Origin of the sequence: Streptomyces sp. NPDC047974 (assembly GCF_040653375.1) — a bacterium.
In the GTDB taxonomy this organism is placed as follows: domain Bacteria; phylum Actinomycetota; class Actinomycetes; order Streptomycetales; family Streptomycetaceae; genus Streptomyces.
The window spans coordinates 1-55,868 of record NZ_JBEZNU010000014.1 but is presented as its reverse complement, the minus strand read 5'-3'; the positions used below and the strand labels follow the sequence as shown (position 1 = coordinate 55,868).

General features: G+C 73.6%; 53 protein-coding genes (1 of these 53 running past the window's edge). 29 read left to right on the top strand and 24 right to left on the bottom strand.

Annotated features, from left to right (window positions below; all coding sequences use genetic code 11):
- On the top strand, positions 1-345 hold the 3' portion of the coding sequence (locus AB0E19_RS20775; protein WP_362182035.1) for a hypothetical protein. Its footprint begins 90 nt before the window's first position; the window shows 345 of its 435 coding nt (coding positions 91-435); the start codon falls outside the window, past its left edge; the stop codon is at positions 343-345.
- 19 nt (positions 346-364) lie between these two features.
- On the opposite strand, the gene AB0E19_RS20770 is transcribed toward AB0E19_RS20775, so the two are convergent.
- Positions 365-2,404, bottom strand: a complete 2,040-nt coding sequence (locus AB0E19_RS20770; RefSeq protein WP_362182032.1) for a UvrD-helicase domain-containing protein — start codon at positions 2,402-2,404, stop codon at positions 365-367.
- A 243-nt stretch (positions 2,405-2,647) separates the two neighbouring features.
- On the opposite strand from AB0E19_RS20770, the gene AB0E19_RS20765 reads away from it, so the two are divergent.
- Together AB0E19_RS20765 and AB0E19_RS20760 are read left to right on the top strand one after the other, a co-directional pair.
- Positions 2,648-2,875 (top strand): hypothetical protein, encoded by a 228-nt coding sequence (locus tag AB0E19_RS20765; RefSeq protein WP_362182029.1) that lies wholly within the window; start codon positions 2,648-2,650, stop codon positions 2,873-2,875.
- Between the two features lie 70 nt (positions 2,876-2,945).
- Complete coding sequence (locus AB0E19_RS20760) at positions 2,946-3,242, top strand: hypothetical protein (protein WP_362182026.1); 297 nt, start codon at positions 2,946-2,948, stop codon at positions 3,240-3,242.
- 25 nt (positions 3,243-3,267) lie between these two features.
- Here AB0E19_RS20760 and AB0E19_RS20755 read toward each other — a convergent pair whose 3' ends face one another.
- Positions 3,268-4,908: a DNA repair helicase XPB gene (locus AB0E19_RS20755; protein WP_362182023.1), complete on the bottom strand. Its 1,641-nt coding sequence runs from the start codon at positions 4,906-4,908 to the stop codon at positions 3,268-3,270.
- A gap of 114 nt (positions 4,909-5,022) precedes the next feature.
- Between AB0E19_RS20755 and AB0E19_RS20750 the strand changes: the two genes are divergently transcribed.
- Positions 5,023-5,601: a Uma2 family endonuclease gene (locus tag AB0E19_RS20750; protein WP_362182019.1), complete on the top strand. Its 579-nt coding sequence runs from the start codon at positions 5,023-5,025 to the stop codon at positions 5,599-5,601.
- On the opposite strand, the gene AB0E19_RS20745 is transcribed toward AB0E19_RS20750, so the two are convergent.
- Positions 5,598-8,294: a helicase C-terminal domain-containing protein gene (locus tag AB0E19_RS20745; RefSeq protein WP_362182016.1), complete on the bottom strand. Its 2,697-nt coding sequence runs from the start codon at positions 8,292-8,294 to the stop codon at positions 5,598-5,600. The genes AB0E19_RS20750 and AB0E19_RS20745 overlap by 4 nt on opposite strands.
- Positions 8,295-8,370: 76 nt before the next feature.
- On the opposite strand from AB0E19_RS20745, the gene AB0E19_RS20740 reads away from it, so the two are divergent.
- Positions 8,371-9,393 (top strand): hypothetical protein, encoded by a 1,023-nt coding sequence (locus AB0E19_RS20740; protein ID WP_362182013.1) that lies wholly within the window; start codon positions 8,371-8,373, stop codon positions 9,391-9,393.
- Between the two features lie 112 nt (positions 9,394-9,505).
- Here the strand turns inward: AB0E19_RS20740 and AB0E19_RS20735 are convergent, their stop codons facing one another.
- From AB0E19_RS20735 to AB0E19_RS20725, 3 genes are read right to left on the bottom strand one after another with little or no spacing between them, the layout of a single operon-like run.
- On the bottom strand, positions 9,506-10,330 hold the full coding sequence (locus AB0E19_RS20735; RefSeq protein ID WP_362182010.1) for an ABC transporter ATP-binding protein: 825 nt from the start codon (positions 10,328-10,330) through the stop codon (positions 9,506-9,508).
- Complete coding sequence (locus AB0E19_RS20730) at positions 10,327-11,403, bottom strand: iron chelate uptake ABC transporter family permease subunit (RefSeq protein ID WP_362182007.1); 1,077 nt, start codon at positions 11,401-11,403, stop codon at positions 10,327-10,329. Before AB0E19_RS20730 ends, AB0E19_RS20735 begins: the two co-directional genes overlap by 4 nt.
- The gene (locus tag AB0E19_RS20725; protein WP_362182004.1) at positions 11,400-12,404 is read right to left on the bottom strand and encodes an iron chelate uptake ABC transporter family permease subunit; all 1,005 of its coding nucleotides are present in this window, start codon (positions 12,402-12,404) and stop codon (positions 11,400-11,402) included. Before AB0E19_RS20725 ends, AB0E19_RS20730 begins: the two co-directional genes overlap by 4 nt.
- A gap of 96 nt (positions 12,405-12,500) precedes the next feature.
- On the opposite strand from AB0E19_RS20725, the gene AB0E19_RS20720 reads away from it, so the two are divergent.
- Entirely contained in the window at positions 12,501-13,148 is a 648-nt protein-coding gene (locus tag AB0E19_RS20720) for an HAD family hydrolase (RefSeq protein WP_362182001.1), read from the top strand.
- Here AB0E19_RS20720 and AB0E19_RS20715 read toward each other — a convergent pair.
- Positions 13,145-13,423, bottom strand: coding sequence for a hypothetical protein (locus AB0E19_RS20715; RefSeq protein ID WP_362181998.1), 279 nt, complete (start codon positions 13,421-13,423; stop codon positions 13,145-13,147). The two genes, AB0E19_RS20720 and AB0E19_RS20715, sit on opposite strands and share 4 nt — an antisense overlap.
- The gene (locus AB0E19_RS20710; protein ID WP_362181995.1) at positions 13,413-15,425 is read right to left on the bottom strand and encodes a transposase; all 2,013 of its coding nucleotides are present in this window, start codon (positions 15,423-15,425) and stop codon (positions 13,413-13,415) included. The genes AB0E19_RS20715 and AB0E19_RS20710 overlap by 11 nt, the downstream gene beginning before the upstream one ends.
- 123 nt (positions 15,426-15,548) lie before the next feature.
- On the opposite strand from AB0E19_RS20710, the gene AB0E19_RS20705 reads away from it, so the two are divergent.
- The 4 genes from AB0E19_RS20705 (at position 15,549) to AB0E19_RS20690 (ending at position 18,046) form a co-directional block, all read left to right on the top strand.
- A complete protein-coding gene (locus tag AB0E19_RS20705; RefSeq protein ID WP_362181992.1) occupies positions 15,549-16,763 on the top strand; it encodes a helix-turn-helix domain-containing protein in 1,215 nt (404 codons plus the stop codon).
- A gap of 98 nt (positions 16,764-16,861) precedes the next feature.
- On the top strand, positions 16,862-17,245 hold the full coding sequence (locus AB0E19_RS20700; RefSeq protein ID WP_362181989.1) for a DUF6415 family natural product biosynthesis protein: 384 nt from the start codon (positions 16,862-16,864) through the stop codon (positions 17,243-17,245).
- The gene (locus AB0E19_RS20695) at positions 17,242-17,472 is read left to right on the top strand and encodes a hypothetical protein (protein ID WP_362181986.1); all 231 of its coding nucleotides are present in this window, start codon (positions 17,242-17,244) and stop codon (positions 17,470-17,472) included. Before AB0E19_RS20700 ends, AB0E19_RS20695 begins: the two co-directional genes overlap by 4 nt.
- Before the next feature lie 190 nt (positions 17,473-17,662).
- On the top strand, positions 17,663-18,046 hold the full coding sequence (locus AB0E19_RS20690) for a cold-shock protein (RefSeq protein ID WP_362181983.1): 384 nt from the start codon (positions 17,663-17,665) through the stop codon (positions 18,044-18,046).
- A 3-nt stretch (positions 18,047-18,049) separates the two neighbouring features.
- Here AB0E19_RS20690 and AB0E19_RS20685 read toward each other — a convergent pair whose 3' ends face one another.
- From AB0E19_RS20685 to AB0E19_RS20670, 4 genes are all read right to left on the bottom strand, one after another.
- A complete protein-coding gene (locus AB0E19_RS20685; RefSeq protein WP_362181980.1) occupies positions 18,050-18,895 on the bottom strand; it encodes a 1,4-dihydroxy-6-naphthoate synthase in 846 nt (281 codons plus the stop codon).
- The gene (locus AB0E19_RS20680) at positions 18,886-19,641 is read right to left on the bottom strand and encodes a futalosine hydrolase (RefSeq protein ID WP_362181977.1); all 756 of its coding nucleotides are present in this window, start codon (positions 19,639-19,641) and stop codon (positions 18,886-18,888) included. The genes AB0E19_RS20685 and AB0E19_RS20680 overlap by 10 nt, the downstream gene beginning before the upstream one ends.
- Before the next feature lie 7 nt (positions 19,642-19,648).
- Positions 19,649-20,134, bottom strand: coding sequence for a DUF2771 domain-containing protein (locus tag AB0E19_RS20675; RefSeq protein WP_362181974.1), 486 nt, complete (start codon positions 20,132-20,134; stop codon positions 19,649-19,651).
- A 91-nt stretch (positions 20,135-20,225) separates the two neighbouring features.
- Positions 20,226-21,602 carry an MFS transporter gene (locus AB0E19_RS20670; RefSeq protein WP_362181971.1) on the bottom strand — a complete coding sequence of 459 codons (1,377 nt, stop codon included), beginning with the start codon at positions 21,600-21,602 and terminating at the stop codon, positions 20,226-20,228.
- A 397-nt stretch (positions 21,603-21,999) separates the two neighbouring features.
- Between AB0E19_RS20670 and AB0E19_RS20665 the strand changes: the two genes are divergently transcribed.
- Complete coding sequence (locus AB0E19_RS20665; RefSeq protein WP_362181968.1) at positions 22,000-22,935, top strand: DUF3027 domain-containing protein; 936 nt, start codon at positions 22,000-22,002, stop codon at positions 22,933-22,935.
- A 359-nt stretch (positions 22,936-23,294) separates the two neighbouring features.
- Positions 23,295-26,429 carry a molecular chaperone Hsp90 gene (locus tag AB0E19_RS20660; protein ID WP_362181965.1) on the top strand — a complete coding sequence of 1,045 codons (3,135 nt, stop codon included), beginning with the start codon at positions 23,295-23,297 and terminating at the stop codon, positions 26,427-26,429.
- Between the two features lie 48 nt (positions 26,430-26,477).
- On the opposite strand, the gene AB0E19_RS20655 is transcribed toward AB0E19_RS20660, so the two are convergent.
- Entirely contained in the window at positions 26,478-28,898 is a 2,421-nt protein-coding gene (locus AB0E19_RS20655) for an HAD-IC family P-type ATPase (RefSeq protein WP_362181962.1), read from the bottom strand.
- Positions 28,899-29,014: 116 nt separating this feature from the next.
- Positions 29,015-29,299 (bottom strand): DUF2530 domain-containing protein, encoded by a 285-nt coding sequence (locus AB0E19_RS20650; protein WP_362181959.1) that lies wholly within the window; start codon positions 29,297-29,299, stop codon positions 29,015-29,017.
- A 160-nt stretch (positions 29,300-29,459) separates the two neighbouring features.
- Here AB0E19_RS20650 and AB0E19_RS20645 point away from each other — a divergent pair, with 160 nt between their 5' ends.
- Complete coding sequence (locus tag AB0E19_RS20645) at positions 29,460-30,911, top strand: NCS2 family permease (RefSeq protein ID WP_362181956.1); 1,452 nt, start codon at positions 29,460-29,462, stop codon at positions 30,909-30,911.
- Here AB0E19_RS20645 and AB0E19_RS20640 read toward each other — a convergent pair.
- Entirely contained in the window at positions 30,881-31,132 is a 252-nt protein-coding gene (locus AB0E19_RS20640; protein ID WP_360608214.1) for a hypothetical protein, read from the bottom strand. The two genes, AB0E19_RS20645 and AB0E19_RS20640, sit on opposite strands and share 31 nt — an antisense overlap.
- A gap of 202 nt (positions 31,133-31,334) precedes the next feature.
- On the opposite strand from AB0E19_RS20640, the gene AB0E19_RS20635 reads away from it, so the two are divergent.
- Entirely contained in the window at positions 31,335-31,778 is a 444-nt protein-coding gene (locus AB0E19_RS20635) for a MarR family transcriptional regulator (RefSeq protein WP_169088004.1), read from the top strand.
- A gap of 26 nt (positions 31,779-31,804) precedes the next feature.
- Positions 31,805-33,160 (top strand): MFS transporter, encoded by a 1,356-nt coding sequence (locus AB0E19_RS20630; RefSeq protein WP_362181951.1) that lies wholly within the window; start codon positions 31,805-31,807, stop codon positions 33,158-33,160.
- A gap of 73 nt (positions 33,161-33,233) precedes the next feature.
- On the opposite strand, the gene AB0E19_RS20625 is transcribed toward AB0E19_RS20630, so the two are convergent.
- Positions 33,234-33,746 (bottom strand): GNAT family N-acetyltransferase, encoded by a 513-nt coding sequence (locus AB0E19_RS20625; RefSeq protein WP_362181948.1) that lies wholly within the window; start codon positions 33,744-33,746, stop codon positions 33,234-33,236.
- 34 nt (positions 33,747-33,780) lie between these two features.
- Here AB0E19_RS20625 and thpR point away from each other — a divergent pair, with 34 nt between their 5' ends.
- Entirely contained in the window at positions 33,781-34,365 is a 585-nt protein-coding gene (gene thpR / locus AB0E19_RS20620; protein WP_362181945.1) for an RNA 2',3'-cyclic phosphodiesterase, read from the top strand.
- Positions 34,366-34,520: 155 nt separating this feature from the next.
- Positions 34,521-35,510: an aldo/keto reductase gene (locus AB0E19_RS20615; protein WP_362181942.1), complete on the top strand. Its 990-nt coding sequence runs from the start codon at positions 34,521-34,523 to the stop codon at positions 35,508-35,510.
- A gap of 6 nt (positions 35,511-35,516) precedes the next feature.
- Here AB0E19_RS20615 and AB0E19_RS20610 read toward each other — a convergent pair whose 3' ends face one another.
- A complete protein-coding gene (locus tag AB0E19_RS20610; RefSeq protein ID WP_362181938.1) occupies positions 35,517-36,062 on the bottom strand; it encodes a MarR family winged helix-turn-helix transcriptional regulator in 546 nt (181 codons plus the stop codon).
- A 72-nt stretch (positions 36,063-36,134) separates the two neighbouring features.
- On the opposite strand from AB0E19_RS20610, the gene AB0E19_RS20605 reads away from it, so the two are divergent.
- Positions 36,135-36,596 (top strand): carboxymuconolactone decarboxylase, encoded by a 462-nt coding sequence (locus tag AB0E19_RS20605; protein ID WP_362181935.1) that lies wholly within the window; start codon positions 36,135-36,137, stop codon positions 36,594-36,596.
- A gap of 81 nt (positions 36,597-36,677) precedes the next feature.
- On the top strand, positions 36,678-37,406 hold the full coding sequence (locus AB0E19_RS20600; protein WP_362181932.1) for a PH domain-containing protein: 729 nt from the start codon (positions 36,678-36,680) through the stop codon (positions 37,404-37,406).
- Here AB0E19_RS20600 and AB0E19_RS20595 read toward each other — a convergent pair.
- The 4 genes from AB0E19_RS20595 to AB0E19_RS20580 form a co-directional block, all read right to left on the bottom strand.
- The gene (locus AB0E19_RS20595) at positions 37,391-38,074 is read right to left on the bottom strand and encodes a GDSL-type esterase/lipase family protein (RefSeq protein ID WP_362181929.1); all 684 of its coding nucleotides are present in this window, start codon (positions 38,072-38,074) and stop codon (positions 37,391-37,393) included. The two genes, AB0E19_RS20600 and AB0E19_RS20595, sit on opposite strands and share 16 nt — an antisense overlap.
- Positions 38,075-38,149: 75 nt before the next feature.
- A complete protein-coding gene (locus AB0E19_RS20590) occupies positions 38,150-40,303 on the bottom strand; it encodes a hypothetical protein (protein ID WP_362181926.1) in 2,154 nt (717 codons plus the stop codon).
- Between the two features lie 185 nt (positions 40,304-40,488).
- Positions 40,489-42,579, bottom strand: a complete 2,091-nt coding sequence (locus AB0E19_RS20585) for a hypothetical protein (protein WP_362181923.1) — start codon at positions 42,577-42,579, stop codon at positions 40,489-40,491.
- Positions 42,580-42,683: 104 nt separating this feature from the next.
- The gene (locus tag AB0E19_RS20580; protein ID WP_362181920.1) at positions 42,684-43,562 is read right to left on the bottom strand and encodes an alpha/beta hydrolase; all 879 of its coding nucleotides are present in this window, start codon (positions 43,560-43,562) and stop codon (positions 42,684-42,686) included.
- A gap of 71 nt (positions 43,563-43,633) precedes the next feature.
- Here AB0E19_RS20580 and AB0E19_RS20575 point away from each other — a divergent pair, with 71 nt between their 5' ends.
- Positions 43,634-44,632, top strand: a complete 999-nt coding sequence (locus AB0E19_RS20575) for a WD40 repeat domain-containing protein (protein ID WP_362181917.1) — start codon at positions 43,634-43,636, stop codon at positions 44,630-44,632.
- Between the two features lie 44 nt (positions 44,633-44,676).
- On the top strand, positions 44,677-45,048 hold the full coding sequence (locus tag AB0E19_RS20570; protein ID WP_362181914.1) for a hypothetical protein: 372 nt from the start codon (positions 44,677-44,679) through the stop codon (positions 45,046-45,048).
- Between the two features lie 65 nt (positions 45,049-45,113).
- On the opposite strand, the gene serC is transcribed toward AB0E19_RS20570, so the two are convergent.
- Entirely contained in the window at positions 45,114-46,232 is a 1,119-nt protein-coding gene (gene serC / locus AB0E19_RS20565) for a phosphoserine transaminase (protein ID WP_362181911.1), read from the bottom strand.
- A gap of 51 nt (positions 46,233-46,283) precedes the next feature.
- On the opposite strand from serC, the gene AB0E19_RS20560 reads away from it, so the two are divergent.
- Positions 46,284-49,055, top strand: a complete 2,772-nt coding sequence (locus AB0E19_RS20560) for an FAD-binding and (Fe-S)-binding domain-containing protein (protein WP_362181908.1) — start codon at positions 46,284-46,286, stop codon at positions 49,053-49,055.
- Positions 49,056-49,120: 65 nt separating this feature from the next.
- Entirely contained in the window at positions 49,121-49,861 is a 741-nt protein-coding gene (locus AB0E19_RS20555) for a class I SAM-dependent methyltransferase (protein ID WP_362181905.1), read from the top strand.
- A gap of 40 nt (positions 49,862-49,901) precedes the next feature.
- Here AB0E19_RS20555 and AB0E19_RS20550 read toward each other — a convergent pair whose 3' ends face one another.
- Complete coding sequence (locus AB0E19_RS20550) at positions 49,902-50,297, bottom strand: GNAT family N-acetyltransferase (RefSeq protein ID WP_362181902.1); 396 nt, start codon at positions 50,295-50,297, stop codon at positions 49,902-49,904.
- A gap of 56 nt (positions 50,298-50,353) precedes the next feature.
- Here AB0E19_RS20550 and AB0E19_RS20545 point away from each other — a divergent pair, with 56 nt between their 5' ends.
- The 3 genes from AB0E19_RS20545 to AB0E19_RS20535 all read left to right on the top strand — a co-directional run bounded on the left by AB0E19_RS20545 (position 50,354) and on the right by AB0E19_RS20535 (position 52,506).
- Positions 50,354-51,076: a class I SAM-dependent methyltransferase gene (locus AB0E19_RS20545; protein WP_362181898.1), complete on the top strand. Its 723-nt coding sequence runs from the start codon at positions 50,354-50,356 to the stop codon at positions 51,074-51,076.
- Between the two features lie 39 nt (positions 51,077-51,115).
- Positions 51,116-52,030: a DUF2199 domain-containing protein gene (locus AB0E19_RS20540; RefSeq protein ID WP_362181895.1), complete on the top strand. Its 915-nt coding sequence runs from the start codon at positions 51,116-51,118 to the stop codon at positions 52,028-52,030.
- 137 nt (positions 52,031-52,167) lie between these two features.
- Positions 52,168-52,506, top strand: coding sequence for a hypothetical protein (locus AB0E19_RS20535; protein ID WP_362181892.1), 339 nt, complete (start codon positions 52,168-52,170; stop codon positions 52,504-52,506).
- A gap of 63 nt (positions 52,507-52,569) precedes the next feature.
- On the opposite strand, the gene AB0E19_RS20530 is transcribed toward AB0E19_RS20535, so the two are convergent.
- On the bottom strand, positions 52,570-53,469 hold the full coding sequence (locus tag AB0E19_RS20530) for a LysR family transcriptional regulator (RefSeq protein ID WP_362181889.1): 900 nt from the start codon (positions 53,467-53,469) through the stop codon (positions 52,570-52,572).
- A gap of 121 nt (positions 53,470-53,590) precedes the next feature.
- Here AB0E19_RS20530 and AB0E19_RS20525 point away from each other — a divergent pair, with 121 nt between their 5' ends.
- The 3 genes from AB0E19_RS20525 to AB0E19_RS20515 all read left to right on the top strand — a co-directional run.
- Positions 53,591-54,577 (top strand): EamA family transporter, encoded by a 987-nt coding sequence (locus AB0E19_RS20525; RefSeq protein ID WP_362182443.1) that lies wholly within the window; start codon positions 53,591-53,593, stop codon positions 54,575-54,577.
- Between the two features lie 309 nt (positions 54,578-54,886).
- Positions 54,887-55,558, top strand: a complete 672-nt coding sequence (locus AB0E19_RS20520) for a hypothetical protein (RefSeq protein WP_362181886.1) — start codon at positions 54,887-54,889, stop codon at positions 55,556-55,558.
- Between the two features lie 46 nt (positions 55,559-55,604).
- The coding region (locus tag AB0E19_RS20515) for an ATP-binding cassette domain-containing protein (RefSeq protein ID WP_362181883.1) at positions 55,605-55,868 on the top strand (264 nt) is incomplete at its 3' end.

Below are 55,868 nucleotides of genomic sequence, written 5' to 3'. Positions count from 1 at the left end.
CACGCGCGGATGGCCGAGCGGGGCGTCACCGACGCCGCCTCCTACGTCCTGGCGAACGGCCTGCACGAGGAGGTGCTGCCGGAGTCCCGGGAGTACTTCGAGGCGCTGGAGATCCCGGCGGAGCTGCTCGCCACCGTCGAGGAGCTGTGCTTCGACGCGGGGACGGACGTCTTCCGCCACTGCGCGCCCGCCTGGGACGGCGAGGACGACCTCTTCGACGTCCGCTCCCTCGACGACCTCGACCTGCTGCCCAACCTCCGCGAGGTCACCTTCGTGGAGGACGGCGTCCTCGCGGTGCCGGACGCGGCGGAGGTCTTCGCCGCCCGGGGCATCACCACGGACTGACCCGGGCCCGGCGGCGCCGTCACGCGTGGGCGGCCAACTGTCCCGGCAGGGGCGCCGCGTGGACGATCGTCAGGCCGGAGACGGCTCGGGTGAGGGCGACGTACAGGCGGCGCAGGCCGGTGCGTTCGTCGGGTTCGCCGTCGACGACGGCGGCCGGCTCGTCGAGGACCACGTAGTCGTACTCCAGGCCCTTCGCGAGCGAGGCCGGGACCAGGGTGAGGCGGGACGCGGCGGTCGTCTCCTCACCGGGGGAGAGGTGTGCGAGCCCCGCGGCCTCCAGCGCCTCCGCCAGCGGCGCGATCCGCGCGTCCGCGGCGATCAGGCCGATCGAGCCCTCGTGCGCGAGCGCGTCCACGCACGCCGCCACCACCGCCGCGTCGGACGGCGCCGCCACCTCGCGGAGCTCGAACTCGCCCGGGTTCTCCCGTACGGACTCGACCGGCGCGAGCCCCGGCGCCATGTGCGGGAGGAGCCGGGAGGCGTACGCGATGACGTCCGTGGGGACGCGGAAGCCCGCCGTCAGCTCCTCCACGCGGGACCCCGGCTTGCCGAGGTGCGCCAGCGCCTGCTCCCAGCTCGCCGTCGCCCACGGCGTCGTGCCCTGCGCCAGGTCGCCGAGGACCGTCGCCGAACCGGTCGTGCAGCGCCGTCCCACCGCCCGGTACTGCATCGGCGACAGGTCCTGCGCCTCGTCGAGGACCACGTGCCCGAGCGAGTGCGTCCGCTCGACCAGGTCCGTCGCCTCGTCGATCAGCACCGCGTCCGCCGCCGACCACTTCGCGGTCTTCACGCTCCGCGCCGGCTTCGCCCACAGCAACAGCTTCCGCTCCTCCTCGGTCAGCACCCCGGCGGCGTGCTCCGCGAGGAACTCCGGATCGGCCAGCAGCCGCAGCACCAGCTTCGCCGGGTCGATCGCCGGCCAGCACTCCTTCACCAGCGCCTTCACCGCCGCGTTGCGCGCGACCGCGTTCTGCACCCGGTCGTCGGGTGCCTCACCGGCCTGCTCCATCCGCACGAGGACGGCATGCGCGACGCGCTGCGGCAGCGCCTCCCTGGCCGCCCCGTAACGGATGTCGCGCGCGGTCAACTCCTTGACGATCTCCTCCAGTTCGTACGCGGGGACCCGCCAGCGCCGTGAGCCGCGCACCACCATCAGCGGTTCCGTCGGCAGGGTGACGTGCGACCAGACCGCCCGCCGCAGCACCTCCGCCATCCGGGCGTCGCCCTTCACGACCGCGGTCGCCGCCTCGTCCGCACCCCGCACCTCCACGTGCGCGACGAGGTCGTCGACGGTCGCCTGCTTCACCTCCAGCTCGCCGAGCGCGGGCAGCACCTGCTCGATGTACTGGAGGAAGGACCGGTTCGGCCCGATGACGAGGGTGCCGGTGCGGGCGAGCCGCTCCCGGTGCGCGTACAGCAGGTACGCGACACGGTGCAGGCCGACGGCCGTCTTCCCGGTCCCCGGGCCGCCCTGCACGCACAGCGTGCCGGACAGGTCGGAGCGGACGATCTCGTCCTGCTCGGGCTGGATCGTCGCCACGATGTCCCGCATGGGGCCGACGCGCGGCCGCTCGATCTCCGCCTGGAGCAGCCGGCTGGTGCGCTGCAGCTCGGCGGGGTCGGAGAGGCGCTCGTCCTCGTACGCGGTGAGCTCGCCGCCCGTGTAGCCGAAGCGGCGGCGCAGCCCGACGTCCTGCGGGTCCTTCTTCGACGCCTGGTAGTACGGCTGCGAGACCGGCGCGCGCCAGTCGATGACCATGGGGTCGCCGTGCGCGTCGTGGACGTGCCGGCGGCCGATGTAGAAGCGCTGCCCGTGCTGGGCGGGCGGCAGGTAGTCGAGCCGGCCGAAGAAGAGCGGGGTGTGGGAGAGGTCGGCGAGCGCCTTGATGCGGTCCTCGATCTGCCGTTCCAGGACGATCGAGTTGACCCAGTTCGCGGTGACGTCCTTGATGTCCAGCGCCTCCACCTCCTCGCGCATCGCGCGCAGGGCGGCACGGGAGGAGGTGAGGTGGGCCCGCTCGCGTACGAGCGGATCGTCGGTGGGCACGGCAGCGGACACGGTGAAGCCTCCGGTCGGTACACGGATCACGGACACACGGACACGTCGATGTGGCCGCCGGTTTCCGACCGGGCGGCGGCGCTCTCCGTACGCGGACGGGAGGCGGGGAAGCCGATGAGTCTAACTCCGGTCGCGGGGCCCGGGCGAATCGGTTTCCCGTAGGGGGCGGGTCCGCCGCAAGGGTGAGCCGGGTTCCGCCCGCAGGGCGATGTGCGGCGAATGTCCGGAATCCAGAATGGAGTCATGAGCGCGACGACCTTCACCCTCGTGACCACCGTCCCCCGGCCCCGTCCCCGCCGCCTGGCGGCGGCGCTGCGGGCCTTCGGCTCCGCCGCCGTCGAGGTGGCCCTGCTGGGCGACTACGGCGCCCACGGCGCCCCCGGCGACGCCACGGGCCGACACGGCGCGGGCGTCCGGAACCCCCGCCCGGTACACGCCCCGCCCGCCGGCCGCGCCGCACCCGCGGACTGAGTACGCGCCCGGCCCCGGCTGAGTACGCGCACCCCTGCCGGCGGCCCCGGCGCGCTGATGGGATGGGGCCATGACGACACGGCACCCCGCCCCCGACCCGTACGCCCCGGGCCCCACCGCGCTCCGCGTCCTCGCGGGCGTCGGACTGCTGCTGGTCGCGGCCTGCGTGGTGGCGACCATGATGGTCACCCTCGGCGACGCGGTCTCCGGCGACGGCGTCGGCGGAGGCTTCGTCACGGCCGGCTTCTGGGCCGTGGGCCTCGCCGCCGCGACGGGCGTGGCGGCCCTCGTCGTGCCCCGCCGCGTCCTCGTCGCCGCCCAGTACGCCCTGGCCCTCATGGGCCCGGTCCTCGCCCTGATGGACTGAGGGCCGGGCCGGGCCGGTCGCTCCGCTACGGCGCCAGCAGCTCGTCCGCGTCGACGATCCGGTACGCGTACCCCTGCTCCGCCAGGAAGCGCTGGCGGTGGGCGGCGAAGTCCTGGTCGATGGTGTCGCGGGCGACGACCGAGTAGAAGTGCGCCTGGTGGCCGTCCGCCTTCGGGCGGAGCACGCGGCCGAGGCGCTGGGCCTCCTCCTGGCGGGAGCCGAAGGTGCCGGAGACCTGGATGGCGACGGTCGCCTCGGGCAGGTCGATGGAGAAGTTCGCGACCTTCGACACGACGAGGACGTTGATCTCGCCGTTGCGGAAGGCGTCGAAGAGCCGCTCCCGCTCCTTGTTCGACGTCTCGCCCTTGATGACGGGCGCGTCGAGGTGCGCGCCCAGCTCGTCGAGCTGGTCGATGTACTGGCCGATGACGAGGATCTGCTGGCCCGCGAACTTCCTCACCAGCGCCTCCGTCACCCGCCGCTTCGTCGCCGTCGTCGCGCAGAAGCGGTACTTCTCCTCCGCCTCGGCCGTCGCGTACGCGAGCCGCTCCGACTCCGTGAGGTTGACCCGGACCTCGACGCAGTCGGCGGGCGCGATGTACCCCTGCGCCTCGATCTCCTTCCACGGCGCGTCGAACCGCTTCGGCCCGATCAGCGAGAAGACGTCCGCCTCCTTGCCGTCCTCGCGCACCAGCGTCGCGGTCAGGCCGAGGCGCCGCCGGGCCTGGAGGTCGGCGGTGAACTTGAAGACCGGCGCGGGCAGCAGGTGCACCTCGTCGTAGACGATCAGGCCCCAGTCGCGGGAGTCGAAGAGCTCCAGGTGCGGGTAGACGCCCTTCCGCTTGGTCGTGAGGACCTGGTAGGTGGCGATGGTGACGGGCCGGATCTCCTTCTTCGTCCCGCTGTACTCGCCGATCTCGTCCTCGGTCAGCGAGGTCCGCTTCACCAGCTCGTTCTTCCACTGCCGCGCGGAGACGGTGTTGGTGACGAGGATCAGCGTCGTCGCCTTGGCCTTGGCCATCGCCCCGGCGCCCACCAGCGTCTTCCCCGCCCCGCAGGGCAGCACGACGACGCCGCTGCCGCCGTGCCAGAAGCCCTCGACGGCGTGCTGCTGGTAGGGCCGCAGGCTCCAGCCGTCCTCGGCGAGCTCGATCGGGTGCGCCTCGCCGTCGACGTACCCGGCGAGGTCCTCGGCGGGCCAGCCCAGCTTCAGCAGCGTCTGCTTGATCTGTCCGCGCTCGGAGGGGTGCACGACCACCGTGTCGGGGTCGATCCGCGCCCCGACCAGCGGCTGCACCCGCTTCGACCGGAGGATCTCCTCCAGGACCGGCCGGTCGGTGGTGGTCAGCACCAGCCCGTGCGCGGGGTGCTTGGTCAGCGTCAGCCGCCCGTACCGGTCCATGGTCTCGGCGATGTCGACGAGCAGCGCGTGCGGCACCGGATACCGGGAGTACTCGACGAGCGCGTCCACGACCTGCTCGGCGTCGTGACCGGCGGCCCGCGCGTTCCACAGCCCGAGCGGCGTCACCCGGTAGGTGTGGATGTGCTCGGGCGCCCGCTCCAGCTCCGCGAACGGCGCGATCGCCCGCCGGCACGCATCGGCGAGCTCGTGGTCGACCTCCAGGAGCAGCGTCTTGTCGCTCTGGACGATGAGAGGTCCGTTCACGTTCGTGCATCCCCTTTTCGCGCGGCCAAACATCCAGTGTGCCTGACGCCCGACGGTTGTCGGGGGGGCCTGCCACACTGAAGGCGACCGGTTCCGTACGAGGGAGGTGGCGAGATGAGCGTCGCGCACGATCCGCACTATGGGCCCTGGACCATAGAGGAAGTCCTGGCATTGGGGGAGGACCGTGGTCAGCGTCGTGAATTGATGGGGGAAGCGCTCATGATGTCTCCGGCTCCGGGAACGAAACACCAGCGGGCCTCATCGCGCCTCTGGAGCCTGCTGGACCAAGCCGTCCAGGGGGAGGGCGTGGCGGCGGAAGTCCTTGAGGCGGTCAATCTCGTGCTGCCCGACGGGCTCTTCATCCCGGACATCGTCGTCGTCGAGGCGGCCGCCGCGGCGGAGAACCCGATCACGTACGACGCCGACGACGTGCTGCTCGTCGTCGAGATCGTCTCCCCGTCGTCCTCCGGCCGTCGCACCGACCGCCTGCTCAAGCCGCCGTACTACGCCGAGGCCGGCATCGAGCACCTGTGGCGGCTCGAACTGGAGCCGGTGCCGACACTGGTCGTGTGCGAGTTGCGGGACGGCCGCTACGTCGAGCGCACGGTCGCCGAAGCGGGGCGGACGACAGCGATCGAGAAGCCGTTCCCGCTGGACGTCGACCCGGCGGCCCTGGTCGCGCCGAGAGGCTAGACCTCCTCGTCCGCCAGTTCCGCGACGCCCGTGATGCGGTGCAGCGGGTAGGTGCGGACCTCGTCGGCCGTGTGGTCGTAGCCGGTGACGAAGCCGCCCTCGACGCGGACGGGGGCGATGACGCGCTGGCTGGCGGCGCCTTCGGCGTTGACGTAGCCGATCCAGACGGCCGAGCCGGTCATCGCCGCCGCCTGGACCGTCGCCAGGGTCTCCGCCGCCGAGGTGCGGGGGAGGCCGCCGGTGGTGACGGGCACGGCGGGTTCCTTGCGTACGGCCGTGGCGGCGTGGTCGCCGGCCCGGATGGCGCGGACCGCGGCCTTGAGCAGGGTGGTGTCGGGGGCCGGCGGGCCGTCGGGGACGGGAGCCGGGGGCGTGCGGGGCGGGGTGCGGTGGGCGTCGGCGCGGGTGATCAGGACGTCGCCCTCCGCCGACTCCGCCGCCGGGGCGTACCCCATCGACCGCAGGCCGTCGAGGAGCGAGGACGGGTCCGTCTGGGCGGCCAGGACCGTCGGCGCGAGGCGGCGCAGGCGCAGGGCCGCCGAGCGGCGGTCGGCGAGGATCTCGCCGAGCAGCGCGTCGTCGTCGCAGCGCACGTACGCGGAGGCCGCGCCGATCCGCAGGTGCCCGTGCTTCCGCGCCACGTCGTCGATGAGGTACGCGAGGGGCTGCGGCACCGGGGTGCGCGCGTGCGCGGCGAGGAAGGCGTGCAGGTCGGAGGCGGAGCGGCCGGTGTCGAGGGCGCGCCGCACCGAACCGGGCGTGAACCGGTAGACCGTCGCGCCACCCTTCGACTCCACGTCCGCCAGGACCGCGAGCGCGTCGGCCAGCGGACGCAGCAGCGGGCCGGGGGCGACGGCCGTCAGGTCGGCCTGGAGGAGCACGTGGTCGACGGCCTGCGGCAGCAGCGGTTCGAGGAGCTCCGCCGCGCGCTCGGCCGCGACCTCCGGCTCCACCCCTCCGCCCTCGGCGGCCTGCCCGGCGGGCGCGTCGAGCGGCAGGTTGAGCAGCGCCCGCGCGGCCGTGGACAGCGCGCCGCGCCCGGTGACGCCGAGCAGTTCGGCGTCCCCGAGGGCCCAGCGGGCGAGACGTTCCCGCAGGTCGGCGGCGGGGCGCGCGGCGACGGGGCCGCCCGGGCCGCGGCCCGGGCCCGCCTCGGAGGCCCAGGGCCCGGCCGCGCCGGACTCCGCACCGGAATCCGCGGCCGCGCCTGCGCCCGCGGCGGTGTCCGTGCCCACGCCCGGGCCCACGCCCGGGCCCGCCGTGGCGGGCGGTGCGCTCCTGGCCGTCGTCGTGCCGCGCGTCGGGCGTTCCCAGCGGAGGCGGGCCAGCAGCGTCTCCGGGTCGGCCGCCGCGCCCGGCGGCAGCGTCGCGAGGAGGGCGAGGACCCGGTGGCGTACCTCCGGCGCCGCCGCGCGGTCCAGGTCGGGGCCGAGCGCGGACAGCGTGCGGCCCTTCGCGTCCTGGCCGCCGACGAGCCCCGGGGTGCGGGTCGCCTCCAGCCAGGCGCCGGCCAGCCGGGCCCAGCGCTCGGCCGGCGGCTGGTCGAGCCAGTCGTCGTACGCGGGCGTCGGCGCGTACCGCTCGTCCGCCTCGCCGTCCGAGGCCAGCAGCCCCGCCCCGTACGCCAGCTCCACCCAGAAGGCGGCCACCGGCTCCGGCACGTCGAGCGCCGCCGCCGTCCGCTTCAGGTCCCGCACCGCGAGCCCGCCGGCCCGCAGCACCGCGGGCCCGCCGTGGTCCCAGGACTTCAGCAGCTCCTCGACCGTGGCGAGCGCCGCGTACGCCTGCCCGGCGGCGGCACTGTCCACAACCTGGGGACGGTAGTCGCGGGCCGCACCCACCTCCGGCGCGCGCGGCTCCGGCGCCCGGTGCGCCCGCCCGCCCCGCAGGTGCAGCGCCACCTCGCGCGGCAGCACCATCGTGCGCGGCGACACCGGCAGCAGCAGCCCCCGGTCGCGCAGCCAGCCCACCGGAGCCGTCGGCCGCGCCGTCACCTCGCCGTACGGCGGCCCCCACACGAGCCGGTCGAGGACGGAGAGCGCCTCCGGCGGCGCCGTGTCGAGCAGCGCCCCCATCCGCTTCCGGTCGGTGAAGAGCCCGGTCAGCGCGGCGACCGCCGAGACCGGGTCGTGCGTCGACGGCAGCCCGGCCGCCGCCACGATCTCCTGGAGCCGCCCCGGCGACATGCCCGCCGTCGCCTCCGCGACCGTTGGCCCGAGCCCGGTGGGGGACGGGTGCTGCGGCGACGGGGCGAGCAGCTCGCGCGCGGTCCGGACGAGCCGCAGCCGGTCGTCCTCGCCCCACACCAGCGCCTGCTCGCGCAGCAGCGCCACCGCGCGCGGCAGCGCCGCCTCGGTCTCCGGCTCCTCGTGCCCGCCGGTGAACAGGTCGAGCAGCACGGGGTACGGAGCCGGGTCGGGCGCCACCGCCAGCGCCTCCGCCACCTGGAGCGAGAACCGGTCGAGCCGCTCCAGGGCGCGCACCACCGAGGCCCGCGTCCCGGCCCGGGTCGCCAGCTGCGTCAGATCGTTCGGCACCGGGCCCAGCAGGTCGGGGCGGGCCCGCAGCAGCGCCGCGAGCCCGTCGTCGCCGCGCGCCCGCAGCGCCTCGGCCAGCGTGCGCGGACCCGCCGCGGTCCCCTTCGGACGTCCCTCGGGCACGTGCGCCTCCCGGTCCAGCTCGCCGATCCCCATCCGCCCCACGTTATCCGCTGCACAGGCGCTACCGTCAGGACCGGGACGGCGTTCGGCCGGACGGTGGAGGGGCGGCGTGGGCATCGAGAGCGACCGGATGGTCTTCGACTACCTGAGCGAGGTCGGCGACCTCGCCCAGCAGAGGCACCTCCCGCCCGGCGACCGCAGCGCTCTCGTCGCCGGTCTCCGCGACGAGATCGACCGCCGCCGCACCACCCGCGGCGAGGAGTCCCCCACGGCCGTCCGGGGGATCCTCGGCGACCTGGGCACCCCCGACGAGGTCGTCACGAAGGCCGCGTCGAGGCCGGGGACACCGGGCGCGGGGTCCGGGGCGGGGTCCCGAGCGCACGCGGCCGCGGAGTCCGGCGAGGGGTCCGGTACGGCCCCGGCCCCGGCCGCCGCCTGGTGGTCCGAGACCCGTGAGCCCGCCCCGGAGCCCTCCACGGCCCGGGCGGCCGTGCCGCACCCCCGTCCGGGTGACGCCGACGCCGGGAGAGGGGACCGGATCTCCGGCTGGGCGACCGGCGGCACGGCGGCGGCGGATCCGGACGTGCCCGGTTTCTTCGGCGGCATCGAGGCCCCCGAGCTCTTCCGGCCGCCGGAGCCCGAGGCGGAGGACGCGGAGGAGGAGTCCGGGGAGGAGACCGCCCCCAGGAGCCGGGTGCGCCGCGCCGCCGGGTGGCTGCTGAGCAGCCGTCCGAAGAAGGCGGGGGTGCGGGAGGAGGCCCCGGAGGAGGAGGCCGCGCCGGTCCGGGCGAGGGGCTTCGCGCACCCCTTCCTGCTGCTCGCCGCCGTGCTGCTGATCGCCGGCGCCGCGTTCGGCTGGCTGATCGCGCTGGCCCTCGGCTGGCTCATCGCCTACGGCTCCCGCCGGCTGAGCCCCGGCCAGGTGAAGACGGCCGTCTTCGTGCTGCCCGGGCTCGCCGCGGCGGGCGGCGTCGTCTGGCTCTGGGGGCGGGTGGAGGGACGCTGGGGCGAGGCGGTGGCCACCGGCGGCGACGCCATGGGCCAGGCCCTCGCCGAGACCTGGCCCTGGACCCTCAGGGCCGCCGCCCTCGCCTCCGCCGCCTACCTCCTCCTGCGCGCCCGCCGCCCGTGAAGCCGCGCCGTCCGTGAAGCCCCGCCGCCCCTGAAGCCCCGGCGGTACGAGCCCCGGCGTGCACACCCTGGCCCGCACATGCCCTACGGCCCCTACGGCCCCTACGGCCCCGCTACGACTCCTCCCACGGCGCCCCCGGCACCACCAGCGGCGAGCCCGTCACCGGGTCGGGGACGACGACCGACGGGAGGCCGAAGACGTCGTGGACCATCGCCTCGGTGACGATCTCGGACGGGGCGCCCTGCGCCACCACCCGGCCCGCCTTCATGGCGATGAGGTGGTCGGCGTACCGCGCGGCCTGGTTCAGGTCGTGGAGGACGAGGACCACGGTCCGGCCGCGCGCCCGGTTGAGGCGGCGGACCAGGTCCAGGACCTCCACCTGGTGCGCGATGTCCAGATAGGTGGTCGGCTCGTCGAGGAGCAGCAGGTCCGTCTCCTGCGCGAGGGCCATCGCGATCCAGACGCGCTGCCGCTGGCCGCCGGAGAGCTCGTCGACGGAGCGGTCGGCGAGGCCGGCGACGTCCGTGCGGGCCATCGCCTCCGTCACCGCCCGCTCGTCCTCCTCGGACCACTGCTTCCACCACGCCTGGTGGGGCTGGCGGCCGCGCGCGACGAGGTCCGCGACCGTGATCGCCTCGGGTGCGACGGGCGTCTGCGGCAGCAGGCCGATCGAGCGGGCGATCCGCTTCGTCGGCAGCTTCGCCAGCTCCTCGCCGTCGAGCAGGACCGCGCCCCGGACCGGCTTGAGGAGCCGGCCGAGCGCCCGGAGGGTGGTCGACTTGCCGCAGGCGTTGGGCCCGACGATGACGGTCACCTTGCCGTCGGGGATCACCAGGTCCAGGTCCTCGACGACCGTCCGGCTCTCGTAGGCGAGGGTCAGCCCCCGCGCGGCGAGCCTGCCGCCGACCGCCGCGCTCGTCTTCGTACCTTCGCTCATGCCTTCCCTCCCGTGCGGCTCCGGACGATGAGCCAGATCAGATACGGGGCGCCGACCGCCGCCGTGAGGACACCCACCGGCAGTTCCACCGGGGAGAAGAGCCGCCGCCCGATCAGGTCGGCGGCGACGACGACGAGGGCGCCGAGCAGTGCCGAGCAGAGCAGCGGGATCTGCGCCGTGCGCGTCACCCGGCGGGCGATCTGCGGGGCGAGCAGCGCCACGAAGTCGACCGGTCCGGCGACCCCGGTCGCCACGGACGCGAGGACCACGCCCACCGCGACGAGACCGAGCCGCACCCGGCCGAGCCGGACGCCGAGCGCGGTCGCCGTGGCGTCGTCGAGGGAGACGGTCCGCTGGGCGCGGGCCGCCCACAGCACGGCGGGCAGCATCAGCAGCAGTGTCCAGCGGACCGGCGCCGACTCCTCCCAGCCGCGCCCGTTGAGCGAGCCGGTCATCCAGATCTGCGCCTGCTGGGCGACGAGGAAGTCGCCCTTGGTCATGAAGAGGGTGATCAGGGAGCGCAGCGCGATCGCGATGCCGATGCCGATGAGGACGAAGCGGGTGGCGTGCAGCCCGCCGCGCCAGGCGAAGGCGTACACGAGGGCGGCGGCGAGGACGCCGCCGGCGATCGACAGGTAGGGCAGGACCGTGTACGAGGCGAGGCCGAAGGTCATCGCGGCGACGGTGACCGCGCCCGCGCCCTGGCTGATGCCGATGATGTCGGGCGAGGCGAGCGGGTTGCGGGCGACGGTCTGGATGAGCGCGCCCGCGATCCCGAAGGCGGCGCCGACGGCGAGCGCGGTGACGAGCCGCGGCTCGCGCAGCTCCTCGACGACGAACGCGGCGGGGGAGTCGCCGCCGGTGAGGACGGCGAGGACCTCGCCGGGGGAGAAGGTCTTCTCGCCGACGCAGAGGTACGCGACCGAGACCGCGGCGAGCAGCAGGAGCAGCAGGACGGCGGCGAGGACCGACCGGCGGTGGACGAGGAGGGAGGCGGGCCCGAGGCGGAGGAGCCCGTACCCGGCGGGCCGGGAGCCGGGGCTCTTCACGGCGGGGGTCACGAGGGCGGTCACGCCGGCACCGCCTTCCGCCGCACCAGCGTCACGAGGAACGGCACGCCGATGAGGGCCGTCATGACGCCGGCGGGGACCTCGCCCGGCGGGAAGACGATCCGTCCGGCGACGTCCGCGACGAGCACCATGACGGGTCCGATCAGCGCGGCCATCGGCAGTATCCACCGGTGGTCGGAGCCGACGACGGCGCGGGCGATGTGCGGGACGGCGAGGCCGACGAAGGCGATGGGTCCGGCGGCGGCGACGGCCGCGCCGGTGAGGACGGTGGCGCCGAGCCCGCCGACGATCCGGACGGTGGCGACCTTCTGCCCGAGCCCCTTGGCGACGTCCTCGCCGAGCGCGAGGGCGTCCAGGCCGCGCGCCACGGAGAGCACGAGCACGGCGCCGATCAGCAGGAACGGCCAGATCTGGGCGATCGTGGCCGCGTCCCGTCCGTCGAGGGAGCCGGTCTGCCAGAACCGGAACTCGTCGAGCGCGGCCGCCTTCGTCGTCAGCACGCCGGTCGTCACCGACAGCAGCAGCGCGTTGATCGCCGCGCCGCCGAGGGCGAGCTTCACGGGGGTGGCGCCGCCGCGGCCGCTGGTGGCGATCGCGTACACGGCGACGGAGGCGAGCGCGGCGCCGGCGAAGGCGAACCACACGTAGCCGGAGAGGCTGTGCACGCCGAGGAAGGCGATGGCGAGGACGACGGCGACGGAGGAGCCCTGGCTGATGCCGAGGATGCCGGGGTCGGCGATCGGGTTGCGGGTGATGCCCTGGAGGGCCGTGCCGGCGAGCGCGAGGGCGGCGCCGACCATCAGGCCGATGACGGTCCGGGGGACCCGGAGCTGCCGCACCACCTCGGCGTCGTCACCGGTGGCGGAGCCCAGGAGCGCGTCGAGGACGGTGCCGGGGGCGATGGCCCGGGCGCCGACGGCGAGGCTGAGGAGGACGGCGAGCAGCAGGGCGACGACGGCCGCCGAGGTCGCGAGGACCCGTCTGGAACGGAAAGCGGCTGTCATGAGCACCCATCGGGCGAGAAGCGAGAAGAAGGCGAAGGAGGTTCGGTAAGGCTTGGCTCAGTCTAAGCAGGGGCCTGATTCGAACACCCGGGCACAATGTCACCCATGACGACGAACGTTTCCGCAGGCCCGCTCACGGTCGGCTTCGACCTCGACCTGACCCTCCTCGACACCCGCCCCGGCATCCGGCTCACCTGGGAGACGTTCGGTGCCGAGTACGGCGTCGACGTCGACGCCGACCTCGTCGTCAGCCGGCTCGGCCCGCCGCTGGAGCAGGAGATGGCCCACTGGGTGCCCGCCGACCAGGTCACCGAGATGACCGCCCGCTACCGCACCCTGTACGGCGTCCACGCCTTCGCGCCGACCGTCCCCATGCCGGGTGCCCTCGACGCCCTCGACGTCGTACGGGAGGCAGGCGGCCGGACCCTCGTCGTCACCGCCAAGAACGGCCCGCACGCCGAGCAGCACTTCGCCCACCTCGGCATCGAGCCGGACGTGGTCGTCGGCGGCCTCTTCGCCGAGGGCAAGGCGGAGGCGCTGCGCGCCCACGGCGCCTCGGTGTACGTCGGCGACCACGTCGCCGACGTCCGCGGCGCGAAGGCCGCCGGCGCCTTCTCGGTGGCCGTGGCGACCGGCCCGTGCACCCCCGAGGAGCTGCGCGACGCGGGCGCCGACGTGGTCCTGGAGGACCTGACGGACTTCCGCGCCTGGTGGACGGCGTACGAGGCGGGGACCGCCCGCTAGGCGGCCCGCCGGGCCTGCCGCGCCTGCCGCCGCTGGGCCGCGACCGAGCGGAGCACCCCGGCGGCGGCGAGCGCGAAACCGACGCCCATCAGCATCGACACCAGGTAGGCGACGGTGGGGAAGGGATCGGTTCCGAGGAAGAGCGGAGCCACGGTGACCAGCGTCGCGACCGCCCCGATCGCGAAGACGACGACTCCCGCCTTGACGAGGCCGTCGCCCGGCGCCGAGTCGTCTGCGGATTCGTTCACCGGCCCTGTGGGGATTTCACTGCTCATGACGCCAGGGTAGTTCCCCGGTCGGCGCCCGGAGCATTAGCGTCTCTGATCGGCTGAGCGGGCCCGTGCGAACCGTCAGGTCAGGCTCGGGCGGTGTCCACCTGGGTGGGGAGGCGTGGGCGTGGAAATGGAATCCGGCGCCTAACGCTGCTCCTCGCGGCCTGTGTCGGCCGGTGGGCGTGCTGATCGCGGTCACACTCTGGTATCGGTCGGCTGCGCGAGACAGCCGTGGCCGGTCCGTTGATGTGTGTCCCTCCGGACGCTGGCCGGCGTGACCGGTGGGTCGGGCCAGGGAGGGAACCCCGCGTCGCCTGGGCGCGGGGCGGTTGGAACGCGGCCGGGTGGGGCCGGTCTTCGACCGGTCCGTCCGGTCGGTCGTGGTGGCTGCGATGACGGCTGTGGCTTCGATCTTCTCGATCACGGTGCGGATCATCATCTGCCCACTCGTCCGGTCCACGACGGTCTTGGCCTGGTGGGCCAAGCCGCGTGCGGCGATGCGGCGCCAGGCACCCTGATCCCGGTCGCCCTGCCAGCCGCAGTCGGGGCAGATGGCCCACTTCCAGCCGGGCACGCCAGGCCGGTCGGGGGCCTTACGGTGGCGCAGAGGCGCGAGGCAGTGCGGGCAGTGCTTGGAGGTGTCGCGAGGCGGGACGGTGACGACGGCGATGCCGGTCTCGGTGGCTAGGTGCCGGATCCACCTGGCGATCCGGCCTCGTACGGTCTGGGAGAGCCGGGTGTTCATCGTCCGGCCCATACCTCTGGCCTCCAGGGAGCGCAGGTTCTCCAGGTAGATGACCGTGGCTCCGGCGGCGATGGCCTGGTCGATGGCCCAGCGCGCCGCGGACCGGGCGAGAGCGTCGTTGAGGTTCGACCGACGCTCGGAAACGTGCCGGATCTCCTCTGCCAGCCTTTCCGCCTTGGTGCTCAGGGCTGGATCGGCGAGCCGTGCGTAGTGGTCGGACTTGGCGCGGAGGTGCTCGCCGATACGGCGCAGCCGGTGCTGCTTGGCCAGTACACCACCCGCCCGAAACTGTCCGCCCGCCCCGAGGGCGGTAAGCCGCCCGTCGTCGTGCAGCCGGACGGGGCCCGCGCTGAGGAGGGTGTTCAGACCCCAGTCCACGCCGAGGGCGACGGTGTGGCCGGAGCGCCTCGGCTTCGGTGCGGGGTGGGCATAGGAGAGATCGACTCGGACTCTTCCGCCGAGGGGGCGAAGGGTGGGCAGGTGGAGTACCGCGTTGGTGGGGATCGTGGGCGGCAGAGTGATGGGGCAGACAACCCACGTCCAGTCCGCGTACGTCTGCGGATCCGGCCGGATCGGAAGCTGGAGGCGCAGCAGCGCCCGGCGCCCGTCCTCGGAGCGCTCGATCGTGGCCTGCTGGCCGTCGCACGCGGCGAGCACCAGCATGTGGGCCGGACGCGGTGCGAGCTCCAGTTCGCACACATCCACGGGGAGACGCCCGTGCCTGCGCAGGAAGGTGGCGATCTGGCGGGTGCGGGAACGGATCACGCCGGACGCCAGGCACTCCCCGCCGGGAATCGCGCCACGTACCTGCTCCCATTCCGCGGCTGTGCGCCGGTCCGGATCTGCCGGCCAGGCTGTCAGGATCCCGGCCGTCAGGTCCGCGCGCCACTTCGCCGACCGCAGCACGCGCCCTGCCTGCTCCTGTGCCATACGTACGATCCGGTCGTTCACCTTCACAGGCCCGGCCGGGGCTACGGCCCAGCCCAGGCGGCGCAGAGCCATCCAGGCCTTCGAAGGCAGCCCGCGGCCGGCCGCGTCCACACCGGAGGCCAGCGCGTCCACGTCAGTGGCGTTCCAGTGTTCGGACAGCAAGGCACCGGCCATTCCGCCCACCAGGTCGGTACACCAGCCCACACGTGCCGCAAGGACAGCGGGGGTGAGGACTTCGCCGGTCCGCTCCACCACCCCCGACCGGAGCAGGACAGGGGCACAAGCGGTACGGGCCGCCTCCCCGTCGCCCAGTGGCAGCTTCCGGCTCACCACCCCTCCCCTCACTCGCGGTGCTCTCATCAGATCAACGACGCGATCAGGGGAAGGTCACCTTTTCGATCCAGGAACTCATGAACCCTGAGGCCCGGAAAGGTAGCGGCGTACGGTGGCGGCGTGACGACCGAAGACCTCGGCAAGACCTTGAGGCGGCTGCGCCGTCTGGCGGGCCTGGCACAGGAAGAGTTGTCGGAGCGTTCGAACGTGTCCGTGGATGTGATCCGGCAGCTTGAGCAGAGAAGGAAGCACTCGGCGCGTCTCCCCACACTGCACGCCCTGGCGAACGGGCTCGGGGTGGAGCTGACGACGCTGCTCGGTGACCCTCCGGCGGTCTCGTCCCAGGGGGAGAACGACGGTCCCAAGTTCGTGGCGGTGCGGCGTGCGGTCATGCCCGCGCTCTGGGCCCCGGAGCCGCCACCGCCGACCGCCGACTTCTCCCCGGACGCCCTGCGCGAGCGGATCGCGGACGGCTGGACCCGCTATCACGCAGCCGAGTTCGACGCGGTCATGGATGTGCTGCCCGGCCTGATCTCCGACGCCCGCTCAGGCACGGCCGATGCCCGCCGGGATGAGAGGGAGGAAGGATTCGCGGCCCTGGGCAAGGCGCTTCAGCTCGCCGGGCATGTCGCCGTACGGATGGGGAAGACGGATCTGGCACTGATCAGCCTGGAACGGGCGATGGACGCTGCCGCGCGGTCGTCGAACCCTCTGCTGCTCCCCATGCTGGTGAACTCCACTGCGTGGACGTATCAGCGCCAAGGACGGCTCGAAGACGCCCTGGGCATCGCCCTGCAAGCCGCGGACGACATGAAGAACAGGGGTCTCACCGAGACCGCGGACGGTTTGAAGGTGTGGGGTGGGCTGACGATGAGCGCCGCCACGTCGGCGGCGAGGAGCGGGGACTACGAGCGCGCGGCGGGCCTCATGGGTCATGCGGAGGAGGAGGCCGGGCGCGTCTCCAAGCTCCCCGAGGGCGGCGACAGCCGCATGGTGAGTGTGTTCAGCCCGTCGTCCGTCCGCATCGAGCGAGTGCGTCTAGCCGTCCAGTACGGGCATCCCGACGACGCGCTGACGCTCGCCAAGGGCATGCGGCTGAGCAAGGACACCCCGCCGTCCTGGCGGACCTGGCTGCTCCTGGACGTGGCCCGCGCCCACACGGACATCGGGGACGCGGCGAGCGCGGTCAAGACCCTGGAATCCCTGCGCAAGGTGGCGCCGACGTGGATGCGGCACCACACGCTGGCCGTCGCGATCGTGCGTGACCTGTGGTCGCTCCCCAACCACCCACCGGGGCTGAGGTCGTTGGCCGAGTTCCTGGGAGTCGCCGGCTAAGGGGCCGAAAGTGGGACGCTGCGTCCCTGTCGGTGCGCGCACCCAGCCGATTGCATGGGAGGCCGCTCGGAGCCCGGCCGACCGCAAGGAGTCGACACGTGAAGGCCGCCGCCCACACCGCAGCGAAACAGGTCCCCGATCGGACAGACCCGCTCGACGCGCGGAGGATGCGGGAGACGGCCCGAAGGGCGCTCGGAGAAGGGGCGGAGGCTCTGTCTCCGGAGCAATCGGACAGCCTGACCCAGGCCCTCCGGGGGATGCTCATGGTGGCCATCCCCGAGGTGACCGCAGCAGCCGACAGGTACCCGAAAGGGGACATGCCGCGCATCTGCGCCCTGGCGGGCGTCGAGGAGGCATCCCGCCGCCTCAGGGCCCGTCCCGTGCGGGCCGACTCCCCTTGGGCCCTGAGGCACGCCCAGCGGCTCGCACGGTCGGTGATGGCGCTCACGGACCACTATGTGAACCTCGGAGGTCAGGCATGAGCCAGTCGCTCTCCATCTGCAGGGGCTGCGAGGGCGTGATCACGGAGGAGGCCGACGCGGTGTTCCTCTGGCACGAAGCGGGCAACAGCGGCCCGGGGAGGGATGTGTACGTCCACCGTGAGCACGTCCACTTGGTGCGGGAGGACGAGACCGCCGTTCGCCTCCTCGCCCGCATCCTCGTGAAGCGCCTGACCTCTCCGGATGCCGCGTGGCGCAGGGACCTCTGACCGAGGCGATTCCGATAGCCCTTTTCCTGGACTTCGCGGTCCGTTCCCCGGTCCCTTCCCAGGCCAGGGCTTGGCTCGTTCGAGTGCGGGATTAACCCTCCCTGTGCCTGGGGACAGCCCCAGTAAGGTGTTCCAGGGCATTTCTACGGGCGCCCAGGAGTGTCCGGGACCGACAGAGGGAGAGTGTGCTTTGCCGACTGGCAAGGTCAAATGGTTCAACAGCGAGAAGGGCTTCGGCTTTCTCTCCCGTGACGACGGCGGTGACGTCTTCGTGCACTCGTCGGTGCTCCCTGCCGGAGTCGACGCTCTGAAGCCGGGCCAGCGGGTGGAGTTCGGTGTCGTCGCGGGTCAGCGGGGTGACCAGGCGCTCTCGGTGACGATTCTCGACCCGACGCCGTCGGTGGCGGCGGCGCAGCGCCGCAAGCCCGACGAGCTGGCGTCGATCGTGCAGGACCTGACGACGGTCCTGGAGAACATCACGCCGATGCTGGAGCGCGGCCGGTACCCCGACAAGGCGGCCGGCAAGAAGATCGCCGGCCTGCTGCGGGCGGTCGCGGACCAGCTCGACGTCTGACGCCTACGGGAACGACAGCGCGTCCGGGCCGAGGGGCGGTACGAGCCCCTCGGCCGCGGCGCGGGTGAGCAGGCCCCGGACCGCCGCGTAGCCGTCCTCGCCGAGGTCGGCGGTGAACTCGTTCACGTACAGGCCGATGTGCTGGTCGGCGACCTTCGGGTCCATCTCCTGCGCGTGCTCCATGACGTACGGCCGGGAGGCGGTCGGGTCGTCCCAGGCCATCCGCACCGAGCGCCGGGCGGAGTCGGCGAGCAGCCGCAGGGTGTCCGCGCCGAGCGAGCGGCGGGCGACGATCGCGCCGAGCGGGATCGGCAGGCCGGTGGTGGACTCCCAGTGCTCGCCCATGTCGGCGAGGCAGTGGAGTCCGTACGACCCGTAGGTGAAGCGGGCCTCGTGGATGACGAGCCCCGCGTCGACCTTCCCGTCCCGGACGGCGGGCATGATCTCGTGGAACGGCAGCACGACGACCTCGCCGACGCCTCCCGGGACGGTCTCGGCCGCCCACAGCCGGAAGAGCAGGTAGGCGGTCGAGCGCTCGCTGGGCACCGCGACCGTCTTCCCCCGCAGGTCGAGGCCGGGCTCGCGGGTCAGGACGAGCGGGCCGCAGCCGCGGCCGAGGGCCCCGCCGCAGGGCAGCAGCGCGTACTCGTCGAGGATCCACGGCAGGACGGCGTACGAGACCTTCAGGACGTCGTGGCCGTCGGTGCCGCTCTCCGCCCAGCCGTTGGTGACGTCGATGTCGGCGAAGGTGACGTCGAGGCGCGGGGCGCCGGGGACGCGGCCGTGGGCCCAGGCGTCGAAGACGAAGGTGTCGTTCGGGCAGGGCGAGTAGGCGATCTTCAGCTGCACGGCCGGGCCTCCGACAGGGTGGGTTCGAGTACGGCCACGGCGCGGCGCAGCGCGGCCAGGGCGTCGCCGATGCGCCAGGCGGCGCGGTCGCGGGGCCCCACGGCGTTCGACACGGCCCGCAGTTCGAGGACGGCGGTGCCGTGGGCGGCGGCGGCCTCGGCGACCCCGAAGCCCTCCATGGCCTCGGCGGCGGCCGCCGGATGCCGGGCGGCGAGCTCGTCGGCGCGGGCGGCGGTGCCGGTGACGGTGGAGACCGTGAGGACGGCGCCGGTGGTGTGCGGGAGCCCGGCGGCCGCGAGGGCGGTGGCGACGGGCCCGGTGAGGGCGTCCGGGACGCGGTGGACGGAGCGGCCGAAGCCGAGCTCGTCCACGGTCAGGTACCCGTCGGGCGTGTCGGCGCCGAGGTCGGCGGCGACGATCGCGTCCGCGACGACGAGCGAGCCGAGCGGGGCGCGGCCGGGGAAACCGCCGGCGATCCCGGCGGAGACGACGAGCCGGTAGGGCTCCCGGGCGAGCGCGGCCCGGGTCAGCGCGGCGCCCGTCGCGGCGGCGACGGCGGCGGGCCCGACCCCGCCGACGAGGACGTCCACGGCCGTCGGGCCGTCACCGTCCTCGTACCGGCGCAGCACGAGGCCGCCCGGCACGGGAAGCTCCACGGCCGGGCGGGCGGGGCCGCTCGCGAGGCCGCCGGCGACGGAGTCCGCCTCCGCCGCCACGGCCGTCACGATCAGGATCCGGCGGCGCACCGGAGGATCAGGATTCCTTCTTCAGCTTGAAGTGCCAGATGCCGGTGAGCGTCTTGCCGGTGTTCTCGACGATCGTCACCTGGGTCTCGTCGGGCGCCTCGCCGGTCGGGCCCTGACTGGAGAAGAAGGCGCTGGCCGGGATGGTCCGGTACGTCTTCTTGTACGGCTCCGGCTCGGCCTGCTGGCCGCCCAGGAAGATGGTCCAGCCGTTGTCGGCGATCGACGGGTCCACACCGAAGCGGATCTTGTCGTCCATGGCGACGGTGATCGACTTCTCGGCCTTCTTGTTGAGGCACTTCTGGACGTCGGACTCCTTGATGGGGTCGCCGTCGTTGTAGCAGGCCGCCTCGGAGTTGATCGATTCGGACCCGACCGTGACGGTCGCGATCGGAGTCGGCTTTTCGCAGGCGGTGAGGACGAGGAGCCCGGCGGAGACGGCCCCGAGGGCGGCAGCGGCCCGGCGGCGCGAGCCGGAGAAGAACGCAACGGTCATGAGCCGAAGGCTATCGGGCCGCCGCGCCACCGACACGCGGGGGTACGGCGCGCCGCGCACCCGGGGCCGATACGGCTCCGTCCGGGGCGTCTCAGGCCACCTTCGCGCGCTGCGGGCGGTCCGAGGTGCCCGGCCCGCGCGACGACAGCAGGCCCCGTACGGCGAGGAGCGCGCCGATCGCCAGGAAGCCGGCCGCCACCGCCATCCCCACCGTCCCGTTCAGCGGCGTCACGATCCCGAGCCCGCCGCCCACCACCCACGCCATCTGCAGCGCCGTCTCGGAGCGGGCGAACGCCGAGGTCCGCACGAGCTCCGGCACGTCCCGCTGGATCAGGGCGTCCAGCGACAGCTTCGACAGGGCCTGCGTCAGCCCCGCGACCGCGCCCAGCACGGCGACCATCACCCCGCCGAAGAAGACGGCGGCGCAGATCGCCGCGGCGAGCACGGTCGTGATCATCGTGGCGATGATCACCTCGGGCCGGCGCCCCCGGTCCCGCAGCAGCCCCGCGGCCGCCGTCCCGCAGGCGTTCCCCACCCCCGCCGCCACGCCCACGATGCCGAGCGACACGGCCGCCGACTGCCCCGACAGCGGATGCTCGCGCAGCAGGAAGGCCAGGAAGAAGATCAGGAAGCCGGAGAGCATCCGCTGCGCCGCGTTCGCCTGGAGCCCGTGCAGCACCGCCGGACCCACGGTCCGCAGACTCGGCTTCGTCTCGCCGTGCGTCAGCAGGTGTGCCCGCCGCTCGCCCTTCGCCGAGTCCACCTTGTGCGGCATCCGCACCGCCCAGTACGTCCCCAGCAGGAACAGCGCGCACGCCCCGAACAGCGGCCAGCGCGGACCGACCAGCTGGAGTCCCGCCCCGATCGGCGCGGCGATGCCCGTCGCCAGCAGACCGGCGAGCGTCACCCGGGAGTTCGCCTTCACCAGCGAGAAGCCCGTCGGCAGCAGCCGGGGCACCACGGCGCTGCGCACCACCCCGTACGCCTTCGACGCCACGAGCACGCCGAGCGCCGCCGGATACAGCTCGATCCCGCCCGTCGCCACCGCGCCCGACATCAGCACGGCGAGCACCGCCCGGGTGAGCATCGCCGCGGCCATCGCCGCCCGCCGCCCGTGCGGCAGCCGGTCGAGGAGCGGGCCGATGACGGGCGCGAGGAGCGTGAACGGCAGCATGGTGATGGCGAGGTAGAGCGCGACGCGCCCGCGGGCCTCGTCGGTCGGCACCGAGAAGAACACCGTCGACGCGAGCGCCACGGTGATCATCACGTCCCCGGCGCCGTTGACCGCGTGCAGCTCGATCAGCTTCCCGAGCCCCGACTCGCCCGCGCCGTGCGCGTGCGTGGCCCGCCGGATCCCCTTCGCGGTCCCCGTGAACGGCAGGTGCAGCGCGCGCCCCACCGCCCGGCCCGCTCGGCGGAGCGGCCCGGGACGATCGTGGGATCGGCCGGAGGACCGTGCGGCTGCCACCACCTCATAGTGCCCCAACCCGGGCCCGCCCGAACCGAGCGGACGCCCCGGGGTGTCGGGGACACGCCGGTGCGGGACGGGCCCCGGCACGGGCGCGGGCGCCGTCCCGGGCCGGGCTCCCGCGGGCTCGATCCGGGTCACTTGGGGCGCGCAGGTGGGCCCAGGCCCGCGAACGGGGTAGCGTGCGTAGCGCGCCACCGGCGGTTCCTCTCGGCCGCGCGCCCCTTCGGCATCCCGCAGAATGGATGACGATAGGTGCGCCCGAGACGTGTGAGACCGGTCGGGTGCGGACGTCGATGCGGCCCTCAGGTCCGCTCCGCCCGCCCCGCTCCCGGAGCCTCGCTCCCGGACCTCGGCCGGCGCACCCGTGAGACGGCGTAGGAGAGAAGCGAGACCTGTGAGTGCTGCGACGACGCGAGACCGTACCCCGCGTACCCCGCGAGCCACGCGTACCCCGGCCCCCGACCGCCTCTGCGCCGAGGCCGTAGACCTCGCGCGGGAGGCGGCCGAGGAGGCTGCCGCACCCGGCGTCGTCGGCGAGCACGCCGGTGTCGTCGCGGAGGGCGACCGGGTCGTCACGCACTACTTCGAGTGCAAGGAGCCCGGATACCGCGGCTGGCGCTGGGCCGTCACCGTCACCCGCGCCTCCCGCGCCAAGAACGTCACGCTTGACGAAACCGTCCTGCTGCCCGGCTCCGACGCCCTCCTCGCGCCCGAGTGGGTGCCGTGGAGCGAGCGGCTGCGCCCCGGCGACCTCGGGCCCGGCGACCTCCTGCCCACCGAGCAGGACGACCCGCGCCTGGAGCCCGGCTACACCGGCGAGGACGTCCCGCCGCCGAACTCCGCGGTCTCCTCGGAGCTCGCGGAGCACCTCGACGCGGAGGACGCCGAGATCACGGGGCGGGCGTCGGCGCGCGGTGCGATCGCGGCCGTCGCCGACGAGCTCGGCATGGGCCGGGCCCGTGTCCTCTCCCGCCACGGCCTCCGCCTCGCGGCGGACCGCTGGGACGACTCCTTCGGCCCCCGCACGCCGATGGCCCAGGCCGCGCCGGCGACCTGCCAGTCCTGCGCCTTCCTGATCCCCCTGTCCGGCTCGCTCAGCCAGTCCTTCGGCCTCTGCGCCAACGAGCTGTCGCCGGCGGACGGCCGGGTGGTCTCCCTCGCGTACGGCTGCGGCGGGCACTCCGAGGCGGCCGTCATGCCGACCCCGCCGCGTCCGGCCGAGCCGGTCCTGGACTCCACGGCCGTGGACCCCTTCCCCCTCCGTCCCCCCACGGACTCCGGCAGCACCGTCCCCGAGGACACCACCACGTCGGACCTGGGCCACTCCTGACTCCAGGGCCGGCGCCCCGCCCCGCCCGGCCGCGCCCCCGGTTCCGCCGGGGCGCCGCCCGGCCCGTCCCTGCCCGGGCTCCCCGCGCCTGAACGGCTCGGCACCCGTGCGGCCGCGCCGGGGGCACCCCCACCCACCTGTTCCGCACCCCGGCCCGGGAGCCGCCCAGGCCCCGCCCCGGGGTCGCCGAGGCCTGCCCCGCGCTGGTCGGAAGCCTGGTCCGGCAGGGCTCGGGAGGGCCGTCACGGGGGTTTTCGGGGGCCGTTCGGCGGGGTAAGCGGGGGTTCTCGGAGGGGTCGTCGGCGACGTGCGCGGGGCGCGGTAACTTCGGCGCGGGACCGAAGGCCGGAAACAGCAGAGTGGAGTCACACGTGAGCGTCACCGTCCGGACGACGACCGACGGCAGCGACCCCTTCGGCACCGCGCGGCTCCGCAGAGGGGTGCTGGACGCCTGGACCGCCTCCCCGGCCCGCTTCCGCGAGGACGCGAACGCCGAGGAGGACCTCGCCCTGGGGGGCTACCGCGACCGCCTCGTCGTGGAACTGGCGCAGAACGCCGCCGACGCCGCCGCCCGGAGCGGCCGCACCGGACGGCTTCGGCTGACGCTGCACCCGGCGGACGCCGACAGCCCCGCCGTGCTGGCCGCCGCCAACACCGGCGCCCCGCTCGACGCGACCGGCGTCGAGTCGCTCTCCACGCTCCGCGCCTCCGCCAAGCGCACCGAGCGGGACACGGCGACGGCCGTCGGCCGCTTCGGCGTCGGTTTCGCCGCCGTCCTCGCCGTCTCCGACGAGCCCGCCGTCCTGGGGCGGCACGGCGGCGTCCGCTGGTCCCTCGCGGAGGCCCGCGAGATGACCGCCGACGTGGCCCGCCACGTCCCGGGCCTCGGCGACGAACTGCGCCGCAGGGACGGCCATGTACCGCTGCTCCGGCTGCCGCTGCCCGCCGAGGGCACCGCGCCCGACGGCTACGACACCGTCGTCGTCCTCCCGCTCCGCGACGCCGCCGCGCACGGCCTCACCGAGCGGCTCCTCGCGTCCGTCGACGACGCGCTGCTGCTCACTCTTCCGGGTCTCTCCGAGATCGTCGTGGAGACCCCGGAAGGAGTACGCACGCTGACCCGTTCCGAGGAGGACGGGTACGTCCGGATCGAGGACTCGGCCGCCGAGGGCCCGAACCGCTGGCGGACCGTCAGCCACGCCGGCCCGCTCGACCCCGGCCTGCTCGCCGACCGCCCGGTCGAGGAGCGGCTCCGCCCGCACTGGTCGGTCACCTGGGCCGTCCCCGTGGACGGCGCCGGCGCCCCCCGCTACCCCCGCACCGCGCCCGTCGTGCACGCGCCGACGCCGACCGACGAGCCGCTCGGCATCCCCGCCCTGCTGATCGCCTCGCTGCCGCTGGACACGGCCCGCCGCCACCCGGCGCCGGGACCGCTGACGGACTTCCTGGTGCAGCGGGCGGCCGACGCGTACGCCGAACTCCTCGCCGACTGGCGGCCGGTGACGAGCGGCGCGCTCGACCTCGTGCCGGGCCCGCTCGGCAAGGGGCCGCTCGACGGGGCGCTGCGCGAGGCGATCCTGGACCGGCTGCCGCGGGTCGCGTTCCTCGCGCCGGCCGCGCCGACGGAGGACCTCCCGGCGCTGCGCCCGATCGAGGCGGAGGCCGTCGAGGGCGCGGGCGCGGAGACGGTCGGAGTGCTCGCCGAGGTGTTCCCCGGGCTGCTTCCGGCGGGCCTGGAGCGCCGCCCCGAGCTGCGGACGCTCGGCGTGGGCCGGGTGCCGCTGACGGAGGCGGTGGACCGGCTGGCGGGCGTGGAGCGGGCGCCGGAGTGGTGGCGGCGGCTGTACGACTCGCTCGCCGGGGTGGACCCGGACCGGCTGACGGGCCTTCCGGTGCCGCTGGACTCGGGCCGGACGGTCATCGGGCCGCGCCAGGTCCTGCTGCCGCAGGAGGGCACTCCGGCGCAGCTGTCGAAGCTCGGCCTGAAGGTGGCGCACCCGGAGGCCGTCCACCCGCTCCTGGAGAAGCTGGGGGCGCTCCCGGCCACGCCCCACGCCGTCCTGACGACGCCGCAGGTGCGGGGGGCGGTCGCGCACTCCCTCGAATCGGCCGACATGTGGGACCTGGACGCGCCGGAGCTGGACGCGGACGAACTGGTGGAGATCGTCCTCGGTCTCGTACGCGACGCGGACCTGGAGCCCGGCGACGAGCCGTGGCTCGGCGCGCTGGCCCTCCCCGACGACGAGGGCGAGCTCGCCCCGGCGGGTGAACTCGTCATGCCGGACTCGCCGTTCGCCGCCGTGATGCGGGAGGGCGAACTCGCCTTCGTCGACGCCGAGCTGGCCGACCGCTGGGGCACCCGCCCGCTCGCCGCCTGCGGTGTCCTCGCGCACTTCGCGCTGGTCCGGGCCACCGACCTCGTCCTCGACCCGGACGACCTGGAGCCCCGGGTGGGCGACTTCCCGGAGCCGGACGACGCGGGCCTGCTCGAAGCGGTCGACGTGTGGTGCGAGGACGTCCTCGACCAGCTGCCGCCGACCCCGGTGCCGCCGGTGGCGACGGAGATCGTGGCGGTGCGGGACCTGGACCTGATCGACGACGACGCCTGGCCGCAGGCGCTGGCGCTTCTCGCGCGGCCGCCGTTCCGGGACGCCCTGATCCAGCCCGTGCGGGTCCTCCTCCCGGACGGCACGACGCAGACGGTCCGCCCGTACACGGCCTGGTGGCTGCGCGACCACCCGGTCCTCGACGGGCGCCGCCCGGCGGGCCTGCGGGCGGAGGGCTCGGACCCGCTCCTCGCCGGCCTGTACGACTCCGCCGACGCGACCGGCTTCGAGGACGAGCAGGTGCTGCGCGCCCTCGGCGTCCGCACCTCGGTGGCGGCCCTCCTCGACGAGCCGGGCGGCGCGGCGGAGCTCCTCGCCCGCCTCGCCGACCCGTCCCGCGAGGTCACCTCCGCCCAGCTGCACGCCCTCTACACGGCGCTCGCGGACCTGGATCCCGACCAGGTCACCCTCCCGGACGAGCTCCGGGCGGTCGTGGACGGCGAGCTGGTCGTCGTGGACGCCTCCGAGGCGCTGGTCGCGGACGCCCCCGACCTCCTCCCGCTCGCCGCCGGCCTGCCGCTCCTCCCGGTCTCCCCGTCCCGGGCGGCCGACCTCGCGGACCTCTTCCAGGTCCGCAGGCTGAGCGGGACCGTCCCGGCGAAGGTCACCACGGAGGGCGAGGTGCACGAGGTCCCGGCCTCGGTCCACGCCCTCCTCGGCCCGTCGACGCCCGCGACCTACGTGGAGCACGAGGAGCTCCGCGCGGGCGGCACCGAACTGGACTGGCGCCTCACCTCCGACGGCACCCTGCACGCCGCCACCCTGGAGGGCGTGGCGGCCGCCCTCGCCTGGGCCACCCGCCAGTGGCCCCGCCGCTTCGAGGTGGCCGCCCTCCTGGAGGACCCCACCCGCACGGAGGAACTGGCCCGCGACCGCTGGTTCGACTAGGCCGGCCCGGCCCGGGGCGCCGGTTCCGCGTCGGCCCGGGCCGCGGGGTCAGGCGGGGAACCTGCGGTCCACCCAGCGCCAGGCGAGTTCCAGGACCGCCGCGCCCGCCGCCGCGACGGCCACGGCCGCCCAGGGCATGGTCGTGCCGACGAGCTTGAGGGCGAAGAAGTCCTGGAGCCAGGGGACGGCGAGGACGAGGAGGAAGGCGCCGCCCATGGTGGCCACCAGGGCGATCCGCCACCAGGTGTAGGGGCGGGCGATGATCGCGAGGACCCACATCGAGACGAGGAAGAGGGTGAGGGTGGCGGCGCTGGTCTCGGCGCCCAGCGCGTCCGCGCCCGTGTAGTGGTGGCGGGCCAGCAGGTAGGTGGTGAAGGTGGCGGCCGCCGCGACGACGCCGCCGGGGATCGCGTACCGCATGACCCGGCGGACGAAGTGCGGCTTGGCGCGTTCCTTGTTGGGCGCGAGGGCGAGGAAGAAGGCCGGGACGCCGATCGTCAGCGTGGAGAGCAGGGTGAGGTGCCGGGGGAGGAAGGGGTACTCGATCTGGCTGACCACCACCAGGATCGCCAGGAGGACCGAGTAGACGGTCTTCGTGAGGAAGAGCGTCGCCACCCGGGTGATGTTGCCGATGACCCGGCGGCCCTCGGCCACCACCGACGGCAGCGTCGCGAAGGAGTTGTTCAGGAGGACGATCTGGGCGACGGCCCGGGTCGCCTCCGAGCCCGAGCCCATGGAGACGCCGATGTCGGCGTCCTTCAGGGCGAGGACGTCGTTGACGCCGTCGCCGGTCATGGCGACCGTGTGCCCGTGGGACTGGAGCGCGGCGACCATGTCCCGCTTCTGCTGCGGGGTGACCCGGCCGAAGACCGCGTTCTCGTCGAGGACCGTCGCCATCTCCTCCCGGCCGGAGGGCAGCGTGCGGGCGTCGACGGTGTGGTCGGCGCCGGGCAGCCCCAGCTTGCCGGCGACCGCGCCGACGGAGACCGCGTTGTCGCCGGAGATGACCTTGGCGGCGACGTTCTGGTCGGCGAAGTAGGCGAGGGTGTCGGCGGCGTCGGGCCGCAGCCGCTGTTCGAGGACGACGAGGGCGGTGGGGCGCGCGTCCTTCGCGACGTCCGGGGAGTCGAGCTCGTGGACCGTACGGGCGAGGAGGAGGACCCGCAGGCCCTCCTCGTTGAGGTGGTCCATCTCCGCCAGGTTCGGGTCGCCGTGGGGGAGGAGGACGTCGGGGGCGCCGAGCAGCCAGGTGGACTCCTCGCCGTCGCCCTCGCTGAACGCGGCGCCGCTGTACTTGCGGGCCGAGGAGAAGGGCAGCGACTCGGTGCACCGCCACTCCTCGGCGTCCGGGTAGGCGTCGATGATGGCCTGGAGGGAGGCGTTGGGCCGCGGGTCGGACTCGCCGAGGGCGCCGAGGACCTTGCGCACGTACGCCTCGTCGGAGCCGTTCAGGACGCGGACCTCGGTGACGTCCATGCCGCCCTCGGTGAGCGTGCCCGTCTTGTCCAGGCAGACGACGTCGACCCGGGCCAGGCCCTCGATGGCCGGCAGCTCCTGCACCAGGCACTGCTTGCGGCCGAGCCGGATGACGCCGATGGCGAAGGCGACGGAGGTGAGCAGGACGAGCCCCTCGGGGATCATCGGGACGATGCCGCCGACGGTCCGGGCGATGGAGTTCTTGAGGTCGTTGTCCTTGACGACCAGCTGGCTGATGATCAGGCCGATCGCGGTCGGCACCATCATCCACGTCACGTACTTGAGGATCGTGGAGATGCCCGAGCGCAGCTCGGAGTGGACGAGCGTGAAGCGGGACGCCTCCTCGGCGAGCTGCGCCGCGTACGCCTCCCGGCCGACCTTGGTGGCGGTGAAGGCGCCGCCGCCGGCGACGACGAAGGAGCCGGACATGACGGGGTCGCCGGGGCGTTTGACGACGGGGTCGGCCTCGCCGGTGAGGAGGGACTCGTCGATCTCCATGCTGTCGGCCTCGGCGACGACGCCGTCGACGACGACCTTGTCGCCGGGGCCGAGCTCGATGAGGTCGCCGAGGACGATCTCGGAGGTGGAGATCCCGGCGGCGCGGCCGTCGCGGCGGACGGTGGGTTTCGCCTCGCCGATGACGGCGAGCCCGTCGAGGGTCTTCTTGGCGCGCAGCTCCTGGATGATGCCGATGCCGGTGTTGGCGACGATCACGAAGCCGAAGAGGCTGTCCTGGATCGGGGCGACGATCAGCATGATCACCCAGAGGACGCCGATGATCGCGTTGAAGCGGGTGAAGACGTTGGCCCGGACGATGTCGGCGGTGGAGCGCGAGCTGCGCACGGGTACGTCGTTGACCTCGCCGCGCGCGACGCGTTCGGCGACCTCGGCGGAGGTCAGTCCGGCGGGGCGGTGGACGACGGGAGGTTCGGTCTCGACGGGGGTGCCCGGGGTGTCGCCGCTGTCCGTGTCGATCTTCGCCCGCTGCGTCATGGTTCCGACGGTACGACCGGAATCGACCGTTCACCTGCTGGGAAGCGGCAGGATCCGACCGTGGGAGGACCGGAATCGTCCCGTGGTGCTACACGGGGACGCGGTGCTGCGCGGTGCTACGCGGGGGACGCCCCGCCCGCCTCCTCGGCCTCGCGTGCCGCCTCGTGCCGCTTGATGGCCGCGTCGCGCCTGCGCACGTACCAGATGCCGAGCAGACCGAGCGCGCCGCCGGCCAGGCAGGTCCACACCCAGGAGGTGATGTCGCGGTCGGCGAACCAGCCGTAGAAGGGGAGCTGCACGAGGAAGAGGACGAACCAGATGATCGTCCCGCCGGTGATCGTCGCGACGACCGGCCCCTCCAGGGGTGCGGGTGCCTCGTGCTTCGGTGTCCACTTCGCCATGCCGCCAGTCTAGGTGGGCCGAAATCGGGTCTACGCGCGGAGATGGACTCCCGCTCGTTCATGTGTTCATACTGAAACGGTTTGCCTGAGGCGGGTTTCCCTCGTATGAACCGCCAAAAAAGGACTTCTGGACTTCTTTCCCGAAGAGGAACCCACCCCCATGAGCACCACGGCCGCCGCCAAGGCCCCTGCCCCCGAACCGCAGGTTCCGCAGGAACCCACGTCCGGTCTCGACCGCTTCTTCCGGATCTCCGAGCGCGGTTCCACCGTCGCCCGCGAGGTCCGCGGCGGTTTCGCCACCTTCTTCGCGATGGCCTACATCATCGTGCTGAACCCGATCATCCTCGGCAGCGCCAAGGACATGTACGGGCACCAGCTCGACAGCGGCCAGCTCGTCACCGCCACCGTCCTGACCGCGGCGTTCTCGACGCTCCTCATGGGTGTCATCGGCAACGTCCCGATCGCGCTCGCCGCCGGCCTCGGCGTCAACACGGTCGTCGCCCTCCAGCTGGCGCCCCGGATGTCCTGGCCGGACGCCATGGGCATGGTCGTCCTCGCCGGCATCGTCGTGATGCTGCTCGTCGCGACCGGTCTGCGCGAGCGCGTCATGAACGCCGTCCCGGTCGGCCTGCGCAAGGGCATCGCGATCGGCATCGGCCTCTTCATCATGCTGATCGGCCTCGTCGACTCCGGCTTCGTCTCCCGCATCCCCGACGCCGCGCACACCACCGTGCCGCTCCAGCTCGGCACCGGCGGGCACCTGCTCGGCTGGCCGGTCCTGGTCTTCGCCCTGGGCACCCTGCTGACCCTCGCCCTGATCATCCGCAAGGTGCCGGGCGCGATCCTCATCTCGATCGTCGTCATGACGATCGTGGCGATGGTGATCAACGCGGTCGCGGACATCCCGTCCTGGGGCCTGACCACCCCGGAGTGGCCCGGCAACCCGGTCGCCTCCCCGGACTTCGGCCTGGTCGGCGAGGTCAGCCTCTTCGGCGGCTTCGCGAAGGTCGGCTACCTCACCGGCGCCCTCTTCGTCTTCACCGTCCTGCTGTCCTGCTTCTTCGACGCCATGGGCACGATCCTCGGCGTCGGCGACGAGGCCAAGCTGATCGACAAGGACGGCAACTTCCCGGGCATCAACAAGGTCCTGCTCGTGGACGGCCTCGCCGTGGCCTCCGGCGGCGCGACCTCCTCGTCGGCCACCACCTGCTTCGTGGAGTCCACGGCGGGCGTCGGCGAGGGCGCCCGTACCGGCCTCGCCTCGGTCGTCACGGGCGGTCTGTTCTCGGTGGCGCTGTTCCTCACGCCGCTCGCGACCATGGTGCCGTCGCAGGCGGCGACCCCCGCGCTGCTCGCGGTGGGCTTCCTGATCCTGGCCGGGTCGGTCAAGGACATCGACTGGGCCGACTACACCATCGCGGTGCCGGCCTTCCTGGCCATGACGATGATGCCGTTCACGTACTCGATCACGAACGGCATCGGCATCGGCTTCATCAGCTTCAGCGTGCTGCGTCTCGCGGCCGGACGGGGCCGTGAGGTCCCGGCGGCCATGTACGTCGTGTCGGCGATCTTCGTCTTCTACTACGCGATGCCGGCGCTGGGCCTGACCTGATCGAGCGGGGAGGGGGCGGCGCCGGGAGGCTCCGGCTCCGCCCCCTCCCCGTAGAACTTCTCCGTCTCCTCGACGGCGGTCTTGAACCGCTCGTCGAAGTCCTCTCGAATGAGCGTCCGGACGACATAGTCCTGGACGCTCATTCCCCTTTTCGCGGCGTGACCCTTGAGCCGGTCGAGCAGCTCACTGTCGATGCGCAGGCTGAGCACTGTCGATCCCATGCCGTTCAGGGTCGGGGCTGCCGGTGCCCCCGTGCGTCACTTTCCGGATCCGACTCACTCATTTGGGTGATGCATGGATATCGGTCCGTGACCTGGGGCGGCGCGAGGCGTGCGGTACGCGACCGTGTGACACGCACGACACACGGGCCGGCGGACGCCCCCCGAGTGGTCCTTAGTCAGAGTAATGAGTTAGGCTAACTACATGCCCGACCTGTCCCACGGCACCGCCGACGACGCCGCGGCCGTGAACGCGATCCGCTCGTCCGTCATGCGGCTGAGCCGGCGCCTCAAGCGCCAGCGCGTCGACGAGTCGCTGAGCCCGACCGAGATGTCGGTGCTCGGCACCCTGGCCCTCTGCGGCTCCGCCACCCCCGGTGAGCTGGCCCGCAAGGAGCACGTACAGCCGCCGTCGATGACCCGCATCGTCGCACTGCTCGAAGCCAAGGGACTGGTCCGGCTGGAGCCGCACCCCGACGACCGCCGGCAGAAGGTGGTCAGCCAGACCGAGCAGGCCGAGGCCATGCTCGAGGACGCCCGCCGCAGGCGGAACGCCTGGCTGGCCTCCCTCGCCGAGGGCCTGGACGAGGACGAGTGGGCCGTACTGCGCGCGGCCGCTCCGGTCCTGGAGAAGCTCGCCCATCTCTGAACCGAGCGCCAAGGAGGCGACGCACTTTGAGCACGGGACCCGGAGCAGACTCCGCACCCGTCCACCAACCCACCACGACCCGAGGAGGCGGTAAGGCCCGCAGCGGGACCTTCTCCTCCCTCTCGATCCGGAACTACCGGCTGTTCTTCACCGGAGCGATCGTCTCCAACACCGGTACGTGGATGGCCCGGATCACCCAGGACTGGCTCGTCCTCAGCCTCACCGGCTCGGCCGCCGCCGTCGGCATCACCACCGCCCTGCAGTTCCTGCCGATGCTCCTCTTCGGCCTCTACGGCGGGGTCATCGCCGACCGCTACCCGAAGCGGCGCCTGCTCCTCGTCAGCCAGGCCGCCCTCGGCCTGTGCGGCCTCGCGCTCGCCGTCCTCACGCTCTCCGGCCACGTCCAGGTCTGGCACGTCTACCTGATCGCCTTCCTCCTCGGCATGGTGACGGTCGTCGACAACCCGGCCCGGCAGTCCTTCGTCTCCGAGATGGTCGGCCCCGACCAGCTCCGCAACGCGGTCTCGCTGAACTCGGCCAACTTCCAGTCCGCCCGGCTCGTCGGCCCCGCCGTCGCCGGCGTCCTGATCGCCGGGGTCGGCAGCGGCTGGGCCTTCCTCATCAACGGCCTGTCCTTCCTCGCGCCGCTGACCGCCCTGTGGCTGATGCGCCCCGCCGAGCTCCACAAGGTCGAGCGCGCCCCGCGCGGCAAGGGCCAGCTCCGCGAGGGCCTGCGGTACGTCGCCGGCCGCCCGGACCTGATCTGGCCGATCGTCCTGGTCGGCTTCATCGGCACCTTCGGGTTCAACTTCCCGATCTGGCTGACCGCCTTCTCCGGCGAGGTCTTCCACGTCGGCGCCGGCACCTACGGCTTCCTCAACACCCTGATGGCTGCGGGCTCCCTCGCGGGCGCCCTGCTCGCGGCCCGGCGCGGCTCCACCCGGCTGCGGATGCTGGTGATCGCCGCGGGCGTCTTCGGCGTCCTGGAGATCGCGGCGGCCTTCTCGCCGTCCTTCTGGCTCTTCGCGCTGCTGCTCGTCCCCATCGGCATGGTCGGCCTCACGGTGAACATCACCGCGAACTCGGCCGTCCAGATGGCGACCGACCCGGCCATGCGGGGGCGCGTGATGAGCCTCTACATGATGGTCTTCGCGGGCGGCACCCCGATCGGCGCGCCGCTCCTGGGCTGGGTCACCGACACGTACGGCGCCCGCGTCGGCTTCGCCACCGGCGGCCTGGTCTCCCTCGCCGCCGCCGCGGTCATCGGCCTGGTCCTGGCCCGCATCGGCAACCTGAGGGTGGCCATGGGCTGGCGCCACGGCCACCCCAGCGTCCGCTTCGTCCCCCGCGCGACCCCGCAGCGGCTGGCGACGGCGGCCTGACCCGCCCGCGGCGGGCCCGACGGCGCGGAGGGGGCGGGGGCGGGGCTTCGGCGGCCCCCGCCCCCGTCCGCTGTCACACCCGCATCTCCAGGACCTGTCCCGGCCAGTCGCCGACGGTGAACGGGTCGGTGCGGGTGAAGCCCTGGCGTTCGTAGTACGCGACGAGGCGTCCCTCGCTGCCCGCGAAGCAGTCCACGCGGAGCAGCGGGACGCCCTGGCGGCGGGTCTCGTCCGCCGCGTGGGCGAGCAGGGCGGCGCCGACGCCCCGACCGTGGAACCGGCCGTCCGTGGCGAGGTAGCGGACGTACCGCTCCGGCTCCCCGGCCGGCGGGACGTACGCGCCGGGGTGCGGGGTCAGGGTGAGGGTGCCGGCCGGGACGCCGTCCACCTCGGCGATCCACGGGTCGCCCTCGCCCATGACCTGCCCGACGTGCTCGACCGTCTTCGGCCGCGTGGTGAACGGGGTGGTGCCCCACTGGGCGGTGATCCCCCTGCCGTTGAGCCAGACCACGGCGCTGTCGAGGATGGCGAGCACGGCCGGGAGGTCCGCGGGTCCGCCCCGCCTGATCTTGATCGCGTTGTCCATCCGGCCGAGGCTATCCGCTGCCACACTGGCGGGCATGAGGCTTTTCGCCGCCGTCCTGCCGCCCGCGGAGGCGCTCGCCGAGCTCGGTGCCGCCGTCGACGCGCTCCACGCCCTGCCCGGTGCGCGGTCCCTGCGCTGGACCTCCCGGCCCGGCTGGCACTTCACGCTCGCGTTCATGGGGGAGGTCGACGACGGGCTCCTCCCGGACCTCCGGGCCCGGCTCGCCAGGGCCGCCGGGCGCACCGCGCCCTTCGGGCTGCGGCTGCACGGCGCCGGCCACTTCGGCCCGCGCGCCCTGTGGACCGGCGTCGCCGGCGACCTGGACGCCCTGAGGAGGCTCGCCGAGCGCGCCGACGCGGCGGCCCGCAGGGCGGGGATCCCGATGGAGGAGCACCGCCGCTACCAGCCCCATCTGACGATCGCCCGGGCCCGCGGCGAGGGCGCCCCGCTGGCCCCCTTCCTCGACGCGCTCGACGGCTTCGAGGGCACCCGCTGGGAGGTCGGCGAGCTGGCCCTGGTCCGCTCGAACCTGCCGGTGAGCGGGGTGGCGGGGGAGCAGCCCCGGTACGAGACGGTGGAGGCCTGGCCGCTGGCGGGCCGCGAGGAGGGCCCGGGTTAACCTCGACGGGTGGATCCGAAGACTCGTAACCAGATCATGGCCGGCGTGCTCGTACTGATGTTCGCGATCATCGCGGTGGCGTCGGTGGTCGGGCAGTAGCGTCCCCGGGGCCGGCCCTTGCTTCGAGCGCGCTCCAACGAGTTGGCTTGTGCCCCATGGAGTACACGCAGCTCGGACGCACCGGACTCAAGGTCAGCCGCCTCGTCCTCGGCACGATGAACTTCGGCCCGCAGACCGACGAGGCCACCAGCCACGCCATCATGGACGCGGCGCTCGACGCCGGCCTGAACTTCTTCGACACGGCCAACGTCTACGGCTGGGGCGAGAACAAGGGCCGCACCGAGGAGATCATCGGCTCCTGGTTCGCGAAGGGCGACGGCCGCCGCGACCGCACCGTCCTCGCCACCAAGGTGTACGGCAACATGGGCACGGGCGGCGAGGCCTGGCCGAACCACGACAAGATCTCCGCCCTCAACATCCGTCGCGCCGTCGACGCCAGCCTCAAGCGGCTCGGCACCGACTACATCGACGTCTACCAGTTCCACCACGTCGACCGCGCCACCCCCTTCGACGAGGTGTGGCAGGCGATCGACGTCCTGATCCGGCAGGGCAAGATCCTCTACGCCGGCTCCTCCAACTTCCCCGGCTACAAGATCGCCCAGGCCAACGAGGCCGCCGCCCGTCGCGGCATGGTCGGCCTCGTCAGCGAGCAGTGCCTCTACAACCTCTTCGAGCGCCGCGCCGAGATGGAGGTCATCCCGGCCGCGCAGGAGTACGGCCTCGGGGTCATCCCCTGGTCGCCGCTGCACGGCGGTCTGCTCGGCGGCGTCCTGAAGAAGGAGACCGAGGGCCGGCGCCGCACCGAGGGCCGCGCGGCGGAGACCCTCGCGGACCCGGCGCAGCGGGCGCGGTTCCAGGCGTACGAGGACCTCCTCGACAAGCACGGTCTCGCCCCCGGCGAGGTCGGCCTGGCCTGGCTCCTCACCCGTCCCGGCGTCACCGGCCCGATCGTCGGCCCCCGCACCCCGGAGCAGCTGGCGGGCGCCCTGCGGGCCCTGGAGCTGGACCTGTCGGAGGAGCTCCTCGCCGAACTGGACGCGATCTTCCCGGGCCCGGGCCCGTCCCCGGAGGCCTTCGCCTGGTAGGGGCGGTCAGTTCCCGCCGAGCCAGCTGGTGGCGTCGAGGCGGAACGCGGTCTCCGCGGGGACCACGGTCCGCAGGTCCGCCTCCAGGGCGCGGACGCGGTCGGCCCCGAGGACCGCGCTCCACTCGGCCCGCAGTTCGTCGAAGACGGCGGCGGACCGGGCCAGGGCGTCGCGGCCGCGCGGGGTGAGGCGGACGAGTTTGCGGCGCGCGTCGGCGGGATCGTCGGCGCGTTCCGCGTATCCGAGGGCGAGGAGCCGGTCGACGGTCTTGCCGGCCGCCTGCTTGGAGACGCCGAGGCGGCGGCCGATCTCGCTGGCGGTGGCGCCCCGGCCGCCGATGGCCTGCATGGCGAAGCCGTGGGCGGGGCGCATGCCGGGGTGTCCCTCGTCGGCGAGGCGGGCGTGGAGCCGGTCGATGAGGGTGCGGAAGCCGCCGAGGAGCAGCAGGGGCAGCTCGTAGCCGGGGGAGTCGGGAAGGGCGGGCGTGCCGGGCGTGCCGGGCGTGCCGGGCGGGCCGGGCGGGCCGGGCGGCGCGGGAATCTCCTTGCCCATATCGACAACCTGGTTTACGTTTTCTTCCGACACATGGTCAACCATGTTGTCCATTCTAGAAGGAGGCCCCTCTTGTCGCACGCCTCGCACACCCCGCACGCCTCGCACACCCCGCGCGCCACCGCCACCCTCCCCGAACGCACCGCCGGCGCCGTCGCGCTCCTCAAGGCCCAGGCCCCGCAGGTCCTCGACGCCTTCTTCGCGCTCTCCGCGATCTTCGAGTCCACCACGCTCGACCCGCACTCCCGCGAGACGGTGATCCTCACCGTCGCCGCCCGCAACCAGTGCCACCTCTGCGTCGACATCCACGAGGCGAAGTACGAGGCCCTCGGCCCCGCCCCCTCCGCCGAACGGCTCGACGCCGTACGGACGTTCACCCTCCAGGTGCTCGCCGCCTCCGGTGCGGTGCCGGACGCCGAGCTGGCCGCCTTCCAGGCCGCCGGCTACACCCGCCGGAACGCCCTGGAGGTCGTCCTCGGCGTCGGCGCCTACACCCTGTCCACCTTCGCCAACCGCCTCGTCCGAGCGGCCTGATCGCCGAACTCCCTTCCATCGGACGGCGATTGAGCCCTACCCTGCCCCCATCGGATCGTTCAACGATCGAACGGGGAAGCCATGAGCGCGAGTCCCTCCCTGCCCCGCACCTACCGGATCAAGCCGGGCAGGATGACCGCCTTGTACGTCGCGGCGGGGCTCGGCCTCCCCGCCGCGCTGATCCCGCTCCACACCGAGGAGTTCGTCCCCGGCTGGGTGAAGTGGCTCGTCACCTCGGCGGTCCTCGGCTTCGTCGGCTGGATCGCCTACGCCGCCCGCAACCTCTCGACCACCGCCGACCGTCAGGGCATCCACGTCCGCGGCTTCTTCCGGCGGCGGCGGATCGCCTGGGCGGACGTCCAGGACATCCGCGCCGTGCCCAACCCCTCGGCCGCCATGGGCCAGGGCCAGCCGCGGGTGATCTCGTACGCCTACGGACGCGGAGGCCGCCGCGTCCAGCTCCACTACCTCGACGACCACCACGTCCACGTCGAGCGGGAGATCGAGGCCCTGCGCGCCGTCTGGCAGCGGCTGCGCGGCGAGGACTGGACCGAGGACGCGGCGGCGGCCCGGCGCATCGACCGCCGCTCCGCCCGCGAAAGCGCCCTGCTCACGGCGCTGAGCTGGTCGATGTTCTCGGTCCTCGGCTTCACGGTCCTCTTCGTCGTCCTGCTCCTCACCGACCATGTCTTCCTCGGCCCCGAGTGGATCCTCGTCGGCCCGGTGCTCGTCTTCCCGGCCGTCTGGCTGGGCGCGAGCCTGCGGGGCGACCGGGACGGCGCCGGCGGTGGCGGTCAGAGCGCGCGGTAGGGCCCGCCGTACCCCCACGCCTGGTGCATCGCGTCGGCGAAGGCGCCGGCCAGCTTGTGCTCGCCGCTGGGACCCGGGTGCGTTCCGTCGTACGTGTCCGTCCGCAGGTCGTACGAGTCCGGAACCGACGCGAGCAGCAGCGGCGAGGCGGCCGTGTCGAGATCGGCGACCGCCTTGGCGAGCAGCTCGTTGAAGCGGTCGCACTCGGCGGCGAAGGCCTCGTCGTAGGTGGCGCGGATGTTGGGGATCACCGGCAGCAGGACGGCCCGGACGCCGGGGGAGGCGGCCCGCGCGGCCGCCACGAACGCCCGCACGTTCTCCTCGGTCTGGTCGCTGTTCGTGTAGAACCCGAGGTCGATCAGGCCGAGCGAGACGAGCAGCACGTCGGCGCGGGTCGCGGCGACGGTCTCCCCGACGACCGGCGCCATGTGCAGCCACCCCTCGCCCCACCCGGCGAGGTGCCGGCGGGCGGCGGCCGGGAACGCGGGATCGGCGTACCCCGCCGGATCGCCCGGCTCCCCCTCGGGCACGTACAGCCCGTCCCGGGGCCCGACGATCTCGTACCCGCCGGGCACGACCCTCTCCAGGTGCTCCCACATGCGGTAGCGCCAGGTCCAGTCGCCGGAGCGTCCGATGGTCATGCTGTCGCCGACGAACAGAAAACGCATGGTCACATCATCCCGGACCCCGCCCGTGACCTGCGACGTGACGCCGGACACGGGCGGGAGGAAGGAGGGGCGGGCCTAGAAGAAGGTCTTGTAGGTGGTGGAATCGGCGCGCAGGGGCAGGACGGTCGCGGCTTCGAAGGGCGTGGTGGTGCTGTCGCGGCCGCTGTAGTGCGCGGAGCCGGAGGCGCCGACGGCGTACAGGTCCGCCACGCCCTTGCCGTTGATGCCGGCGGGAATGACGTGGGTGTACTTCTGCCAGCCGCCGCCGACCTTGCGGCGGGCGGTGAAGGTGCCGTCGCCCTTGCCGAGGTAGAGCCAGAGGACGCCGTCCTTGTCGCGGGCGAGGAGGTCGCCGCCGGTGGCTCCGGCGATGTTCCCGGGCGCGGTGAGGAGGTTGTAGATCTGCCAGCCGCCGCCGATCTTCACGCGCGGCTTGAAGGGCGCCTTGGCGTCGCCGGTGGAGGCGTAGAACCACAGGACGCCGGCGGTGTCGGTCGCGAGGAGGTCGCCGCGTCCGTCGTTGTTCAGGTCCGAGCCGCCGGTGATCTTGTTGTAGACCTGCCAGCCGCCGCCGACCTTCGTGCGGGGCAGCAGCTTCTGCTTCTCGCTCTGGTGCAGCCACAGCACGCCGTCGCGGTCGCGGCCCACGATGTCGTCCGCCGCGCCGCCGGCCAGGTTCCCCGGGGAGGCCATCAGCGTGTACGTGTTCCACCCGGTGCCGAGGCGCTCCGGGTCGGGCTCGGTGACGCGGGGCGTGCAGATGCTGTCGGAGCACTCGACGCCCTTCATGGACACCAGCTGCCCGATTCCGTACGCGGAGAGGTTGCCCGCGCTGTCGCGCACGAGCGCGTCGGAACCGGAGTTGTCGTTGAAGTCGCGCGGCTGCGGAGGCACGGCCACCGTGAGGGTGCCCGTGCGATGGACGCCCGGGCCGAAGTAGGGGAAACCTGTCGGGGCGGCGGTCATCTTCCACGTGTACGCGCCGTTGTAGGCGCCGAACCGGTTGGCCAGCTCGCCGCGCCAGTTCAGCCACGGCTCGTAGGGCCCGCCGTCGAGGCGCACGGTACGGCCGGTGGCGGTGTGGGTCAGCTCGAAGACGACAGCCTGCCCCTCCTCGTCGAACTCCCAGCCGAACCTTGCCGAGCCGCCGGTGAAGGAGGTGATGCGGCTCGGCACCGACAGGCTCTTCAGGGCGAGTTCGTCGCCGTCGGGGATGTCCGCGACCAGGGTCACCGTCGGTGCGCCGTCCGCGCCGAGGGCGACCCGGAACACGCCCCAGCCGTCCGCCGCCGTCCCGCCGCGCACGAGAAGCGTCCCGTCGGCGCCGGGCGTCATCTGGTTCGCGAAGCGGAGCGGCTCGGCGGTCCGGCCGTCCTTCAGCGAGCGGAAGGTGAGCCGGGTGGCGTCCTCGACCGCGAGCCAGTCGCCGCCGAACGCGAGCTGGGAGCGGTGGGGCAGGACCTGTGAGGTCTTGGTGGCCCGGTCGACCACATGGGTGGTGTCGTCCGTGATCCAGGCGATCCGCTTCGGCGTCAACTGTGCCGGGTAGCGGTAGTCCATGCCGGGGGCGGCGTACGTCTCGGTGACCTTCGCGGTGGCGACGTCGACCAGGGCGAGGAGGGACGAGCCGGGCTCGGGGGTCCTCAGCAGAGCCACCACCGTGCCGGGGGCCGTCGTGGTGGCGGACAGGAACCGGTACCCGGCCGGGAACCCGGTCACCGTGCGGTCGACGGTCCGGCCGCCCGGCTCCCGGCTGACCAGGTGGAGGCTGCTGGTGGCGTCGTCCTTCATCACGAGCGTCGAGCCGTTGACCCGGTGCAGCGCGTACGGGCTGTCGATGACGACGGGGTCGCCGCCGTTCGCCATGTCCCGGACGGTGTAGCTGGTGCCCTTCTTCCCCACCACGACGTCGGCCTCGTCGGCGCCCGAGTAGCGGGTCCCGTCGTCGGTGGGGAGGTCGACGGGGGTGCCGCCGTCGTAGGGGGTCCAGCGGGAGGAGGCGCCGAGGTGGTGGTTGGAGGTGAGGAAACCGGTGGCCCCGACGGAGACGACGCGGTCCTGCGTCCCGAGCACCGGGAGCGAGGCCGCCGCCGGCGTGGTGGCGGGGGAGGCCGCCGCGGTCCCCGGGCCCGCCACGGTGGCAGCGGTCGTCGCGGCGAGGGTGACGGCCAGGGCGGCGGTCAGGCGGAGCCGGGTCGGACGGGTGCGGCGGACGCGGGAGCGGGACAAGGCGGGGCCTCCTCGGGAGAGGGAAGAGTGGGTGCGGCGCAGGGCGCCACACCCACCAGACCCGCTGCCCGCCCGGAAGGTTGTACGGGGTGACACCTCGCGTTCACGTGCGCGGCGCCCCACCGCGCCGCGGGTGGGGGCCGGAGCCCGCGAGTCTCAACTCCCCTTAGCCGGGCGGGTGTTCGTCAGAAGAAGGTCTTGTAGGTGGTGGAGTCGGTGCGCAGGGGCAGGACGTCCGCGGCCTCGAAGGGGCGGGTGGTGCTGTCGAGGCTGGAGTAGTGGGCCGAGCCGGACGGGCCGATCGCGTAGATGTCGGACAGGTGGGCCTCGTAGCCGACACCGGCCGGGATGATGTGGGTGTACTTCTGCCAGCCGCCGACCTTGCGGCGGGCGGTGAAGGTGCCGTCGCCCTTGCCGAGGTAGAGCCAGAGGACGCCGTCCTTGTCGCGGGCGAGGAGGTCGCCGCCGGTGGCTCCGGCGATGTTCCCGGGCGCGGTGAGGAGGTTGTAGATCTGCCAGCCGCCGCCGATCTTCACGCGCGGCTTGAAGGGCGCCTTGGCGTCGCCGGTGGAGGCGTAGAACCACAGGACGCCGGCGGTGTCGGTCGCGAGGAGGTCGCCGCGTCCGTCGTTGTTCAGGTCCGAGCCGCCGGTGATCTTGTTGTAGACCTGCCAGCCGCCGCCGACCTTCGTGCGGGGCAGCAGCTTCTGCTTCTCGCTCTGGTGCAGCCACAGCACGCCGTCGCGGTCGCGGCCCACGATGTCGTCCGCCGCGCCGCCGGCCAGGTTCCCCGGGGAGGCCATCAGCGTGTACGTGTTCCACCCGGTGCCGAGGCGCTCGGCGTCCGGCTTGTAGACGACGGGCGGGCAGCCCTCCTCGTAGCACTCCCGGTCCTTCATGCCGACGATCTGGCGCATCCCGTACGCGGAGAGGTTGCCCGCGCCGTCGCGGACGAGCGCGTCGGCGCCGCCGTTGTCGTTGAAGTCGCGTGCCCGCGTCGGGCGGGCCAGGGTGAAGGTGCCCGTCCGCTCGATGGTGCCGGCGGACAGCTTCCAGGTGTACTCGCCGTTGTAGGCGCCGAAGAGGTTGCCCATGGTGGTGTCCCAGTCGACGAACGGGTTCATGTTGTCGGGCAGCAGCGCCGTCCGGCCGGTGGCCTTGTTCGTCACCCGGAAGTCGGCGTCCACCTCCTGGTTGAACTCCCAGCTGAACCGCGCCCAGGACGTGGTGATCCGGCTCGGCACCGTCACGCTCCGCAGGGCGAGGGCGGGGGGTTCGGGGAAGTCCGCCACCACGGTCACCGCCGGGGCGCCGTCCGCGTTCAGGGTGACGCGGAACAGGGCGTCGTTCACCGTCGTCGTGCTGCCCCGCACGACGAGCGTGCCGTCGGCGCCGATCTCCGGATCGCCCGAGTACGGGAACGGCTCGACAGTCCGGCCGTCCGTCCGTGACCGGAGTGTGAGCCTGGAGCCCTCCTTGACCGCGAGCCACCCGTCACCCAGTACGAACCGGGCAGGGTAGGGCAGTACTTCGGTCTCCCCGGTCTTGCGGTCGATCACCTTGGTCCTGCCGTCCGAGATCCAGGACACGTGGCCGGGAGTGACCTGGATCGGGTAGGCGTAGGAGTCGGCACCGTACGACTCGACGACGGCTGCCGTGGCGACGTCGACCAGCATGAGCCCGCTGCCCATGTCGATCGCGATCGTTCCGGGGATCGTGGAGCTGACGCCCTCGGGCTCTCCGTGCGGGAGCCCGGTCACCTCGCGGGCGACGGTCCGCCCGTCCGGCGCCCGGCTGACCAGGCGGAGCTGCTTGGTGTAGCTGTCGACCGTCACGAGCGTCGCGCCGTTGACCGCCCACACCCAGTAACCGCCCTCGATGCGAAGGGGGTCGCCGCCCTTCGCCATGTCGTGCACGGTGTAGTGGCCGCCGTGGTCCCCCACCACGAGGTCCGACCCGGGCGTGCCCCAGTACTTCCCGCTGATGCTCGGCAGCTCGACGGAGGTGCCGTCGTACCGTACCCAGCGGTCGACCCAGTCGTCGGTGAGGAAGCCGGTGGCGCCGGCACGGCTCACGCGCGCCGTCGACTCGATCACCGGGACCGCCGCCTCCGCGCCGGCCTCCTGCGCCAGGGCGGCCGGCGCCGCCGCCGCGACGCCCGGCCCCGCCACGGTGGCGGCGGTCGTCGCGGCGAGGGTGACGGCCAGGGCGGCGGTCAGGCGGAGCCGGGACGGACGGATGCGGCGGGCGTGGGCGTGGACGTGGGCACGGGACAAGGCGGGGCCTCCTCGTACGAGGGATGAGCGGGTGCGGCGCCCCAGCGCCACACCCCACAGACCCGGCTCGCGCCCGAAAGGTTGTACGGGGCGACACCTCCCGTTCAGACGGGCCGCGCCGCCTGCGCGTCCAGGAAGTCCGCCACCCGCCCCGCGAACCACGCCGCGTCGTCGTGCCACGGGAAGTGCCCGCCGCCCTTCAGGACCTCCAGCCGGGCCGCCGGGAACAGCTCCGCGTACGCGGCGGCCGTCGGCGGCGGGGTGTTCGCGTCGCCCTCGCCGGCGACGACCAGCACGGGCCGGCCGAACGCCGCGAGCGCCGCGCGCGTCGCCGCCGGGTCGTAGGCGCCCTCGGAGCCGTACGCCCCGGCGGCCTCGCCGTTCCGCTGCCGGTGCGCGGCCGCGTCCCGCTCGCGCGCCGCGTCGTCCCAGGTGCCGTGGAAGAAGGGCGCGACCGCCGCGAACGTCCCGGGCCCGCCCCGCCCCGACGCCAGGTCCTCCAGCGCCGCGTACGCCTCCGCGAACCACGGCTCGCCCTCCCGCCACGGCTGCCGCGCCGCCGTCAGCCGCTCCTCGCCGCTCGTGTCCAGGCCGACGGCCGCCGTGCCCGGGGCCGCCAGGACCAGCCGGGACACCCGCCCCGGGTACCGGGCCGTGTACAGCGCGGCCAGGTTCGCGCCCGCCGAGTGCCCGAGGACGTCGACCGTGTCCAGCCCGAGGCGGACGCGGAGCGCCTCCACGTCCTCCACCAGCCGGTCGCAGCGGTACGAGGACGGGTCCTCCGGCACCGCCGACGCGCCCGTGCCCCGCAGATCGAGCCGGATCACCTGCCGGAAGGCGGTGAGCCCGCCCAGGTCCCCGAGGTACGCGGAGTCCTGCATCGGACCGCCGGGCAGGCAGAGCAGCGCGGGACCGGATCCGGGGAGGGAACCGGTGACGTGGTAGGCGAGTTCCGTGCCGTCCGGCGCGGTGAAGGTAGGCATGGGCGCGACCATGACAGCGGCTTCCGCGCAGGTCAAGGCTGTTTCCCCGGCGCCATGGCACGCTTGATCCCATGCGATCTGCACTGTGCGCCCTCGCCGCGGCCGCCACCCTGGCGCTGCTCCCGGCCGGCCATGCCCACGCCGAAGGGCAGGAACCCGACCGGGACTTCACCCTCGCCGACCCGCGGATCACCGAGTCCAGCGGCCTCGCCGCCAGCCGGGCGCACCCCGGGATCTACTGGACCCACAACGACCAGGACCAGCCCCGGATCTTCGGCGTCGACTCCCGTACGGGGGAGACGGTCGCGACCCTGACGATGGCCGGGGTCGGCACCCCCAGGGACATGGAGGCCATCTCCGTCGGCCCGGACGGCGACATCTACGTCGGCGACATCGGCGACAACCTCGACGGCTCCTGGGACCACGTCTGGATCTACCGCTTCCCCGAGCCGAAGACCCTCAAGGACCAGACCGTCCAGGCGAAGCAGTACGACGTGAAGTACGCCGACGGCCCCCGCAACGCCGAGGCGCTGATGGTCCACCCGAAGACCGGCCGCGTCTACATCGCCAGCAAGAACGAGGACGGCGGCGGCCTCTACGCCGGCCCCGAGCGTCTCTCCACCTCCGGCACCAACACCTTCCGCCGCATCGGCGAGGTCCCCTGGGTGACCGACGGCGCCTTCTCGCCCGACGGCGACCGGCTCCTCCTGCGGAGCTACTTCAGCGCCCGCGAGTACGTCTGGAAGGACGGCCGCATCGAGGGCGACGGCACCTCCCCCGGCGCCCCCTTCCAGGGCCAGGCGGAGTCGGTCACGTACACGCCCGACGGCTCCGCCTACCTCTTCGGCTCGGAAGGGCAGGGGAGCCGGGTCGTCCGCGTGGAGCGCGAGGACGCCCCCCGCACGGCGGCACCGGACACGGCCCGGGACCCGGCCGCCCCGACCCCCGGCACGGGGGGCACCACCCCGGCGGCCACCGACTCCGGCGGCAGCGCCACCACCGGCTTCCTCGTCCTCGCCGGCGCCACCGTCCTCGTCCTCGGCGTCAAGCGGCTCCTGCGGCGCGGCTGACCTCCCAGGGCCAGACTGGAAGGAGAGCGAAGAGGTGAGGCGTCATGACGGCATTCACGCGTGAGGACACCCCGGTCGCCATGGAGGGCGGCGGTCTCGACTTCCGGATGCGGGAGGCGGGCGGCGGCATGACCGTGGCCTTCATCCACCTCCCCAAGGGCACCGACATGGCACCCGCGCTCAAGGGCCTGGAGGGCGACCTGTGCCAGTGCCCGCACTGGGGATACGTGTTCAAGGGCAGCATCAGGATGCGGACCGCCTCCGGAGAGGACGTCTACGAGGCCGGGCAGGCCTACTACTGGGGGCCCGGCCACGCCCCCGAGGCGCTGGAGGACACCGACGTCGTCGAGTTCTCCCCGACGGAGGAGTTCACCGCCGTCATCGACCACGTGAAGGCGCAGGCAGCCGCCGGATGACAGAGACGGAGGGGGCCCGGCACCCGTGCCGGACCCCCTCCGCTACCGCTCGCCACGAGCCGTGATCAGAGACGCTCGATCACGTGGTCGATGCAGGCCGTCAGCGCGCGCACGTCCGCCGGGTCGACCGCCGGGAACATCGCGATGCGCAGCTGGTTGCGGCCCAGCTTCCGGTAGGGCTCCGTGTCCACGATCCCGTTCGCGCGCAGCACCTTCGCGACCGCCGCCGCGTCGATCTCGTCCGCGAAGTCGATCGTGCCGATGACCTGCGAGCGCTTCGCCGCGTCCGTCACGAACGGCGTCGCGTACTTCGACTCCTCGGCCCACGTGTAGAGGGCGTCCGAGGACTCCTTCGTCCGCGCCACGGCCCACTCCAGACCGCCCTGGCCGTTGATCCACTTCAGCTGCTCGTTCAGCAGGAAGAGGGTCGACAGCGCCGGGGTGTTGTACGTCTGGTTCTTCAGCGAGTTGTCGATCGCCGTCGGCAGCGAGAAGAACTCCGGGATGTGCCGGCCGGAGGCGTGGATCCGCTGCGCCCGCTCCAGGGCCGCCGGGGAGAACGCCGCCAGCCACAGGCCGCCCTCGGCGGCGAAGGACTTCTGCGGGGCGAAGTAGTAGACGTCCGTCTCGGTGATGTCGACGGGCAGACCGCCCGCGCCCGAGGTCGCGTCCACCAGGACCAGCGCGCCCTCGTCGGCGCCCGCGACCCGCTTCAGCGGGGCGGCGACACCGGTCGAGGTCTCGTTGTGCGTGTACGCGTAGACGTCCACGCCCGCCTCGGCCACCGGCTCCGGGTGGGTGCCCGGCTCGGAGGAGACGACGGTCGGCTCGGCCAGCCACGGGGCCAGCTTCGCGGCCTTCGCGAACTTGGACGAGAACTCGCCGAAGGTGAGGTGCTGCGACTTGGACTCGATCAGACCGTGGGTCGCGATGTCCCAGAAGGCGGTCGAGCCGCCGTTGCCGAGGATCACCTCGTAGCCCTCGGGCAGCGAGAAGAGGTCACGGATCCCGGTACGGACCTCGCCGACCAGGTTCTTGACCGGAGCCTGGCGGTGGGACGTGCCCAGGAGGGACGTTCCGGTGGCGGCCAGGGCGTCCAGCGCCTCCGTCCGCACCTTGGAGGGGCCCGCGCCGAAACGACCGTCTGCGGGCTTGATGTCAGCGGGAATCTGGATGTCGGCCACGAGCCGGAGAGTATCGGGTCGGGCAGGGCCCGGTCGCGGGATGTCCGCCCGATGAGACGAACCACGAGACATCCTTGCGTTGTGGGAACAGACGACAGACACGCCGCAGGCCCCTCCGCCGACCTCGCCGCCGACCTGGCAGCCGCCCTCGCCGGGGACGTCGACTTCAGCGCCTCCGCCCGGGCCCTCGTGACCATGGACGCCTCCAACTACCGCCGCGTGCCCGCCGGTACGGTCGCGCCGCGCGACGCCGACGACCTCGCCGCCGCCCTGGAGATCTGCCGCCGGCACGGCGCCGTCCCCGTCGTCCCGCGCGGCGCGGGCACCTCCATCGGAGGCCAGGCCACCGGCACCGGCGTCGTGCTCGACCTCACACGCCACATGGACGGCCTCGTCTCCGTCGACCCCGCCGCCCGCACCGCCGTCGTCCGCCCCGGCCTCGTCCTCGACCGGCTGCGGGAGGCGGTGCGCCCGTACGGCCTCACCTTCGGACCCGACCCGTCCACCCACAGCCGCTGCACCCTCGGCGGCATGATCGGCAACAACGCCTGCGGCGCCCACTCCGTCGCCTGGGGCACCACCGCCGACAACATCCACTCACTGGAAGTGGTGAGCTACCGGGGCGAGAGGTTGACGCTGGGGAGGGACGGGCAAGGCGCCCCCGCCGGCCTGACGGACCTCGTCGACCGCCACCTCGCCCTCCTGCGCACCGGCTACCCGCCCGGCCTGCCCCGCCGCATCTCCGGCTACGCCCTCGACGCGCTGCTCCCCGAACGGGGCACGGACGTCGTCCGCTCCTTCGTCGGCAGCGAGGGAACCCTGGGGGTGGTGACCGAGGCGACCGTCCGCCTCGTCCCGCTGCCCGACGACCCGGTCCTCGTCGTCCTCGGCTACGCCGACGAGACGGCCGCGGCGGACGCGGCGGCGGGCCTCGCGGCGTACGGAGCGCTGACGGTGGAAGGCATGGCGGCCGACCTGGTGGGGGACGCGCAGGGCCTGCCGCGGGGCGGGGCATGGCTGTTCTGCGAGGTCGACGGGGACGGCGCGGCGCGGCGCCTCGTGCGGGCCGCGGACGCGCTCGACACCGCCGTCGTACGCGCCCCGGCCGGGCAGCGCGCCCTGTGGCGGATCCGGGAGGACGCGGCCGGAACGGCCACCCGGACGCCCGGCGGCGGGGAGGCCTGGCCCGGCTGGGAGGACTGCGCGGTGCCGCCGGCCCGGCTGGGCGCGTACCTGCGCGACTTCCGCGCCCTGCTGGCCGAGCACGGCCTGCGGGGGACCCCCTACGGCCACTTCGGCGACGGCTGCGTCCACGTCCGCATCGACTTCGACCTGTGGACGCCGAAGGGCGTCCGGGCCTTCCGCCGCTTCTCGGAGGCCGTCGCCGGGCTCGTGGTCGCGCACGGCGGCTCCTTGTCCGGCGAGCACGGGGACGGCAAGGCGCGGGCGGAGCTGCTGCCGAGGATGTACGGGGAGGAGCTCGTCGGGCTGTTCGGGGCGGTGAAGGACCTGTGGGACCCGGACGGGGGGCTGAACCCGGGGATGCTCGTCCGTCCCGAGCCGCTCGATTCGGGGCTGCGGTTCGAGGGGCTGAGGCTGGTCGGGGCGGGGAGGGAGGCGGCGCGGTGCGTGGGGGTCGCCAAGTGCCGCGTGGAGGGGCCGAGTTCGGGTCCGTCCGTGATGTGCCCGTCCTTCCGTGCCACCGGTGAGGAGAAGCACTCGACGCGGGGCCGCGCCCGGCTCCTGCACGAGATGGCGATCGGCGAGGTCATCACGGACGGCTGGCGCTCGGAGGAGGTCCGGGAAGCGCTGGACCTCTGCCTCTCCTGCAAGGGCTGCCGCAGCGACTGCCCGGTGGGCGTCGACATGGCCGCGTACAAGGCCGAGTTCCTGGACCGCCACTACGCGGGGGTGAGCGGCTGGTGGCGCCGCCCGCGCTCGCACTGGACGATGGGCCGCCTCCCCTCCCTGCTCGCCCACTTCGGGCGCGGCCTGAACGCGGCAATGCGCCTCCCCTACGCCGCCCGGCTCGCGGGCGTCACTCCGGAACGGGCCCTGCCCCGGGTCGCCGCACGCACCTTCACGTCGTGGTTCGCCGACCGCTCCTCCGCCCGCCCGCCCGCGCTCACCCTCTGGCCGGACACCTTCACCGACCACCTGGCACCGGAGGTCGGCCGGGCGGCGGTCCGGGTCCTGGAGGACGCCGGGCTCGGCGTGGAGCTTCCCGCGGGACGGGTGTGCTGCGGACTGACGTACGTGTCCACGGGGCAGTTGGGGGCGGCCCGGAGGGTGATGAGGAGGATGCTGGACGTGATGGACGGGGCGGGTGGTCCGGTGGTCGTACTGGAGCCCTCCTGCGCGGCCACCCTCCGCACCGATCTGGTGGAACTGCTCCCGGACGACCCGAGGGCCGCCCGCCTCGCGGGCTCCGTCCGGACGTTCGCCGAGGCTCTGGAGGAGCTGGCCCCCGACTGGACCCCGCCGAGGATCGACCGCCCGGTCACCGGCCAGACCCACTGCCACCAGCACGCCGTCCTGGGCGACGCGCCGGACCGGCGCCTGAGGGAACGGGCCGGGCTGGTCGGCGAGTTGGCGGGCGGCTGCTGCGGACTGGCGGGCAACTTCGGCTTCGAGCCGGGCCACGAGGAGGTCTCGCGAGCCTGCGCGGAGGACCGGCTCCTGCCGGCCCTGCGTACGGCTCCGAGCACCGCGGCGGTCCTGGCGGACGGCTTCTCGTGCCGGACCCAGATCGGACACCTGACGCCCGGGAGGGGGCGACACCTGGCGGAGCTCCTGGCGGAGGCGCTGGACGAGGAGGGGTGAGGTCTCCCGGGGCCGGGGTTCCCCTGGTGTTGACCTCCGTCGGCGGGCGGTGCTGGAGTCGGCGCGTGGACAGCATCCCCGCCAACCGGCGGCTCTGGAATCGGATCAGCGGCGCCTATCAGCGTGAGCACGATCCCCGGATCGGCGCCGCGCCCCGGCTGTGGGGGATGTACTCCGTTCCCGACGCGGAGCTGCGCGCCCTGGGTGACGTCAGGGGGAAGCGCGTCCTCGAACTCGGCTGCGGCGCCGGGCAGTGGTCCAGGGCGCTCGTCGCCGAGGGGGCTTCCGTGGTCGGGGTCGACCTGTCCGAGGCCCAACTCGCCGCGGCGGTGGGCGCGATGGGGGAGGGGCGGTGTCCGCTGGTGCAAGGGGCGGCCGAGCGGCTGCCCTTCGCCGACGAGAGCTTCGACCTGGTGTTCTGCGACTTCGGCGGGCTCAGCTGGGCGCCTCCGCAGCTGGCCGTGCCGCAGGCCGCGCGGGTCCTGCGGCGGGGCGGGCGCCTGGTGTTCAACGTCGCCAGTCCGTGGTTCGAAGCCTGCTACGACGAGGACGCCGGCCGCGTGACCACGACCTTGCAGAAGGACTACTTCGGGCTGGACGCCATCGCCGAGGGCGACGGGGCGACCAGCTATCAGCTCACCTACGGCGACTGGGTCAGGGTGCTGCGCGGCGCGGGTCTCGTCATCGACGACCTCATCGAGCCCCGGCCGGGGCCCGGAACCCCCAACGGCTACAACGAGACCGATCCGCCCGACTGGGCGCACCGCTGGCCCGCGGAACTGCTCTGGGTGACCCACAAGCCGTAGGCCCGCCCGTCCGGGGTACGGCGGACGACGGCGCCGCCGGTCAGAGCGCGATCAGGCCGGCCGCCGTCGGCTCGAATCCGCAGGCGTCGAGGTAGAACGCCCGCAGGTCTTCCTCGAAGTCGACGTGGAGCCACGCGCATCCGGCCGCGCGGGCCTGCCGGGCGGCCTCGGCGACGAGCTCGGCGCCGATCCCCGACCGGCGGCGGTCGCCCGCGACCACGGTGTCGAGGACGAACGCGTGTCCGCCGCCGTCCCAGGCGACGTTGACGAACCCGACGAGCGCGCCGCCGTCCCGCGCGCAGACCCAGCCGAGGCTGTGCCGCCGCACCCGCCCTCGCCAGTCGATCTCCGGCGCCGACGCGCCGAAGCCCTCCGCGTGCAGTGCGCCGAGCGCGGCGTTGTCGAAAGCGCCCCGCCACTCGTAGGTGATCGCCATGGCCCGAGGGTAAATGCGTCGACAGCGTCCCCCGGTTCCCGGCAGAGTGCCCGTCCGTGACGAGCAGTGAACTCTGGAACCGAGAGACCGCCGAACGCTACGACGCCGAGGAGGCCCCGGCCACCGGACCGACCCTCGACTTCCTCGCCGAGCTGGCCGGAGACGGCCGGGCGCTGGAGTTCGCCATCGGCACCGGACGCGTGGGCGTCCCCCTCCGGGAACGCGGCGTGCCGGTCGTGGGCATCGAACTGTCCGAGCACATGGCGGCGGTCCTGCGGCGCAAGGTCGACGAGGACACGCTCCCGGTGACCATCGGGGACATGGCCACCACCGTCGTCCCGGGCGGATTCACCCTGGTCTACCTCGTCTACAACACCATCACGAACCTGCTCACGCAGGACGAGCAGGTCGAGTGCTTCCGCAACGCCGCACGCCACCTGGAGCCCGGCGGCCGCTTCGTCATCGAGCTGCTCCTGCCGCCCCTGCGGCTCCTGCCGCCCGGCCAGGTCGCGGTGCCGTTCGACGTCTCCGAGCGGCACCTCGGCTTCGACACCTTCGACCTGGTCGAGCAGGTCCTCGTCTCGCACCACTTCACCCTCGAAGACGGCCGCTACCGCCGCGGGAACTCCCGCCACCGGTACGCCTGGCCCGCGGAACTCGACCTGATGGCACGGCTCGCCGGCCTGGAACCCGAACGCCGTGTCGCGGACTGGGACGGCACCCCGTTCGCCCAGGACTCCACGAAGCACGTCTCCGTGTGGCGCAAGCCGGCGGCGTGACGGGCGCGTGACCGGGCGGCTTAAGGTGCGGGGATGGACATGACCGCACCCACCGCCACCTGCTCCTGCTGTGGTGACCCGCTCCTCGACGAGCGACGGATCGACGTTCGCTTCGGGCTCCCGGACCTCGCCTTCGAGCTTCCGGAGGAGGCCCGCCGGTCGCCCGGTCCCAGCGCGCTGCTCGCGCTCGACGGGGCCGGGTTCTTCGTGCGGTGCCTGCTGCCCGTGCGGCTGACGGGCGAGACCGAGCTGGTGCTCGGGGCCTGGGTCGAGGTGGACGAGGAGACGTTCCTGCACGCCGCCGACGTCTGGGACGACGAGGCCGCGTACCCGGAGCTCGTCGTGCGCGGGCGGCTCGCGAACGCCGTGCAGCCGTGGGGCGAGGCGGTGCTCGGGGCGGAGCTCACGGGGCGGATCAAGGACGTCGGGGAGCTGCCGTACCTCGTGGAGGGGCACGGGCCGGAGGCGGAGCGGCTGATCGGGGAGGTCTGGGACCGGGACCACGTGCTCGCCCGCTTCCCCCACCCGCTGCCGGTCGCGGTCCGGACCGAACTCGGTGACGGGTGGTCGGTGGAGCGGTCCGCCGGGTTCTCGGGGCGGTTCGAGAACGGCGTCGACCAGTTCGCGACGCAGGGCCGCAGCGTGGCCGTGACGCTCTTCCAGGACACCGAGCGGGGGCGCGCGGCCGAGGACTTCCTCGCCGCGCTGATCGGCGAGGAGCCCGAGGCGCCCGTGGTGCCGGAGGGGCAGGAGCACCGGGAGAGGTCGGCGGACGGCGGGGTCCGGTACGCCTCCTGGCTCACGCCGCGGGACACGGGCCGGACACGGCACGAGCTGACGGCGTACGCGGTGGAGCCCGACGGCTCGGCGGCCGGCCTGTTCTGCTCGTACGAGGAGCCGGGTCAGCACGCCTGGGCCCGACACGTCTGGCGCTCGCTGCGGCGGGAGCGGTAGCGGGGCCTTCCGGTCGGATCCGAGCCCCGCTGACCGCTGTGGGGTCCTACGATCGCACCGGTTGTCGGTCTGTGGGGGTGGGCATGGGGCAGGGGCGTTCCTTGCGGGGGTGGTGGGTGCCGCTGGCCGTTGTCGTCATGGGTGCCCTGACGTGGGGCCTCCTGGGGTTCATCGAGGGCGGCTGTGAGCGCGGGCCCCGCGGAGGATGTGTCGCCGCCGACGGCTACGAGGTGCGCGGCTGGGCGTTCTTCCTCGCCGCGATGCCCACGTACCTCGTGGTGGTGACCGGTCTGACCGACGACCGTTGGCCTCCCGTTCTCGGCGTTGCCACCGGCGGCGCGGCCTGCGGGCTCTACGTGCTGACGCGGGGAACCGCCGCGCCGTACCTGATCACGGCCGCCGTGCTCTTCGCCCTGGCCGTCGCGGCACCGGCGCTGGCCTGGCGACGCCGCGTCTCGGGGGCGGGGCGCACGTAACGCGCGCGGGGCACCCTGCCCCTCGTCGTCCCGCCGGCGGTCGCTCCCGCGCGCCGGACAGCCTCAGGTGCCGTCGACGATCTCCCGGGCCATGCGCACCAGGGCCTCCGTCGCCGGGTGGGGGAAGGCGTCGCGCCAGGCGAGGAGGACGGGGAGGGGCGGGGCGCCGGGCAGGGGGCGGTAGGTGACTCCGGGGTGGGGGTGGAGCGCTGCCGTGGAGGCGGAGGAGACGCCCACGCCCCGGGCCGCGGCGATGGCGGTGAGCCAGTCGTCGGTGTTGGCGACCGTGAGGGTGCTCGTGGGGCGGGCGCGCAGGGGCCACAGGGTGAGGGTGGTCGTGCCGGAGACCGTGTTCAGGACGACCGTCTCGTCGGCCAGGTCGAGGAGGGTCAGCTCGCCCGGGCGGTCCGCCAGGGGGCTGTCCGAGGGGAGTGCGGCCACGCGGGGCTCGGTGGTGAGTTCGGCGGTGACGAGGCCGGGGGCCTCGACGGCGCCGCGCAGCAGGGCCGCGTCGACCTGACCCCTGGCCAGGCCGGCCGTGCGGTCGTCGACCCGGAGGAGTTCGAGGGGGGTCTCCGGGTGTTCGCGCTGCCAGCGGCGCAGGAGGGGGGTCGTGTACGGGCCGAAGGCCGACCAGGCGTGGCCGAGGCGCAGGGGGCGGTGGTGGAGCCGCGCCGGGTCGACGGCGGCGTCGAAGGCGGCCAGCGCGGCCGCGGCCCGTTCGCGGAAGGCGCGGCCTTCGGGGGTGAGGGCGAGGTGGTGGGTGGAGCGGTCGACGAGCCGGGCGCCGAGGTGCCGTTCGAGGGCGGCGAGGGTGCGGGAGACGGCGGGCTGGGTGAGGTGGAGGCGGGCGGCGGCGCGGGTGAGGTTCTCCTCCTCGGCGATGGCGAGGAAGCAGCGGAGGTGGCGCAGCTCGATGCGCAGGGTCATGTTTCCGGAGCATAACCGCAGGGTGATCGGCATTTCCGTTGGCGGGTCCGGCCTCCGTAGCGTGGAAGCGGAATCCGGTCGTCAGGGTGCGGGGGAGTGCATTACTCTGGACTGAGAGTTTAGCGAAATGGACTTTGGAGGTGTGGCGGTGAGCGTGGACAGCCAGGTGGCGGAGGCGGCCCCCGTTCCCGCGGCGGACTCCGTGGCGGGTTCCGCGGTGGGTTCCGCGGTGGATTCCGGGGCCCCTTCGGGGCGCCGTACCGGTCGCGCCTCCGGTGTCGCGTCCCGGCGGTTCGGGCCCGTCGCGCTCGTCGTCGCCGGCGGGTTCTCCGTGCAGTTCGGGTCCGCCGTCGCCGTCCTGCTGATGCCGCGCGCCGGGGCGCTCGGCGTCGTCACGCTGCGGCTCGTGCTCGCCGCGCTCGTCCTGCTGCTGGTCTGCCGGCCCAAGGTGCGCGGCTACAGCCGGGCCGACTGGGGGACCGTCGTCGCCTTCGGCGCCGCCATGGCGGGCATGAACATCCTCTTCTACCAGTCGATCGACCGGATCCCGCTCGGTGCCGCCGTCACCCTGGAGGTGCTCGGCCCGCTGGTCCTCTCCGTCGTCGCCTCGCGGCGGCTCGTCAACCTCCTCTGGGCCGGGCTCGCCTTCGGCGGCGTCGCGCTGCTCGGTGGCGGCGGGTTCGGCGGTCTCGACCCGCTCGGTGCGGGCTTCGCGCTCGCGGCGGGCGCCATGTGGGCGGCGTACATCGTCTTCAGCGCGCGGACCGGCCGGCGTTTCCCGCAGGCCGACGGGCTGGCGCTCGCGATGGCCTTCGGCGCGGTGCTCAGCCTGCCGCTCGGCATCGCGGAGGCGGGCGGCGCGCTGGTCGTGCCGTCCACGGTCGCGCTGGGCCTCGGCGTCGCACTGCTCTCCTCGGTGCTTCCGTACACCCTCGAACTCCTCGCCCTGCGCCGCCTGCCCGCCCCGACCTTCGCCGTCCTGATGAGCCTGGAGCCCGCCATCGCCGCCGGTGCCGGCTTCCTCGTGCTGCACCAGGCCCTGTCCGTGGCGGAGGGCCTCGCGATCGCCCTCGTCATCGCGGCGAGCATCGGTGCGGTGCGTACGCAGAAGGCCGCGGCCGCCGCCCCCGCCGCCACGTAGCCCCCTCGCCTTCCCCTCGCCCCGCGCCCTCGGCCGGTGGGGCGGTCCGGAGTCTCCGGACCGCCCCACCGGCCGTCGCGTTTCCCTGCCGCATCCCCCGTCGCGCAGAGCGTTCACCTTCTCGTCATTGCAATGTCCTGGCATATGTCGTTGCGTCAATTCTGATTCTATTGCAACGAAATATCTGCTCTGAGCTGCAGCGATGCCAATCAAGTGCAACGAAGGAGTTGTCGAAGAATGGAAAGCAACGTAGCTTTTCTCATGTCGGAAACGCCGACGGCAACACCACTCCACAGGAGCACACACCTCATGCAGACCTTCGCCACCACCGCCCCGATCGCCGCCCTCGTCGCCATCCCGGCCGGTCGTCTCCGCTTCGTCGCCGCCGAGCGGGCCGACGTCACGGTCGAGGTCCGGCCGCTCGACGCCAAGAAGTCCCGTGACGTGAAGGCGGCCGAGGAGACCGCCGTCTCCTTCGCCGACGGCGTCCTGCGGGTCACCGGGGCCGAGGGCGCGAACCGGCTCCTCGGGCCGTCCGGTTCCGTCGACGTCACCGTGCAGCTCCCGGCCGGGTCCTCCGTCGAGGGCAAGGCCGCCGCCGCGGACCTGCGGGGGGTCGGGCGGCTCGGGGACGTCACCTTCGAGGCCGCTCAGGGCCCGGTCGAGCTCGACGAGGCCGGCCGCGTCCGGATCGTCCTCCAGGACGGGAGCATCACCCTCGGCCGCCTCGGCGGCGACGCCGAACTCACCACCGCCCGAGGCGACCTGCGCATCGCCGAGGCCGCCGGCGGCACCGTCGTCCTCGACACCCAGGCCGGGTCCATCACCGTCGGCGCCGCCCCGGGCACCTCCGCCACCCTCGACGCCGGCACCGCCCTCGGCCGGATCAGCAACGGCCTCCGGAACGCCCAGGGTCCCGGCGCCGCGCTCGCCATCCGCGCCACCACCGCCCTCGGCGACATCACCGCCCACAGCAACTGAGACGCCCCCCCCCCCACCACCCACAGACCCGAGGAGCGAACCCGTCATGACGAACCCCGCCATCGCGGCGAACGGTCTGCGCAAGTCGTACGGCGACAAGGTCGTCCTCGACGGAGTCGACCTGGCCGTCCCCGAAGGAACGATCTTCGCCCTGCTCGGTCCGAACGGCGCGGGCAAGACCACCGCCGTGAAGATCCTCTCCACCCTCGTCACCGCCGACGCCGGCCACGCCACCGTCGCCGGACACGACCTCACCACCGACGCCCACCGCGTCCGCGCCGCCATCGGCGTCACCGGACAGTTCTCCGCC

Coding starts and splice junctions, on each gene's coding strand:
- AB0E19_RS20765 (WP_362182029.1), top strand. CDS start 2,648: ATGAGCGCGACGACCTTCACCCTCGTGACCACCGTCCCCCGGCCCCGT.
- AB0E19_RS20760 (WP_362182026.1), top strand. CDS start 2,946: ATGACGACACGGCACCCCGCCCCCGACCCGTACGCCCCGGGCCCCACC.
- AB0E19_RS20750 (WP_362182019.1), top strand. CDS start 5,023: ATGAGCGTCGCGCACGATCCGCACTATGGGCCCTGGACCATAGAGGAA.
- AB0E19_RS20745 (WP_362182016.1), bottom strand. CDS start 8,294: ATGGGGATCGGCGAGCTGGACCGGGAGGCGCACGTGCCCGAGGGACGT.
- AB0E19_RS20735 (WP_362182010.1), bottom strand. CDS start 10,330: ATGAGCGAAGGTACGAAGACGAGCGCGGCGGTCGGCGGCAGGCTCGCC.
- AB0E19_RS20725 (WP_362182004.1), bottom strand. CDS start 12,404: ATGACAGCCGCTTTCCGTTCCAGACGGGTCCTCGCGACCTCGGCGGCC.
- AB0E19_RS20720 (WP_362182001.1), top strand. CDS start 12,501: ATGTCACCCATGACGACGAACGTTTCCGCAGGCCCGCTCACGGTCGGC.
- AB0E19_RS20715 (WP_362181998.1), bottom strand. CDS start 13,423: ATGAGCAGTGAAATCCCCACAGGGCCGGTGAACGAATCCGCAGACGAC.
- AB0E19_RS20695 (WP_362181986.1), top strand. CDS start 17,242: ATGAGCCAGTCGCTCTCCATCTGCAGGGGCTGCGAGGGCGTGATCACG.
- AB0E19_RS20675 (WP_362181974.1), bottom strand. CDS start 20,134: ATGACCGTTGCGTTCTTCTCCGGCTCGCGCCGCCGGGCCGCTGCCGCC.
- AB0E19_RS20655 (WP_362181962.1), bottom strand. CDS start 28,898: ATGACGCAGCGGGCGAAGATCGACACGGACAGCGGCGACACCCCGGGC.
- AB0E19_RS20650 (WP_362181959.1), bottom strand. CDS start 29,299: ATGGCGAAGTGGACACCGAAGCACGAGGCACCCGCACCCCTGGAGGGG.
- AB0E19_RS20645 (WP_362181956.1), top strand. CDS start 29,460: ATGAGCACCACGGCCGCCGCCAAGGCCCCTGCCCCCGAACCGCAGGTT.
- AB0E19_RS20640 (WP_360608214.1), bottom strand. CDS start 31,132: ATGGGATCGACAGTGCTCAGCCTGCGCATCGACAGTGAGCTGCTCGAC.
- AB0E19_RS20635 (WP_169088004.1), top strand. CDS start 31,335: ATGCCCGACCTGTCCCACGGCACCGCCGACGACGCCGCGGCCGTGAAC.
- AB0E19_RS20625 (WP_362181948.1), bottom strand. CDS start 33,746: ATGGACAACGCGATCAAGATCAGGCGGGGCGGACCCGCGGACCTCCCG.
- thpR (WP_362181945.1), top strand. CDS start 33,781: ATGAGGCTTTTCGCCGCCGTCCTGCCGCCCGCGGAGGCGCTCGCCGAG.
- AB0E19_RS20615 (WP_362181942.1), top strand. CDS start 34,521: ATGGAGTACACGCAGCTCGGACGCACCGGACTCAAGGTCAGCCGCCTC.
- AB0E19_RS20610 (WP_362181938.1), bottom strand. CDS start 36,062: ATGGGCAAGGAGATTCCCGCGCCGCCCGGCCCGCCCGGCCCGCCCGGC.
- AB0E19_RS20600 (WP_362181932.1), top strand. CDS start 36,678: ATGAGCGCGAGTCCCTCCCTGCCCCGCACCTACCGGATCAAGCCGGGC.
- AB0E19_RS20595 (WP_362181929.1), bottom strand. CDS start 38,074: ATGCGTTTTCTGTTCGTCGGCGACAGCATGACCATCGGACGCTCCGGC.
- AB0E19_RS20580 (WP_362181920.1), bottom strand. CDS start 43,562: ATGCCTACCTTCACCGCGCCGGACGGCACGGAACTCGCCTACCACGTC.
- AB0E19_RS20575 (WP_362181917.1), top strand. CDS start 43,634: ATGCGATCTGCACTGTGCGCCCTCGCCGCGGCCGCCACCCTGGCGCTG.
- AB0E19_RS20570 (WP_362181914.1), top strand. CDS start 44,677: ATGACGGCATTCACGCGTGAGGACACCCCGGTCGCCATGGAGGGCGGC.
- AB0E19_RS20560 (WP_362181908.1), top strand. CDS start 46,284: ATGAGACGAACCACGAGACATCCTTGCGTTGTGGGAACAGACGACAGA.
- AB0E19_RS20550 (WP_362181902.1), bottom strand. CDS start 50,297: ATGGCGATCACCTACGAGTGGCGGGGCGCTTTCGACAACGCCGCGCTC.
- AB0E19_RS20540 (WP_362181895.1), top strand. CDS start 51,116: ATGACCGCACCCACCGCCACCTGCTCCTGCTGTGGTGACCCGCTCCTC.
- AB0E19_RS20535 (WP_362181892.1), top strand. CDS start 52,168: ATGGGTGCCCTGACGTGGGGCCTCCTGGGGTTCATCGAGGGCGGCTGT.
- AB0E19_RS20530 (WP_362181889.1), bottom strand. CDS start 53,469: ATGCCGATCACCCTGCGGTTATGCTCCGGAAACATGACCCTGCGCATC.
- AB0E19_RS20520 (WP_362181886.1), top strand. CDS start 54,887: ATGCAGACCTTCGCCACCACCGCCCCGATCGCCGCCCTCGTCGCCATC.